This window comes from Massilia hydrophila (genome assembly GCF_020208145.1).
Classification (GTDB): domain Bacteria; phylum Pseudomonadota; class Gammaproteobacteria; order Burkholderiales; family Burkholderiaceae_D; genus Telluria; species Telluria hydrophila.
In genome coordinates, this window is record NZ_JAHYBX010000004.1 from 57,672 (window position 1) to 113,855 (window position 56,184).

At 66.4% G+C, this 56,184-nt stretch carries 52 protein-coding genes (2 of these 52 running past the window's edge); 31 read left to right on the top strand and 21 right to left on the bottom strand.

Annotation, left to right across the window (positions count from 1 at the left end; translation table 11 throughout):
- Both LE190_RS12195 and LE190_RS12200 read left to right on the top strand, forming a co-directional pair.
- Window positions 1-469, top strand: the 3' portion of a protein-coding gene (locus LE190_RS12195; protein WP_225238957.1) for an APC family permease. It extends 1,001 nt beyond the left edge of the window; 469 of the gene's 1,470 nt are visible here — the last part of the coding sequence; its start codon lies beyond the left edge, outside the window; the stop codon is at window positions 467-469.
- A 1-nt stretch (window position 470) separates the two neighbouring features.
- On the top strand, window positions 471-1,136 hold the full coding sequence (locus LE190_RS12200; protein ID WP_225238958.1) for a CatA-like O-acetyltransferase: 666 nt from the start codon (window positions 471-473) through the stop codon (window positions 1,134-1,136).
- On the opposite strand, the gene LE190_RS12205 is transcribed toward LE190_RS12200, so the two are convergent.
- From LE190_RS12205 to LE190_RS12220, 4 genes are all read right to left on the bottom strand, one after another.
- Window positions 1,099-2,181, bottom strand: a complete 1,083-nt coding sequence (locus LE190_RS12205; protein ID WP_225238959.1) for an alpha/beta hydrolase — start codon at window positions 2,179-2,181, stop codon at window positions 1,099-1,101. The two genes, LE190_RS12200 and LE190_RS12205, sit on opposite strands and share 38 nt — an antisense overlap.
- A 144-nt stretch (window positions 2,182-2,325) precedes the next feature.
- Window positions 2,326-4,491, bottom strand: a complete 2,166-nt coding sequence (locus tag LE190_RS12210) for a S46 family peptidase (protein WP_225238960.1) — start codon at window positions 4,489-4,491, stop codon at window positions 2,326-2,328.
- A 142-nt stretch (window positions 4,492-4,633) separates the two neighbouring features.
- Window positions 4,634-5,833 (bottom strand): cardiolipin synthase, encoded by a 1,200-nt coding sequence (cls, locus tag LE190_RS12215; RefSeq protein WP_307734701.1) that lies wholly within the window; start codon window positions 5,831-5,833, stop codon window positions 4,634-4,636.
- 146 nt (window positions 5,834-5,979) lie between these two features.
- Window positions 5,980-6,249, bottom strand: coding sequence for a GlsB/YeaQ/YmgE family stress response membrane protein (locus tag LE190_RS12220; RefSeq protein ID WP_020656446.1), 270 nt, complete (start codon window positions 6,247-6,249; stop codon window positions 5,980-5,982).
- A 291-nt stretch (window positions 6,250-6,540) separates the two neighbouring features.
- Here LE190_RS12220 and LE190_RS12225 point away from each other — a divergent pair, with 291 nt between their 5' ends.
- Entirely contained in the window at window positions 6,541-8,052 is a 1,512-nt protein-coding gene (locus LE190_RS12225; protein WP_225238962.1) for a hypothetical protein, read from the top strand.
- 75 nt (window positions 8,053-8,127) lie between these two features.
- Here the strand turns inward: LE190_RS12225 and LE190_RS12230 are convergent, their stop codons facing one another.
- From LE190_RS12230 to LE190_RS12240, 3 genes are read right to left on the bottom strand one after another with little or no spacing between them, the layout of a single operon-like run.
- Entirely contained in the window at window positions 8,128-8,703 is a 576-nt protein-coding gene (locus tag LE190_RS12230; RefSeq protein WP_225238963.1) for a YceI family protein, read from the bottom strand.
- Between the two features lie 36 nt (window positions 8,704-8,739).
- Window positions 8,740-9,303 carry a YceI family protein gene (locus LE190_RS12235; protein ID WP_225238964.1) on the bottom strand — a complete coding sequence of 188 codons (564 nt, stop codon included), beginning with the start codon at window positions 9,301-9,303 and terminating at the stop codon, window positions 8,740-8,742.
- The gene (locus LE190_RS12240; protein WP_225238965.1) at window positions 9,300-9,854 is read right to left on the bottom strand and encodes a cytochrome b; all 555 of its coding nucleotides are present in this window, start codon (window positions 9,852-9,854) and stop codon (window positions 9,300-9,302) included. The genes LE190_RS12235 and LE190_RS12240 overlap by 4 nt, the downstream gene beginning before the upstream one ends.
- A 204-nt stretch (window positions 9,855-10,058) precedes the next feature.
- Here LE190_RS12240 and LE190_RS12245 point away from each other — a divergent pair, with 204 nt between their 5' ends.
- Window positions 10,059-12,026 (top strand): TOL_0244 family TonB-dependent receptor, encoded by a 1,968-nt coding sequence (locus tag LE190_RS12245; RefSeq protein WP_225238966.1) that lies wholly within the window; start codon window positions 10,059-10,061, stop codon window positions 12,024-12,026.
- Window positions 12,027-12,160: 134 nt separating this feature from the next.
- Here the strand turns inward: LE190_RS12245 and purB are convergent, their stop codons facing one another.
- Window positions 12,161-13,540, bottom strand: coding sequence for an adenylosuccinate lyase (purB, locus tag LE190_RS12250; protein WP_225238967.1), 1,380 nt, complete (start codon window positions 13,538-13,540; stop codon window positions 12,161-12,163).
- Window positions 13,541-13,697: 157 nt separating this feature from the next.
- Here purB and LE190_RS12255 point away from each other — a divergent pair, with 157 nt between their 5' ends.
- Together LE190_RS12255 and LE190_RS12260 are read left to right on the top strand one after the other, a co-directional pair.
- A complete protein-coding gene (locus LE190_RS12255) occupies window positions 13,698-14,312 on the top strand; it encodes a glutathione S-transferase C-terminal domain-containing protein (protein ID WP_225238968.1) in 615 nt (204 codons plus the stop codon).
- Window positions 14,309-15,238, top strand: a complete 930-nt coding sequence (locus LE190_RS12260) for a PfkB family carbohydrate kinase (protein WP_224947538.1) — start codon at window positions 14,309-14,311, stop codon at window positions 15,236-15,238. Before LE190_RS12255 ends, LE190_RS12260 begins: the two co-directional genes overlap by 4 nt.
- 52 nt (window positions 15,239-15,290) lie before the next feature.
- Here the strand turns inward: LE190_RS12260 and bfr are convergent, their stop codons facing one another.
- Window positions 15,291-15,761, bottom strand: coding sequence for a bacterioferritin (gene bfr, locus LE190_RS12265; protein ID WP_224947537.1), 471 nt, complete (start codon window positions 15,759-15,761; stop codon window positions 15,291-15,293).
- Window positions 15,762-15,866: 105 nt separating this feature from the next.
- Window positions 15,867-16,076, bottom strand: coding sequence for a (2Fe-2S)-binding protein (locus LE190_RS12270; RefSeq protein ID WP_225238969.1), 210 nt, complete (start codon window positions 16,074-16,076; stop codon window positions 15,867-15,869).
- Between the two features lie 250 nt (window positions 16,077-16,326).
- Here LE190_RS12270 and LE190_RS12275 point away from each other — a divergent pair, with 250 nt between their 5' ends.
- Genes LE190_RS12275 through LE190_RS12285 form a run of 3 tightly spaced genes read left to right on the top strand, consistent with a single transcriptional unit; the run spans window position 16,327 to window position 18,755 of the window.
- The gene (locus tag LE190_RS12275; protein WP_225238970.1) at window positions 16,327-16,584 is read left to right on the top strand and encodes a FeoA family protein; all 258 of its coding nucleotides are present in this window, start codon (window positions 16,327-16,329) and stop codon (window positions 16,582-16,584) included.
- Window positions 16,585-16,587: 3 nt separating this feature from the next.
- Entirely contained in the window at window positions 16,588-18,468 is a 1,881-nt protein-coding gene (feoB, locus tag LE190_RS12280) for a ferrous iron transporter B (protein WP_225238971.1), read from the top strand.
- 2 nt (window positions 18,469-18,470) lie between these two features.
- Window positions 18,471-18,755, top strand: a complete 285-nt coding sequence (locus LE190_RS12285) for a DUF6587 family protein (protein ID WP_225238972.1) — start codon at window positions 18,471-18,473, stop codon at window positions 18,753-18,755.
- 34 nt (window positions 18,756-18,789) lie between these two features.
- Here the strand turns inward: LE190_RS12285 and LE190_RS12290 are convergent, their stop codons facing one another.
- Window positions 18,790-19,164: a COG4315 family predicted lipoprotein gene (locus LE190_RS12290; protein ID WP_439847490.1), complete on the bottom strand. Its 375-nt coding sequence runs from the start codon at window positions 19,162-19,164 to the stop codon at window positions 18,790-18,792.
- A gap of 41 nt (window positions 19,165-19,205) precedes the next feature.
- Window positions 19,206-20,093, bottom strand: coding sequence for a DUF72 domain-containing protein (locus LE190_RS12295; protein WP_225238973.1), 888 nt, complete (start codon window positions 20,091-20,093; stop codon window positions 19,206-19,208).
- Window positions 20,094-20,175: 82 nt separating this feature from the next.
- Here LE190_RS12295 and LE190_RS12300 point away from each other — a divergent pair, with 82 nt between their 5' ends.
- From LE190_RS12300 to LE190_RS12345, 10 genes are all read left to right on the top strand, one after another.
- Window positions 20,176-20,847 carry a glutathione S-transferase gene (locus LE190_RS12300; RefSeq protein ID WP_225238974.1) on the top strand — a complete coding sequence of 224 codons (672 nt, stop codon included), beginning with the start codon at window positions 20,176-20,178 and terminating at the stop codon, window positions 20,845-20,847.
- 236 nt (window positions 20,848-21,083) lie between these two features.
- Window positions 21,084-22,583 carry a DUF1800 domain-containing protein gene (locus tag LE190_RS12305; protein ID WP_225238975.1) on the top strand — a complete coding sequence of 500 codons (1,500 nt, stop codon included), beginning with the start codon at window positions 21,084-21,086 and terminating at the stop codon, window positions 22,581-22,583.
- The gene (locus tag LE190_RS12310) at window positions 22,583-23,935 is read left to right on the top strand and encodes a DUF1501 domain-containing protein (RefSeq protein WP_225238976.1); all 1,353 of its coding nucleotides are present in this window, start codon (window positions 22,583-22,585) and stop codon (window positions 23,933-23,935) included. The genes LE190_RS12305 and LE190_RS12310 overlap by 1 nt, the downstream gene beginning before the upstream one ends.
- A 6-nt stretch (window positions 23,936-23,941) precedes the next feature.
- Window positions 23,942-26,539 carry a DUF4214 domain-containing protein gene (locus tag LE190_RS12315; protein ID WP_225238977.1) on the top strand — a complete coding sequence of 866 codons (2,598 nt, stop codon included), beginning with the start codon at window positions 23,942-23,944 and terminating at the stop codon, window positions 26,537-26,539.
- Complete coding sequence (locus LE190_RS12320; protein ID WP_225238978.1) at window positions 26,536-27,498, top strand: DUF4214 domain-containing protein; 963 nt, start codon at window positions 26,536-26,538, stop codon at window positions 27,496-27,498. The genes LE190_RS12315 and LE190_RS12320 overlap by 4 nt, the downstream gene beginning before the upstream one ends.
- A 143-nt stretch (window positions 27,499-27,641) precedes the next feature.
- Window positions 27,642-29,285, top strand: coding sequence for a DUF1800 domain-containing protein (locus LE190_RS12325; protein ID WP_225238979.1), 1,644 nt, complete (start codon window positions 27,642-27,644; stop codon window positions 29,283-29,285).
- Window positions 29,285-30,637 carry a DUF1501 domain-containing protein gene (locus LE190_RS12330; protein ID WP_225238980.1) on the top strand — a complete coding sequence of 451 codons (1,353 nt, stop codon included), beginning with the start codon at window positions 29,285-29,287 and terminating at the stop codon, window positions 30,635-30,637. Before LE190_RS12325 ends, LE190_RS12330 begins: the two co-directional genes overlap by 1 nt.
- 16 nt (window positions 30,638-30,653) lie before the next feature.
- Window positions 30,654-33,236, top strand: a complete 2,583-nt coding sequence (locus LE190_RS12335) for a DUF4214 domain-containing protein (RefSeq protein WP_225238981.1) — start codon at window positions 30,654-30,656, stop codon at window positions 33,234-33,236.
- Between the two features lie 140 nt (window positions 33,237-33,376).
- Window positions 33,377-34,162, top strand: coding sequence for a 5'-3' exonuclease (locus tag LE190_RS12340; protein WP_225238982.1), 786 nt, complete (start codon window positions 33,377-33,379; stop codon window positions 34,160-34,162).
- Window positions 34,163-34,189: 27 nt separating this feature from the next.
- The gene (locus tag LE190_RS12345; RefSeq protein WP_225238983.1) at window positions 34,190-34,591 is read left to right on the top strand and encodes a response regulator; all 402 of its coding nucleotides are present in this window, start codon (window positions 34,190-34,192) and stop codon (window positions 34,589-34,591) included.
- A 14-nt stretch (window positions 34,592-34,605) separates the two neighbouring features.
- On the opposite strand, the gene LE190_RS12350 is transcribed toward LE190_RS12345, so the two are convergent.
- Entirely contained in the window at window positions 34,606-35,256 is a 651-nt protein-coding gene (locus LE190_RS12350; protein ID WP_225238984.1) for a GAF domain-containing protein, read from the bottom strand.
- A 178-nt stretch (window positions 35,257-35,434) separates the two neighbouring features.
- Between LE190_RS12350 and LE190_RS12355 the strand changes: the two genes are divergently transcribed.
- Complete coding sequence (locus LE190_RS12355) at window positions 35,435-37,195, top strand: sensor domain-containing phosphodiesterase (protein WP_225238985.1); 1,761 nt, start codon at window positions 35,435-35,437, stop codon at window positions 37,193-37,195.
- A gap of 30 nt (window positions 37,196-37,225) precedes the next feature.
- Here the strand turns inward: LE190_RS12355 and mnmA are convergent, their stop codons facing one another.
- Window positions 37,226-38,329, bottom strand: a complete 1,104-nt coding sequence (gene mnmA / locus LE190_RS12360) for a tRNA 2-thiouridine(34) synthase MnmA (RefSeq protein WP_225238986.1) — start codon at window positions 38,327-38,329, stop codon at window positions 37,226-37,228.
- A gap of 25 nt (window positions 38,330-38,354) precedes the next feature.
- A complete protein-coding gene (locus LE190_RS12365; RefSeq protein ID WP_225238987.1) occupies window positions 38,355-38,837 on the bottom strand; it encodes an NUDIX hydrolase in 483 nt (160 codons plus the stop codon).
- Window positions 38,838-39,085: 248 nt separating this feature from the next.
- Between LE190_RS12365 and LE190_RS12370 the strand changes: the two genes are divergently transcribed.
- The 4 genes from LE190_RS12370 to LE190_RS12385 all read left to right on the top strand — a co-directional run bounded on the left by LE190_RS12370 (window position 39,086) and on the right by LE190_RS12385 (window position 42,348).
- Entirely contained in the window at window positions 39,086-40,198 is a 1,113-nt protein-coding gene (locus LE190_RS12370) for a Re/Si-specific NAD(P)(+) transhydrogenase subunit alpha (protein WP_225238988.1), read from the top strand.
- Window positions 40,199-40,221: 23 nt separating this feature from the next.
- Window positions 40,222-40,563, top strand: coding sequence for an NAD(P) transhydrogenase subunit alpha part 2 (locus LE190_RS12375; protein ID WP_225238989.1), 342 nt, complete (start codon window positions 40,222-40,224; stop codon window positions 40,561-40,563).
- A complete protein-coding gene (locus tag LE190_RS12380) occupies window positions 40,560-42,017 on the top strand; it encodes an NAD(P)(+) transhydrogenase (Re/Si-specific) subunit beta (protein WP_225238990.1) in 1,458 nt (485 codons plus the stop codon). The genes LE190_RS12375 and LE190_RS12380 overlap by 4 nt, the downstream gene beginning before the upstream one ends.
- A 124-nt stretch (window positions 42,018-42,141) precedes the next feature.
- A complete protein-coding gene (locus tag LE190_RS12385; protein ID WP_225238991.1) occupies window positions 42,142-42,348 on the top strand; it encodes a DUF7661 family protein in 207 nt (68 codons plus the stop codon).
- Between the two features lie 131 nt (window positions 42,349-42,479).
- On the opposite strand, the gene LE190_RS12390 is transcribed toward LE190_RS12385, so the two are convergent.
- From LE190_RS12390 to LE190_RS12405, 4 genes are read right to left on the bottom strand one after another with little or no spacing between them, the layout of a single operon-like run.
- Window positions 42,480-43,631, bottom strand: coding sequence for a UbiH/UbiF/VisC/COQ6 family ubiquinone biosynthesis hydroxylase (locus LE190_RS12390; RefSeq protein ID WP_225238992.1), 1,152 nt, complete (start codon window positions 43,629-43,631; stop codon window positions 42,480-42,482).
- Complete coding sequence (locus tag LE190_RS12395) at window positions 43,631-44,974, bottom strand: aminopeptidase P N-terminal domain-containing protein (protein WP_225238993.1); 1,344 nt, start codon at window positions 44,972-44,974, stop codon at window positions 43,631-43,633. Before LE190_RS12395 ends, LE190_RS12390 begins: the two co-directional genes overlap by 1 nt.
- Entirely contained in the window at window positions 44,971-45,690 is a 720-nt protein-coding gene (gene murU / locus LE190_RS12400) for an N-acetylmuramate alpha-1-phosphate uridylyltransferase MurU (RefSeq protein WP_225238994.1), read from the bottom strand. Before murU ends, LE190_RS12395 begins: the two co-directional genes overlap by 4 nt.
- A gap of 16 nt (window positions 45,691-45,706) precedes the next feature.
- Window positions 45,707-46,765, bottom strand: a complete 1,059-nt coding sequence (locus LE190_RS12405) for an aminoglycoside phosphotransferase family protein (protein WP_225238995.1) — start codon at window positions 46,763-46,765, stop codon at window positions 45,707-45,709.
- Between the two features lie 96 nt (window positions 46,766-46,861).
- On the opposite strand from LE190_RS12405, the gene LE190_RS12410 reads away from it, so the two are divergent.
- From LE190_RS12410 to LE190_RS12430, 5 genes are all read left to right on the top strand, one after another.
- A complete protein-coding gene (locus LE190_RS12410) occupies window positions 46,862-49,147 on the top strand; it encodes an LPS-assembly protein LptD (protein ID WP_225238996.1) in 2,286 nt (761 codons plus the stop codon).
- An 85-nt stretch (window positions 49,148-49,232) separates the two neighbouring features.
- Window positions 49,233-50,663 (top strand): peptidylprolyl isomerase, encoded by a 1,431-nt coding sequence (locus tag LE190_RS12415; RefSeq protein ID WP_225238997.1) that lies wholly within the window; start codon window positions 49,233-49,235, stop codon window positions 50,661-50,663.
- A 10-nt stretch (window positions 50,664-50,673) separates the two neighbouring features.
- Window positions 50,674-51,732, top strand: coding sequence for a 4-hydroxythreonine-4-phosphate dehydrogenase PdxA (pdxA, locus tag LE190_RS12420; protein ID WP_225239153.1), 1,059 nt, complete (start codon window positions 50,674-50,676; stop codon window positions 51,730-51,732).
- 26 nt (window positions 51,733-51,758) lie between these two features.
- Window positions 51,759-52,526: a 16S rRNA (adenine(1518)-N(6)/adenine(1519)-N(6))-dimethyltransferase RsmA gene (gene rsmA, locus LE190_RS12425; RefSeq protein WP_225238998.1), complete on the top strand. Its 768-nt coding sequence runs from the start codon at window positions 51,759-51,761 to the stop codon at window positions 52,524-52,526.
- Window positions 52,527-52,712: 186 nt separating this feature from the next.
- A complete protein-coding gene (locus LE190_RS12430; RefSeq protein ID WP_225238999.1) occupies window positions 52,713-52,901 on the top strand; it encodes a hypothetical protein in 189 nt (62 codons plus the stop codon).
- A gap of 149 nt (window positions 52,902-53,050) precedes the next feature.
- On the opposite strand, the gene LE190_RS12435 is transcribed toward LE190_RS12430, so the two are convergent.
- Window positions 53,051-53,695 carry a hypothetical protein gene (locus LE190_RS12435; protein ID WP_225239000.1) on the bottom strand — a complete coding sequence of 215 codons (645 nt, stop codon included), beginning with the start codon at window positions 53,693-53,695 and terminating at the stop codon, window positions 53,051-53,053.
- A gap of 19 nt (window positions 53,696-53,714) precedes the next feature.
- Window positions 53,715-54,305: a hypothetical protein gene (locus LE190_RS12440; RefSeq protein WP_225239001.1), complete on the bottom strand. Its 591-nt coding sequence runs from the start codon at window positions 54,303-54,305 to the stop codon at window positions 53,715-53,717.
- Between the two features lie 250 nt (window positions 54,306-54,555).
- Between LE190_RS12440 and LE190_RS12445 the strand changes: the two genes are divergently transcribed.
- Both LE190_RS12445 and hrcA read left to right on the top strand, forming a co-directional pair.
- Complete coding sequence (locus tag LE190_RS12445; RefSeq protein WP_225239002.1) at window positions 54,556-55,266, top strand: HAD family hydrolase; 711 nt, start codon at window positions 54,556-54,558, stop codon at window positions 55,264-55,266.
- A gap of 74 nt (window positions 55,267-55,340) precedes the next feature.
- On the top strand, window positions 55,341-56,184 hold the 5' portion of the coding sequence (gene hrcA / locus LE190_RS12450; protein WP_225239003.1) for a heat-inducible transcriptional repressor HrcA. It continues 173 nt past the right edge of the window; the window shows 844 of its 1,017 coding nt (coding positions 1-844); it begins with the start codon at window positions 55,341-55,343; its stop codon lies off the right edge, out of view.

Here is a 56,184-nt window from a genome sequence, read left to right on the forward strand (position 1 = left end):
GGTCTCGGTGTTCTCGGTGACCCTGGTGACGATCTACGGCCAGACGCGCATCCTGTACGCGATCAGCCGCGACGGCCTGATCCCGAAGACCTTCCAGAAGGTCAACAAGCGCACCCAGGCCCCGGTCAGCAACACCATCATCGTCTGCCTCGTGGTGGCCACGGTGGCCGGCCTGGTGGACGCCACCTTCCTGTGGGACATGGTGAGCATGGGCACCCTGACCGCCTTCATCGTGGTCTCGATCGCGGTGCCGGTGATCCGCGCCAAGCAGGGCCGCGGCGAACCGGGCCACTTCCGCGTGCCCTTCGGTCCCTACGTGATCCCGGGGCTGTCGGTGTGCGCCTGCCTGTACATCATGAAGGACCTGTCGCCGGCCACCTTCCGCGTGTTCTTCATCTGGATGGCCGTGGCCGTGGCCACCTACTTCCTGTACAGCGTGCGCCACAGCCGCCTGAACAAGCCCCAATAAAATGCAGGCATTCGAGCGGCGGCGCGACCGCTTCGCGCTGTTCGATGCGATGGACAGCGCCGCGGTCAACATCTGCTTTCCGCTCGCGCTGCCGGACTTCCGGCCCTGGTGCCGCGAGCAGGGCCTGGCGCCTTTCCACGTGCTGCTGTGCGCGGTGCTGCGCGCCGTACTGAAGGTGGACAACTTCCGCTACCGCGTGCTGGGCGGTGAGGTGATCCGCATCGAGCGCCTGATCCCGTCCTTCACGGTGACCAACCAGTACCATGACCTGAACTTCGCCCAGTTCGACTGGAGCGACGACCTGCGCGAATTCGTCGCGCGCGGCATTGCGGCGCGCGAGGCGGCCAGCCGGATGGAAGCCCTGAACATGGAATACGCGGCGCGCACGCCGCTGCAGGCGAAGGAGCAGGTGTTCGTGACCTGCATTCCCTGGCTCGCCTTTACGGCGATCCAGCATCCAAGCGCTTCGCTGGCGCAGCCGGACATCCCATCCTTCGCCTGGGGCAAGTACCGCGAGGCCCCGCATGGCCGCCTGGAGCTGCCGTTCTCGGTGCAGGCCCACCACGGCTTCGTGGACGGCTTCCACATCCACCAGCTGGCGCAGCAGATCGCGGCCGAGCTGGACGTGATCATCGCGCCAGGGGCGCCACCACCTCGAGCAGGCTGACCAGAAGCTTGCCCGGCTCTTCCCACGGAATCATGTGGGCCGAGCGCTCGAACCAGACGATCCGCTTGTAAGGCGCGTCCACCTTGTCCATCCAGGCGACGGTGGGCGCGGCCGGTGTCGTGTAGTCGTGCCGGCCCAGGAACATCACGACCGGGATCGGGAAGCGCTCCACGTTTGAAAAATCCACCTCGAGGAACTCCGGCAGCACGCGCCCCAGAGTCAGCACGCTACCCTTGTCGATGTCTTGCACCTGGCTCGGGCTGTACTCGGGCGAGAGCAGGGGACCGCGGAAGAAATAGCCGGATTCGCTGCGGAAGGCGCTCAAGCCGCCGTAGTACTGCGGCCACTTGCGCGCGACGACGATGCGCTCGCGCGTGATCGGCTGGTCGCCCGGGTAGGGCGCGATCAATGCCATTTCCCCGAGCGCTTGCGCGTTGCGCTCGCGCCTGGCGCGCTCGTAGGCGTAGTCGAAGCTGATGCGCTCGTTCTCGCGCACGTTCAGCACCTGGCCGATGCCGACGTAGGCGTGGAACAGGTCGGGGCGCTTGAGGGCCGCGCGCATGCCGACGATGGTGCCCCAGCTGTGGCCCATCAGGATCAGCTTGCGCTTGCCGTAGCGCGCCTTCAGGTGCTCGGCCACCTCGATGGCGTCGTCGACGTAGCGCGCGATGCGGATGGTAGCGGCCACCTGCGCGGGATCGGTCTCGGCATAGCTCTTGCCGGCGCCGCGCTGGTCCCAGTTCACGACCGTGAAATATTCCTCGATCGGGCGCTGGAACTGCCACATGGTCGGCGTGACGGGCGAGGCCGGCCCGCCGTGCACGAACAGGATCATCGGGTTGTCGCGGTCCTGGCCGCGCACGCTGAGCCACTGGTCGACACTGCCGATACGGGTCTTGTACGCGTCCTGCACGCCGGTCGGCGCGCCGATGCGGTGCAAGTCTTCGATGATGGCGCGCGCCTTCGCGTACGGATCGCCGCTTTCCTGCGCCAGGGCGCAGGCCGATGCCAGCAGCGCGCCGATGAACAGCCATGCCTTCTTCATGTGTGCTCCTGTCGAGAGGGATGGAAGGAGCATAGCGCCATGCCGGCAGCCTGGCACGTTCACGAAGGATGCGTTGCCGGAAGCGAAACCGCCCGCCCAACGAAAAACGGCGCCCGAAGGCGCCGCAGGCGAAGCGATAGGTGCTTATTGCACGCCCATTTCCTTCAGCAGGTTGTCGGCCTTGTCCACATGCTTCATGTTCCACAGCATGTAGCGGCTGTCGACCTGGATCGAGCGGGTCATGGCCTTGTTGAAGTCCCAGTCCGAGATGATCGAATCCAGGGTACCGTCGAAGGCCAGGCCGATCAGCTCGCCCTTCGAGTTCAGCGCGGCCGAACCCGAGTTGCCGCCGGTGATGTCCAGGGTCGCCAGGTAGTTGACCGGCACGGTCTTCAGCTTCGGATCGACGTACTTGCCGAAGTCCTTGGCCTGGATCGCCGCCAGCTGGGCTGCCGGTGCATTGAACTCGCCTTCGCCGGTGTGCTTGGCAACGATGCCTTTCGGGGTCGTGAACGCGGTCCAGCCTTCGGTGCCGTCGGCGCCGACGTTGCGGCCCATCACCTTGCCGAAGGTGACGCGCAGGGTGCCGTTGGCGTCCGGATAGACGGCCTGGCCACGGCTGTTCATGTAGGCGATCTTGGCGCGCATGTAGTTGCCATAGGCTTGCTGGATCTTGCCGGCGCGTTCTTCTTCCTCGGCTTCTTCCTTCAGGCCAGCGTCATACATCGCCACCGCGGCCTTGATGAAGCTGTCGTTCGAGGCCTTGAATTCGGCCGGCGACTTGTTCAGCCATGCGCTGCGCTCTTCCTTGCTGGCCAGCTTCGAGCCGGCGTAGATGCGGTCCAGCGCGGCCTTCAGCTCGGCGTCGCTCATGCCCGGCTTGATGCCAAGGGCGGCATCAAAGGCGGCGTCATGCTCGTTGGCCGGCTGCGCGTTGTACTTGCTCAGGAAGTTCAGCACCAGCGCCTTGTCGACTTTCTCGTCGTAGGTGCGGTCCTGGCCGGCGATGACCGAATTCCAGCGTGGCAGGTCGCGTTCCTGGAAGCCCGACTTGCGCTCGGCGTCTGGCTTGGTGCGCTCGTTGGCCAGGCGGTACAGCGAACGGGCCGAGGACAGGAACTTCGGCTGGGCGTAGCCCAGGTAGAAACCCTTCTTGGCGCTGGCGTCGCGTTCGGCGATCAGCTTCTCGGCCTGCTCGATGTCGGCGGCATACTGCGCCTTGCGGGCCGGGTTGGCGTTGACCCAGGCCTTCATGGCATTGTGTTCGGCCGTCTTACGCTGCAGGAAATCGCTGTTCGCGTACGAGGTCAGCATGCCCTTGCGGTTCTTGTAGTAGTTGTTGACGCCGGCGACCTGGCCTGCGTACTTGAGCTTGGCGGCCGGATCGTTCTTGGTCTCGCGCTCGATGATCGCCAGGGTCTCGCCCGATGCCGCAACGAAGGCCGGGTAGTTCCAGGTGAAGGTCGATTCGACTTCCGACGGCAGGCGGTGGCGGTTGGTGCGGCCCGGATAGCCCAGCACCATGACGAAGTCGCCTTCCTTGGCGCTGGCGCCCGGATCGGCGATCTTCAGCACGTGCTTCGGCTTGTACGGCACGTTGTCCTTCGAGAACTCGGCGGCCTTGCCATCCTTGCTCACGTAGGCGCGGTAGAAGCCATAGTCGCCCGTGTGGCGCGGCCACATCCAGTTGTCGGTATCGCCGCCGAACTTGCCGACGCCGGCCGGCGGTGCGTGCACCAGGCGCACGTCGCGGATTTCGAGCTGCTTCAGGCGGTAGAACTCGAGGCCGCCGTAGAAGCTGGCCACGGTGCAGCGGTAGCCGGCCGTCTGTTCGCATTCGGCCACCAGTTTCTTCTGGTTCTTCTCGATGGCGTCGATGCGTGCCTTGCCGTTCAGCTTGGCGACGTCCGGGGTGATGATCTGGTTGGTGACGTTGGCCACTTCCTCGGTCACGTAGACGCGGCTGCCCGGCGCGGCCGGCAGCTCTTCGCCCAGGGTCTTGGCCAGGAAGCCGTTGGCCAGCAGGTCGCGTTCCGGGGTCGAGTTGACCGCGATGCTGTTGTACACGCAGTGGTGGTTGGTCACGACCAGGCCCTGCGGCGAGACGAAGGAGGCCGAGCAGCCGCCCAGACTCACGATCGCGCCCATCGGGAACTCGGTCAGCTTGGTCAGGGTGGACGGATCCAGCTTGAGGCCGGCGGCTTTCAGTTGCTTGGCTACTTGTGGCAGCTGCTGCGGCATCCACATGCCTTCGTCCGCGTGTGCGGCGAAGCTGGTCAGGATGGCCAGCGAGAGGAGGGTCTTTTTCATTCGCGTTTATCTATAGGGAAGTGGGAACTCTTGGGCTCCGCGGAGCATCCAAGAGTATCCGTAACCCCATACATATCGTCAACCAGTATTTCTACGCGAAAAATCGAATGTTTACCTAGAGAAAAATTTCCCTGTCCGATCTTTACAGCTGTTTTCCGACCAGTGAAACCACGGCCGTACTGACCCGTTGCCACCACGGACGGCGCGCGAAGCTGGCCGGGGTGACCCGGGTCGAACGCTGCCAGTCGGCTTCGAACAATTGTTCGTGGCGCTGGGCGAAGGCTTCGTCCATGATGTTCAGATTGGCTTCGTCGTTCAGGCTGAAGGAGCGGTTGTCGAAGTTGGTCGAGCCCACCGAGACCAGCAGCGAATCGACCACCAGCGCCTTCACGTGGTACATGGTGGGGTTGTACTCGGCGATCTGGACCCCGGCCGCCAGCAGTTCCGGCCAGCGTTCGCGCGAAGCGGCCTTGACGAGGTCGGAATCGATGATCTTGCCGGGCGTGATAATGCGCACCCGCACGCCGCGCTTGGCGGCCGCGATCAGGGTGCGGATGGTCAGGTCGTCCGGCACGAAGTAGGCGGCCGACAGGTCGATCGTCTTGCTGGCCGCGGTAATCGCCATCAGGTACATCAGGTGCATGCTCTCGCTGCCGCCGGTGGGCGAACTGGAGAACATCTGGGCCGGCTTGTCGCCTTCCGGCTTCAGGGCCGGGAAATAATTGGGCCCGTCGAGCACTACGCCGGTTGCCTTGGTCCAGTTGTCGGTAAACACGGCCTGGATCTGGCCGACCACCGGACCTTCCACGCGATAGTGGTTGTCGCGCCAGTGGTCTTCGTCCTGGGCGTTGCCGCGCCACTGGTCGGCGATGCCGACCCCGCCGGTGAAGCCGACCTTGCCGTCCACCACCAGCAGCTTGCGGTGGGTGCGGTTGTTCAGGCGCGCCAGCTTCCACCAGACCGGCTTGTGGTAGCGCTGCAGGAGCACGCCGGCATCCTTCATCTCCTTGATGAGCGCGTCTTCCATCTTCATGCTGCCCAGGAAATCGAGCATCAGGTGGACCTTCACGCCGGCGCGTGCACGCTCGATCAGCGCATCCGAGAATTCGCGTCCGATCGATTCGGACCAGTAGATGTAGGTCTCGAAGGTGATCGTCTTTTCGGCCTGGCGGATCGCTTCCAGCATGGCCGGGAAGATCGCGTCGCCATTGACCAGCACCTCGATCTTGTTGCCTTCGAGGATGGGGGGACCGAGCAGGACGCCGAGTGAGCGGCGCATCTGCGGGTCGTGGGTGTCGTATTGCCTGGCAAGTTGTCGCTCGATCTGTTTTTCACTGGGCATGAAATTCAGCGCGAGAAACCCGACAATCAGGGTAACGATGCACGTGATTAATACTGTCCAGAACATGTTTGATCGCATATCGATTAACGACATAAAAAAACCAACGCATGAAGCGTTGGTTTTTAAGAAAGGCTATCCACTAGGGATTAGCGAACACGACCGCGACGCAGCAGGTTCACGATCGCGAGCAGGATGACAGCGCCCAGGAACGAAACCAGCAGCGAGGACACGCTGAAGTCGTCGGAGTTGATGGTGCCGCTGCCGAACAGCGGCGACAGGAGCCAGCCACCCAGGAAGGCGCCAACGATACCAACGACGACGTTGAGAATCATGCCCTGTTCTGCGTCGGTCTTCATGACCATGCTGGCCAGCCAGCCCAGAATGCCACCGACAACGATCCAAATGATGAATAACATGGTGTACCTCCTTCAAGTGTAAGAAAACATACCCCCAGGCCGGTTGAATTGCCGTGGCCATGGAGAAAAGTCTAGAGACCAGTCCCCATCAGGTCGGTGCGGCAACGAACGTTAGACGGCGAATCTCCGGTCCCGTTCTTGATCGCCGGCCCGCCCGTCGAATGGCTCAGCAGAAAGAAGTGAAGAAGGTGCGTCAGCGAACAGAAGAGGTCCGGCCCCGGGCATAAGGTTTCAACACTTGCAACCCAATATTCTTCTTGCAGTCACCTGAACCTTTTGAAAGGATTCGCCATGAGCAGCTTCGATACGAATAACAATACCAACCAGAATTCCCGCATGGTCACCGGCCTGTTCCCGGACCGTGCCAGCGCAGAGCGCGCCTATAGCTCGATTTCGACCCGCGGCTATGGCAAGGACGACGTCAACCTGATGATGTCGGACGAAGCACGCAAGACCCACTTCGGCGACACCGATACTGAACTGGGCAGCAAGGCTGCCGAAGGCGCCGGCATCGGCGCCGGCATTGGCGGCACCATTGGCGCCGTCCTGGCCGGCATCGCCGCCGTCGGCACTACCCTGGTACTGCCGGGCCTGGGCGTGGTCGTGGCCGGCCCACTGGCCGCGGCCCTGGCCGGCGCCGGCGCCGGCGGCATCACCGGCGGCCTGATCGGCGCACTGATCGGCGCCGGCATTCCGGAAGACCGCGCCGCCCACTATGAAGAAGGTATCAAGCGCGGCGGCATCGTGATGGGCGTGAACGCCCGTTCGGACGACGATGCGCGCCACATCCAGCAATCGTGGACCGATAGCGGCGGCACCCACATCATCGGCACCGGCGTCGGCGCCCTGGGCGGCGCCGCGGCGGGCGCGGCCATCGGTTCGGCGGCCGGCCCGGTCGGCACCGTGGCTGGCGCCGCCATCGGCGCGGTCACCGGCGGCATGGCAGGCAAGGGTGTGGGCGAAGTGGTTAACCCGAAATCGGGCGACGACCTGTCGGAACACTACCTGGCCAAGGGCGTCGGCGCCGGTAGCGGCGCGGCCGTGGGCGCGATGGCTGGCGCAGCAGCCGGTCCGATCGGCATGGCGGCCGGTGCGGTGGTCGGCGGCCTGGCCGGCGGCGCAGCCGGCAAGGGCGCGGGCGAAGTCGTGAACCCGAAGGCGGGCGACGAACTGCACGACCATAACCTGGCGCAGGGTGTCGGCGGCGCTGGCGGCGCCGCGGCCGGCGCCGTTGCAGGTTCGGTGGCGGGCCCGGTAGGGGCCGCGGCCGGCGCCGTGATCGGCGGCCTGGCCGGCGGTGCGGCGGGCAAGGGCACGGGCGAGGTGGTCAACCCGAAAGCGGGCGACGAACTGCATGACCACCACCTCGGCACCGGCGTCGGCGCCGCTGGCGGCGCGGCGGTCGGCGGTGCGGTGCTGGGTGGTGCGGTCGGCGGCCCGGTGGGCGCGGTGGCCGGCGCCGGCATCGGCGCGGCGGTGGGCGGCATGGCCGGCAAAGGGGTGGCCAAGATGGTCAACCCGCAGGCCGAAGACGCCCACTGGCGCAATGCTTACCAGACCCAGCCGTACTACACCCCCGGCTACACCTACGACGACTACGCTCCGGCCTATGCGCTGGGCTACAACTCGGCAGGACGCTACCCGGGCGGCTACGACATGCACGAGAACGAGCTGTCGACCGAATGGGAACGCACCAAGGGCAATTCGCGCCTGAGCTGGGAGCAGGCCAAGCACGCTTCGCGCGCCGCATGGCACAAGGTCGAGCACGCGATCCCGGGCGACGCTGACCGCGACGGCCGTTAAGCGCCCGTCCAGCCCGGCATAGAAAAAGCCCCCGGCGCCTCACGGTGCCGGGGGCTTTGTCGTGGTGGGCGCGAATTACTGCTTGACCGCTTCCACCTGGATCGCCAGCTTCACTTCCGGCGAAAACTTCGGCAGCCCGAAGTTGATGCCGAAATCGCTGCGCTGGAAGGTCGCGCTTGCATCTGCGCCGCACACTTCGCGCTTGTTCATCGGGTGGATGATGCACTTGAAGCGGTTGATGGTCAGGGTCAGGGGTTTGGTCACGCCGTGCAGGGTCAGCTCGCCCTGGGCCGAGACCGGGACGTCGCCGTCGAAGGCGATCGAGTTCGCCTTGAAGGTCGCGGTCGGGAACTGGGCGACGTCGAAGATGTCGGCCTTCTTCGCATGCGCATTCATGCCTTCGTGGCCGAAATCGATGCTGCTGGTGTCGATGGTAATGTCGATGCTGCCGGTTTTTTTCGCGCGGTCGAGGGTCACCGTGCCTTCGGTCTTGTTGAACTTGCCGCGCCAGAGCGAGATGCCCATGTGGTCCGCTTCGAAACTCGGGTAGGTGTGGTTGGGGTCGATCTTGTAGGTGTCGGCGGCATAGGAGACGCCGGCGCCGAGGGTGCAGGAGGCCGCGAGGGCGGCGACCAGGTACTTGATGTTCATGGGTTTTTTCCTTGTGGAGGCAGGTGGGACGGGAGATTACTGGGCCGCGGTGACGCGGAACTTGATGACGACTTCATCGGCGACCATGCCGGTGTCCTTCCATTCGCCTTCGCCGATATGGAAGGCCAGGCGCCTGATCGGCAGCTGACCCTCGAACACGTGCTTGCCGCCTTCCGCCTTCACGCTCAGGGGAAAGCGCACGTCGGCGCTGCGGCCCTTGATGGTGAGCTTGCCGGAAACGTTCAGCTTGCCCGCGCCGGCCGGCGCGATCGCCGAGGACACGAAACTGGCCTTCGGGAACTGGGCGACGTTGAACCATTCTTTCTTGGCCACTTCCTTGTTGTAGTCCGGATCGCCCAGGTCGAAGCTGGCGGTCTGGATCTCGACGCTGGCCCTGGACGCCGCCGGCCTGGCGGCGTCGTAGTCGATCTGTGCGCTGAACTGCCTGAATTGCGCATCGACCGGCACGCCCATTTGCTTGAAGGTGATGGTGACGCTGCTTTTCGCCGGATCGGTCTTGAGCGGCGCGGCGCCGGCCAGGGCGCTGGCGAAGACGCCGGCCAGCAGCAGGCCGCGCAGCGGACGGGTAAATGCTTTCATGGTGACTCCTTGGGGGGTGTAGCAGGGCCCGGCAGCATGCGCGCCATGACGCCATCGCGGTCGACCAGCAGGTGCTTGAACGCGGCCGCCACGTGCAGGCCGACCAGCAGGGCCAGCAGCATGTTGAGCCAATAGTGGACATCCTTCAGCACGGTTTTCAGGGCGGGATCGGCCCCGATCAGCACCGGCAGTTCAAGGATGCCGAAATAGACGACCGGCACCCCGGCCGCCAGGCTGTAGAAATAGCCGGACAGCGGCACACCGAACATCAGGAGGTAGAGCAGCCAGTGCAGGCCATGGGCCGCGCCGCGCTGCCAGGCCGGCATCTCGTCGGCATATACGGGCGGGTGGCGCAGCAGGCGCCACAGCAGGCGTAGCGCCGCCAGGCCGAGCACGGTCACGCCGGCCCATTTATGCCACGAGAAATACTTGAGCTTGGTTGGCGTCAGGCCCGGGATGTCGGTCATCACCAGGCCGAGGGTAAACGTAGCAACGATCAGCAACGCGATCAGCCAGTGCAGGACGATGGCCGTGGTAGTGTAGCGGTGCATAAAAAGTTCTTTTTTTGAAAGTTGTACGCGTTAGGACTAACTATACCAGTCTTTATCGGGCATTGCTCCGCCCAGGGTTTTTTGCCGGGTACACTAGCACGGAATGCAAAAACTGCACAGTTACAGCCAAGGAATGTAAAATCGCGCAACGACTTTTTTTCGCAAAAATTACTGGCGCACTCATATGATGCCAGAGGGCAAAATATGACCGTTCAACCCAGCGTTCCGCGCGCTTTGTTACCGACCTCGAACCTGCTGGCCACCGTCAGCCTGGTTTTGTGCCTGGCACCGGCGGCGCAAGCGATGCCGTCTCAGCCGGGCGACAACCTGGCCGACCTGTCGATCGAAGAGCTGGCCAATATTCCGGTCATGTCCGTCTCCAAGCGCCCCGAGCGCTTGCAGGACGCCGCTGCGGCCGTGTTCGTCATCACCGCCGACGACATTCGCCGCTCGGGTGCCGCCACGCTGCCGGAAGTGCTGCGCCTGGCCCCGAACCTGCACGTGGCGCGGATTAACGGCTACAGCTATTCGATCAGTGCGCGCGGCATGAACCAGAGCGGCAACAGCTATTCGAACAAGCTGCTGGTGCTGATCGACGGCCGCTCGGTCTATACCCCGCTGTTTTCCGGCGTGTTCTGGGATGCCCAGGAAGTGCTGCTCGAAGACGTCGAACGTATCGAAGTAGTCAGCGGCCCCGGTGGCGTGCTGTGGGGCCTGAATGCGGTCAACGGCGTCATCAACATCACCACCCGTTCCGCGCGCGACACCCAGGGCAGCCTGGCGGCCGTGCAGGCCGCCACCGACGGCGCCACCGTCTCCTACCGCCACGGTGGCACCCTGGAGAACGGCATTGCCTGGCGCGTGTTCGGCAAGACCACCCGGCGCGACGACAGCGAACTGGCCAGCGGTGACCTGGTGGACGACGCCTACCGCCGCAGCCTGGTGGGCATGCGCGCCGACTGGGAACGCGGGATGGACCGTTACAGCCTGGTCGGCAATGCCTACCGCGGCCGCTTCGACCAGCCGGCGCCGGGCGAGATCGCCGCGCCCGGCGTGCCCGCCACCCTGGGCCGGGTGCGCTCGGACGGCGTCAACCTGAGCGCGCGCTGGGAGCGGCGGCTTGGCGACGGCGCCAGCCTGATGGCGCAGGCCTATGTCGACCACACGCTGCGCCGCGCCGAACCCTTGTTCGGCGAGCGCCTGACCACCACCGACCTGCAGTTCCAGCACACCCTGGCCGCCGTCGGCCGCCACCGGATCGTCTGGGGCGCGAACTACCGCCACAGCCGCGACCGGGTCGACAACAGCGCTACCGTCGCCTTCCTGCCGGCGCGCACCACCCAGCAATGGGCCAGCCTGTTCGCGCAGGACGAGCTCACCCTGCACCAGGACTGGTACCTGACCCTGGGTAGCCGCCTCGAGTACAACGAATACACCGGAACGGAGTGGCTGCCGAATGCGCGCCTGTCCTGGCGCCTGTCTGCGCAGCACGCGCTGTGGGCAGCCGCCTCGCGCACCGTGCGCGCGCCCTCGCGCCTCGACGTCGACGCCTTCCTGCCTGGCCGTCCGCCTTACCTGCTGCGCGGCGGACCGCAGGTACGCGGCGAAGTGGCCAAGGTATTCGAGCTGGGCTACAGGGGCAACCCGGTGCCCGCGCTTGCGTATTCGGCGACCCTGTTCCACCACGATTACGATCACCTGCGCACCACCGAGACCAATCCGGCCGGCTTCATCACCTTCGACAGCCTGATGGAAGGGCGCTCGAGCGGCATCGAGGCCTGGGGCAGCTGGCAGGCGGCCGGGCGCTGGCGCCTGTCGGCCGGCTGGACCGCCATGCACCAGAAGCTGCAGCTGAAGCCGGGCAGCGGCGACGTCAACGCCACCCGCGTAGCCGAGCGCGACCCGGCGCATACTTTTCAGCTACGCTCGGTCTACGGCATCGACGACCGGCGCGACCTCGAGCTCACGCTGCGCAAGGTGGCGGGCAAATCCTTCCCGGAAGTGCCGTCCTATACGGCGCTCGACGCGCGCTTCGGCTGGCGCATCCAGCCGGGGCTGGAGCTGGCGCTGACCGGCGAGAACCTCACCGGCGGGCACGGGGAATACGGGACGGTCCTGTACCGGGCCGAGATCGCGCGCCGGCTCGGGGTCAAGCTGATGTGGGAGTATTGAGGAGGGGGGCGTAGGGTGGGCAGATTTTCTGCCCACGCGGTGATGGTTTGCAGCGAGATCATCTGGCGCGATAACGGAGCCGGTAATGATCACTGCGGATCACCGCGTGGGCGGGAGGACCCGCCCACCCTACATCAGATGGCTTTCGCCAGCTCGGCCGCCAGGCCGGTGTAGTTCGCCGGCGTCATTTGCAGCAGCAGGTCCTTCGGTTCCTGCGGGATCGCCAGCTTGCCGATGAATTCCTGCAGCGCTTCACGGGTAATGCCCTTGCCGCGGGTGAGCTCCTTGAGCTGCTCGTACGGATTCTCGATGCCGTAGCGGCGCATCACGGTCTGCACCGGCTCGGCCAGCACTTCCCAGCTCGCGTCCAGGTCTGCTTCTAGGCGGGCCGCGTTCACTTCCAGCTTGTTCAGGCCGCGCAGGCAGCTGTCGTAGGCCAGTAGCGCGTAGCCGAAGCCGACGCCGATGTTGCGCAGCACGGTCGAATCGGTCAGGTCGCGCTGCATGCGCGAGACCGGCAGCTTTTCGGCCATGTGGCGCAGCACCGCGTTAGCCAGGCCCAGGTTGCCTTCCGAGTTCTCGAAGTCGATCGGATTGACCTTGTGCGGCATGGTCGACGAACCGATCTCGCCGGCCTTGAGTTTCTGCTTGAAGTAGCCGAGCGAGACGTAGGTCCAGATGTCGCGGTTCAGGTCGAGCAGGATGGTGTTGGCGCGCGCGATGGCGTCGAACATCTCGGCCATGTAGTCGTGCGGCTCGATCTGGATGGTGTACGGATTGAAGTCGAGGCCCAGGCGGTTTTCGATCACGTCCTTCGAAAACGCCGGCCAGTCGAAGCCCGGGTAGGCCGACAGGTGTGCATTGTAGTTGCCGACCGCGCCGTTCATCTTGCCGAGGATCTCGACGTCGGCGATGCGTTTCACCGCGCGTTGCAGGCGCGCCACCACGTTGGCGAATTCCTTGCCGAGCGTGGTCGGGCTCGCGGTCTGGCCGTGGGTGCGCGACAGCATCGGCAGTTCGGCGTTCGCATGGGCGATCTCGGTCAGCCTGGCGATGATGTTCTGGAGGGCCGGCAGCAGCACGCCATCGCGCGCGGCTTTGAGCATCATGCCGTGCGAGGTGTTGTTGATGTCCTCCGAGGTGCAGCCGAAGTGGATGAATTCGCTCGCCGCCACCAGTTCCGGCACGTCCTTCACCTGTTCCTTGAGCCAGTATTCCACCGCCTTGACGTCGTGGTTGGTGACCGCCTCGATCTCCTTGATGCGCGCCGCTTCCACGTCACCGAAGTTCGCGGCCATGCGCTCGAGGTGGGCGTTCGCTTCGCTGGAGAAGGGCTTGATCTCGGGAAAACCGGCCTGCGACAGCGCCTGCAGCCACGCGATCTCGACCTTCACGCGGTGGTGCATGAAGCCCGCTTCGGACAGGATCGGACGCAGCTTGTCGGTTTTCGACGCGTAGCGGCCATCCAGCGGAGACAGGGCCGAGAGGGTAGGGGAGGGTACGGTAGAGGTCATGGCGGGCGGTCCGTGCAAAAACGCGGATTTTACCACCGGCCCGGGCGCTGGGCCTTGCGCGCGCGGCTTGCAGGGGCATCCGAAAGGCCGCTCCGGCGCAGACAACCGGCAAAATGGCAATGCTATACTGGTTGCCAATTTTCTTCCCCGGGCCTCTATGAAACTCATCGGTTCAGTCACCAGTCCCTATGTGCGTAAAGTCCGTGTCGTGATGGCGGACAAAAAGCTCGACTTCAGCTTTGAACAGGAAAATGTCTGGGTGCCGGAGACCACGATCCAGCAGGTGAACCCGCTGGGCAAGATCCCCTGCCTCGTGATGGAAGACGGCAGCACCCTGTACGACTCGCGCGTGATTGCCGAATACCTCGACACCATTTCCCCCGTCTGCAAGCTGCTGCCGCCGAACGGCCGCGACCGCACCGAGGTCAAGGTCTGGGAAGCGCTGGCCGACGGCGTGCTCGATGCCGCCATCCTGGTCTTCCTCGAGCGCCGCGAGCGAGCGCCCGAGCAGCAGAGCGCCAAATGGATCGAACGGCAGATGGGCAAGGTGCATGCTGGCCTGCGCGAGATGTCGGCGCGGCTGGGCGAATCGGCCTACTGCATGGGCATCCACTACACCCTGGCCGACGTCGCCGTCGGCTGCGCCCTGGGCTGGCTGGGTTTCCGCTTCCCCGATATCGACTGGCGCGGCGACTACCCGAACCTGGCACGGCTGGCCGACAAACTCGCCGAACGGCCTTCGTTCCGCGACACCGTGCCATTCGCCGCGTGAGCGCCGCGGCCCCGGTCGCCGTCTTCGGCGAAGCCCTGGTCGACGACTTCGGCAGCGAGCAGGTGGTCGGCGGCGCCCCGTTCAATGTGGCGCGCCACCTGGCCGCCTTCATGGCGCCCCAGCTGATGCTGACCCGGATCGGCCAGGACCAGCCGGGCCAGGCGGTGCGCGCCGAATTCGAACGCTTCGCCATGAGCGCGGCCGGGCTGCAGGTCGATCCGATCGAGGAAACCGGCCGTGTGCTGGTCGAGCGCCTGGCGCGCGGCCACCGCTTCACGATCCTGCCGCACCAGGCCTACGACTTCATCGACCGCGAACAGGCGCTGGCGGCGCTGGCGCAGTGCCAGCCGGGCGCCGTCTATTTCGGTACGCTGGCACAGCGCGGCGAGCGCTCGCGCGGCACCCTGGCGGCGCTGCTCGAGGCCACGCCGGCGCTGCGCTACCTCGACCTGAACCTGCGCGACGGCCAGGTGGACGAGCGCATCGTCACCCGCGCGCTGCAGGCGGCCCACGTCGCCAAGGTCAACGAAGAAGAACTGCAGGCCCTGTTCGGCTGGTATTTCCAGATCAAGCCGGACGATCCGCCATTGGCGGCCGAGGAAGTGCGCGCCTCCTGCCAGGCGCTGCTGCAGATGTTCTCGCTCGACGCGCTGATCGTCACCCTGGGCCACCGCGGTTCGGTCTACTTCGGCGCGGACGGACAGGTGCTGATGCACAGGGATAATCCGGCGCCGCCCTTCGTGATCGACACGGTGGGAGCGGGCGATGCCTTCTCGGCGATTTTCCTGCTGGGGAAAGTCAGGGGCTGGCCGCTGGATGTCAGCCTGGCGCGGGCGAACGCCTTTGCCGGCGCGGTGTGCGCCATCCCGGGCGCGGTGCCGCGCGACCTGGGTTTCTACGACCAGTGGATGCTGAAGTGGCGCTGAGCCGGCCGAGCCCTGCATGGCGAGGGCGGACGCGCCGCCCACGCCATGATGCTCATTCGCCGATCTGGCTCTGCAGGTAGTTCTGGATGCCGACCTTGACGATCAGGTCGAGCTGCGTTTCCAGCCACTCGATGTGTTCCTCGGTATCCTCGAGGATCATCAGGAACAGGTCGCGCGTGACGTAGTCCGCCGCCGCTTCCGCCGCCGCGATGCCTTCCTTGACCGTCACCTGGGCCGCGCGCTCGAGCTTGAGGTCGCATTCCAGCATTTCCTGGGTCGATTCGCCGATCAGGATCTTGTGCAAGGCTTGCAGGTTGGGCAGGCCATCGAGCATCAGGATGCGGTCGATCAGCTTGTCGGCATGCTTCATCTCGCCGATCGACTCATCGTATTCCTTCTTCGCCAGCTTGCCGAAACCCCAGTGGCGGTACATGCGCGCATGCAGGAAATACTGGTTGATCGCGGTGAGCTCGTTGGTCAGCTGCGCATTGAGCAGCCGGATGATGTTGGGATCGCCCTTCATGGAGTGCTTTCGGTGGTGTGGATGCCAACATCATAGCAAACCACGGGCGCCGCCGGGGAGCCATGCACGTCCAGCCAGGCCGCAAAGGGCAGGGAAGAACCGCCCTCAGGCGGTTTGCGGGACGCGGTGCAGCTCGGTGACGACGGTCTTGCTTTCCAGGTGTTCGTGCAGCACTTCACGCGCATAGCTGACGCACTTGCCGCACATGGTGCCGACACCCAGCTCGCGGTGCAGTTCGGCCACGGACGAAATGCCCAGGTCGACCGCCTGGCGGATTTCACGGTCGGAGATGTTGTTGCAGACACAGACGATCATCGCTTCGATTTCCTTGCTGTTTTCACCATTTAAATGAGAATCAATCTCATTCGTGTTCTATTCTCCGTAAAATCGGCCGCGTTTGCAACAGGAATTTGTGCGGTCGGGCGCTTTTCACGGAATATGAACAAAGCGCAAATAGAAATAATTCGCATTTAGGTTTATGATGCGCATATCTGTCTCATCAGCGCTACATCCGCAAGCTGGCCTGTAGCGTTACCGAGTGCTTCATCTCTATCCGGACGCGATCATGACCCTTGCTCCTTCCCTCACCACGCTCGATGCCCTCCAGCCCGGCCAGAGCGCCACTGTGATCCACCTTGCACCGACGGGGCAGCAGGGCATTGGCGACGTCCAGCGCCGCCTGATGGAGCTCGGTTTCGTGCCGGGCGAGCGCATCCGCGTGCTCAAGCGCGTGATGGGTGGCCCGCTGGCGGTGAAGGTCGGCGAATCCACCTTCGCGCTGCGCCGCTTCGAAGCGGCGCTCGTCTCGATCAAGCCGGAATAAGCAATGGGTGTCATGGAACAACAGGTGGCGTCGCGCACGCCCCTGGTCGCACTGCTCGGCAACCCCAACTGCGGCAAGACCGCCCTGTTCAATCGCCTCACCGGCTCGCGCCAGAAGGTCGCGAACTACGCCGGCGTCACCATCGAACGCAAGGAAGGCAGTTTTACTTCTCCTGCCGGGCGCGCGTTCCGCGTGCTCGACCTGCCGGGCGCCTACAGCCTGAGTGCCCAGACGCCGGACGAAGCCATCACGCGCGACGTGGTGGCCGGCCTGCGCGCCGGCGAAGCGGCGCCCGACGCCGTCCTGTGCGTGGTGAACGCGACCAACCTGCGCCTGAACCTGCGCATGGTGCTGGAGCTCAAGCGCCTGGGCCTGCCAATGGTGCTGGTCCTGAACATGGTCGACGTCGCGAAGAAGCGCGGCATCACCATCGATACCGGCAAGCTGTCGGCGGCGCTGGGCATGCCAGTGGTCGAAACCATCGCCATCCAGGCCGGCGGCGAACAAGGCCTGCTGGCCGCACTGGACCGCATGGACTTCGACGTCAAGGTGCAGGCCAATCCGCTGTCGGCGATCGACGCGGTGCCGGTCGAGGAAACCCAGCGCGAAGTACGCCGCATCCTCGACCTCGCCGTCTCCACCAGCGGCGACCGCGGCAACCTCACCGAGAACATCGACAACGTGGTGCTGCACCCGGTGTTCGGGCCGCTCATCCTGGCGGCACTGATGTTCCTGATCTTCCAGGCCGTGTTCAGCTGGGCCGGCACCCCGATGGACCTGATCGAGGCCGGCGTGGGTGCGCTGGGCCAACAGGTCGGCCTCCTGCTGGGCGAAGGCGTGCTGCACAGCCTGATCGTGGACGGCATCATCGCCGGCGTCGGCAGCGTGCTGGTGTTCCTGCCGCAGATCCTGATCCTGTTCTTCTTCATCCTGCTGCTCGAAGACGTGGGCTACCTGCCGCGCGCCGCCTTCCTGCTCGACCGCATCATGGGCAGCGTGGGCCTGTCGGGCCGCGCCTTCCTGCCGCTGCTGTCGTCGTTTGCCTGCGCCATCCCCGGCATCATGGCCGCGCGCACCATCCAGAACCCACGCGACCGCCTGGTGACGATCATGATCGCACCGCTCATGACCTGCTCGGCGCGCCTGCCCGTGTATGCCTTGCTCATCGCGGCCTTCATCCCGGACCGCGAGGTCGCGGGCCTGATGAACCTGCAAGGCCTGGTGCTGTTCGTGCTGTACATGGCCGGCATCCTGAGCGCCATGGCGGTGGCCTGGTTCATGAAGCGCCGCAGCGACTACAAGCAGCACGCGCTGATGATGGAACTGCCGGCCTACCACTGGCCGCAGCCGGGCGCGCTGGCCATGGGCCTGTGGGAACGCGCCAAGATCTTCCTGAAGCGGGTCGGCACCCTGATCCTCACCATGATGGTCCTGCTCTGGGTGCTGTCGAGCTTCCCGGGCGCACCGGAAGGCGCGACCCATCCGCCGGTGTACTACAGCGTGGCCGGCATGATCGGCCGCGGCCTGGAATTCCTGCTGGCCCCGATCGGCTTCGGCTGGGAGATCGCGATCGCCCTGGTGCCCGGCATGGCCGCGCGCGAAGTGGCGGTCGGGGCCCTGGGCCAGGTGTATGCGCTGTCGGGCGGCGACGAAGTCGGCAACACCCTGGCGCCGCTGATCGCGCAATCCTGGTCGCTGGCCACCGGACTGTCGCTGCTCACCTGGTACGTCTACGCGCCGCACTGCCTGCCGACGCTGGCCACCGTGGCGCGCGAAACCGGCAGCCGCCGCTACGCCTGGATCATGGCCGGCTACATGTTCAGCCTGGCCTACGTGGCGGCGTTCATCGTCTACCGCGTGACGCTGTACTTCACGGGAGCCTAGCCATGTGGCAGGAGCTGTGGCAAGGGCTGGCCGTCGGGATCATCGTTGCGATAGCCGTGCTCTACGTCGGCGCGAAATACCTGCCCGACAGCTGGCGCCGCGCCATCGTGCATCGCCTGTCGCAGGGCGGGCGCCAGTCGACGCTGGTGAAATGGCTCGACACCTCGGCCAGCTGCGGCAGCGGCTGCAATAACTGTAACAGCGGCAATACCTGCGGACCGGCCGAGCCGGTGGCGCCAACCGGGCAAGGCAAGGGCAAGGTCATCAAGATCCACGAGCGGCGCTGAACCAGCCGCCGCCAGGCCTTATCCTTTGCGCCGGCTAGTCACCCGCGACCACGTGCCAGGCGCCGCCGACGCCGTCCCCCGTCCGGTCTCCCGCTTTCTTGTCCTTCACGAAGGTGTACAGCGGCTTGCCCTTGTGCGCCAGCTGCTTGCCGCCGTCTTCGCGCGTGACGACCGAATAGGGCGCGGCCGGCGTTCCTTGCGCCATCACCGGCGGCCAGTTGGTCGCGCAGGTGGCGACACAGCTGCTCTTGCCGCTGCCCGGTGTGTCCTTGTCATAGGTGTAGACCGTCATGCCGGCGCTGTCGACGAGAACGCCGTTGACGTTGCGCAGGGGCGCGCCGTCGGCGGCCAGCAGGGTGGTGGAAAACAGCAGGGTAGAAACAGCGGTGCTGACGCGAAGCATGTTCATCATGGCCTCCTGGTCGTTCACTGCGTGGATGGACTTCCATTCTAGTCCCCCGGCGCCATGGCATCCACCGCGGCGATCAGGCGCCGCGCGTCGTAGGGCGCATGCACCTTGATGTCGTTGTCGAAGTAGCAGTAGACGTCGCGTGCCTTGCGCGCTGGCGGCGGCTGCGGCGACACCAGGCGCGCGCCTTGCGGCTGGCGGCCATGGCGCCAGGCGTGGATGCGCGCGGCCCAGGCGGCGATCGCCGCGTCTTCGTAGCCGCTGGCGTACAGTTCCTTGTCGCCATGCAGGCGGATGTAGACGAAGTCGGCCGTCACGTCTTCGCACAGCGGCCAGCGGCCGGCGGTGTCGGCCACCACCAGCGCCACGTTGTAGCGGCGCAGCATGGCAATGAAGGCGGGGTCGATGAAGCTGTCATGCCGGATTTCCACCGCATGCCGCATCGGACGCCTGGGCCCGGCGTCGAGCGCCACCCGTCCTTCCATGCGCGGCTGGTACTGCAGGGCCAGTTCGCGGGCGGCATCGGTATCCTGCGGCAGCAGCGACAGGAAATGCTCGAAGCGCTGCGGCTCGAATTTCACGACCGGCGGGAATTGCCACAGGACCGGACCGAGCTTCTCGCGCAATGCGAACATGCCCGAGGCCAGCACGTTGGCGAGCGGGCCCTCGATGTCCTTCAGCTTCAGCATGTGGGTAATGAAGCGGTTGCCCTTGACCGCGAACACGAAGCCGGGCGGGGTCGCCGCATGCCAGGCGGCATAGCTCTCGGGCCGCTGCAGCGAGTAGAAGGAGCCGTTGATCTCGATGGTGGGCAGCTGGCCGGCGGCGTATTCCAGCTCGCGGTGCTGGGCCAGCCCCTTTGGATAGAACACGCCGCGCCACGGCACGTAGCGCCAGCCGGAAATGCCGATGTAGACCGATCCGCTCATGGGGAAAGGATACGCTGACGGGTCCGCCGGCAGGCGCACGGCATGCTAAGCTGGCAACTTGTCGAACTCTGCGGGAACCTCCATGATCGTCGTCCATCACCTGAACAACTCGCGCTCGCAGCGCATCCTGTGGCTGCTCGAGGAACTCGGGCTCGCCTACGAGATCAAGAAGTACCAGCGTGACCCGAAGACGATGCTGGCGCCGCCCGAACTGAAGGCGGTGCACCCGCTCGGCAAGTCGCCGGTGATCACCGACGACGGACTGGTGGTGGCGGAATCCGGCGCGATCGTCGAGTATCTCACTGGCCGCTACGGCAACGGGCGCCTGGTGCCGGCCGCCGGCACGCCCGAGCGCCTGCGCTACACCTATTACCTGCATTTCGCCGAAGGCTCGGCGATGCCGCCGCTGCTGATGAAGCTGGTGTTCGACAAGGTCGAGAACGGGCCGATGCCCTTCTTTGCGAAACCGATCGCGCGCGCGATCGCACGCAAGGTGAAGCAGGCTTTCATCATGCCGAACATCCGCAGCCAGCTCGATTTCCTGGAAGCCGAACTCGGCAAGTCGACCTGGTTCGCCGGCGAGGAATTCAGCGCCGCCGACATCCAGATGAGCTTTGCGCTGGAAGCGGCCGCATCGCGCGGCGGGCTGGGGAGCCAGTATCCTAAGCTGGCGGACTTCCTGCGCAGGATCCATGCGCGGCCGGCTTACCAGCGTGCGCTGGAGCGGGGCGGCAACTACGATTATGCGAAGTAAGTATCTTTTTGACTACAAAAAGCGGGGTATTTATTCGTTCTTAATTGTTGGTTATGAATTCTCGCGTGCATAATGGATGAGTTTCCCACGCTGGAGTTCTCATGCCCACCCATCCACGCCTTTCCCGCGCGCGGGCCTGGCTCATTTCCGCCATTATCCTGCTTGCCGGGTGCAGCCGCGATGGCGCTCTGCCGGCCGAATCCCCTAGTGCCTCGTCCGGTCAGGTCAAGCCAGTCGTGGCCAGTTCCGTTACGCGTTATGCGGCGGCACGCTTTGCCGACCAGGTAAGTTTCGGGGCGACGCCGGCCCTGGTTGCCGATATCCAGGCCAAGGGATTCGAGCGCTGGATCGACGAACAGTTTGCCATGCCGGTGTCGAAGGTCGATACCGCACCGATCGCGCGCTATGACAGCCAGAATCCGGAGGCAAGCAATTTCGCCTACAGGTATTCGAACCGGGCACTGTACGCCTCCTTCCTGACGGCGCCGGACCAGTTGCGCCGCCGCGTCAGCTGGTCCCTGTCGCAATTCATCGTAGTATCGATGGCAAAGGTCGAGCCCTACGGTGGCATGAGCTATTCAAACTTCCTGCAGCAGCATGCCTTTGGCAATTATGGAGAGCTGATCCGGGCGGTGACGATGAATCCCCCGATGGGCGTCTACCTGGATAATCTCGAAAACCGGCCGACGAGCGATGAGTGCCGCTGGTGCGCGCCCAATGAAAACTATGCGCGCGAACTGATGCAATTGTTTACGCTGGGCGTGGTCAAGCTCAACCTCGATGGAAGCGTCCAGCGCGATGCGGCGGGCAGGCCGATCGAGACCTACAGCCAGAAGGATGTGGAAGAACTGGCGCGGGCCCTGACCGGCTGGCGCATGGAAGGCAATTCCGACCACCTGGACTATCGCCGCTACGACGGCGAACTGGTGCCGGATGCCTGGCGCGCCGCGCACGACCGTGGCGCCAAGGTCGTGCTCGGGCGTGCCTTTCCGGCTGGCGTCGAGGCACGCCAGGAGCTCGACACCATCGTCTCGCTCCTGATGTCGCACCAGAACATCGCGCCTTTCGTCAGCCTGCGCCTGATCCAGCACCTGGTCACCAGCGACCCGAGTCCGGCCTATATCGCCCGCATTGCCACGGTGTTCCGCGACAATGGCCAGGGCGTCGCCGGCGACATGAAGGCCGTCGTCAAGGCGATCCTGCTCGACCCGGACGCGCGCCGCGGCGACAAGCCCGGCGCCGATTCGCCGCAGTTCGGGAAGATGCGCGAGCCGGTGCTGTGGTACACGGGCCTGCTGCGCGGCCTGAACTGCAAGCGCGAAATGATGTGGAACGATATCCACGTGATGGCGCCTGGGCAGAAGCCATTCGACGCCCCCAGCGTGTTCAGTTTCTACCTGCCGACCGACCGCGCACCGGGCAGCAACCTGCTGGCGCCCGAACAGCGCCTGCTGACTTCCGAGGAACTGGCATGGCGGCTGATGAGCTTTGGCGATGCGGTCAAGCGCGCCGGTGCGGACTGCGACGCCAGCGCCTTCGGACGCGCGTTCAGCACCTCGCCCGCGGCCTTTGCCGACCTGGTCAGCGAGCGCTTCTTCCGTGGAGCGATGCCGGCCACGCTGCGCCAGACCCTGATCGACCTGGCGCCCACGACCTGGGGCGACACCCCCGATCTGAAAGCGATCAGCTTGCTGCAATTCGCCCTGGAAACCCCTTACTATGGAGTGATCCACTGATGGACCGCCGCCACTTTCTTCGTTTCGCCGGCGCCGCGCCGGTCGTCAGCATGCTCGGCGCGTCCAGCCTGTTGGAGTCCGCGCCTGCCCATGCCGCCGGCGACGATTACCGTGCCCTGGTAGTCGTGTTCCTCAGCGGCGGTAACGATGGCCTGAACAGCCTGGTGCCCACGGACGGCGCCTATAACGACTATGCCGGCGCGCGTCCCGAACTGGCGATCACGAAGAGCGTGCTTGCCACGCTGTCGGGCGCCAGCGGCGGCCATACCTATGGCATGCATCCGGCCCTGGCGCCGCTGGCGCCGCTCTACAACAGCGGACGCCTGGCATGGATCGCCAACGTGGGCCCGCTGGTGGCGCCGGCGACTGCGCGCCAGGTGATCGAGCGTAGCGTTCCGGTCCCGTCTTTCCTGTTGTCGCACAGCGACCAGATCATGTGGCAGCAGGGCTGGCTGGGCGACAGCGATGCCAGCGGCTGGGCCGGCCGTGCGCTGGAACTGCTGCCGACCGCCCTGCGCAACCAGGCCAATGCGGTCACCATGAATACCGACCGTACGCTGGTCCTGGGGCGCAACTCCCCGGTTTCCTTTCTGAGCCCGGGCGAGTCGCGCTACTGGGGCCAGGCCGACCTGGCGCAGCCCCAGGCGCCTGCCGCGCAAGCGCTGAACCGCATGGCGCGCTGGCAGTTTTCCAATCGCTATCAAGCCGAGTACGCCAGCACGCTCGGCCGCAGCGTCAGCGAATCGACCCTGTTCACGCAGATCGCGCTGGCCGCCAGGGAACCGGCCGGCAATTTCGGTGGCGACGATCTGTCGCGCGCCCTGCGCAAGCTGTCCTCGCTCATGCCCGTGTTCAAGCAGCGTGGCTTCAAGCGCCAGGTATTCCTGGTGCAGTGGGGCGGTTTCGATACCCATGCGATCCAGCGCGGCACCGGTCCCACCAGCCAGGACGCGCAGCTGGCGATCCTGGGGCGCGCCATGCAGGCCTTCGACCAGGCCAACATCGCCGCCGGCCTGGACCAGAACGTGGTGTCGCTGACCATGAGCGACTTCGGCCGCACCCTGCGCCAGGCTTCCGGCGGCGGCAGCGACCACGCCTGGGGCAACCACTGGTTCGCGATGGGCGGCCCGGTACGCGGCTGCCAGGTGGTCGGCACCCTGCCGAGCCTGACCCTGGGCGGACCGGACGACGCCGACCCGAACGGCGGCGGCCGTTTCGTGCCGACCATCTCGACCGACCAGGTGGGCGCCACGCTGATGCAGTGGCTGGGCCTGCCAGCGTCGGACTTCCACAATGTATTCCCGAACCTGGCCAACTTCAGCCAGAAAACCATCAACCTGCTGCACGCATAAGACATCATGGATATCAAGCTTACCGAAGGTAAGGACCGGTACGTCCATACCGTGCTCGAGGGTGAATGGCACAACTACCTTGCCCTGGGCGGCGACGACGAGATCCAGGTTTATCTCGGCAACGTCCTTGGCGGAGCCGGCAACGACCGCATCGTACAACTGCCCAGCAGCGACTGGTGGCGCCTGCTGACCGCCGCCTATTGGGATAGCCCGGGGAACGTCGTGGTCGACCTCGAGGCCGGCTGGGCACAGGACGGCTGGGGCACGCGCGACACCCTGGTCGGGGTCCAGAAGGTAGCCGGGAGCTGGGGCAACAACCAGCTCTACGGCACCAGCCTTGACAACGATTTCTTCGTGGGCGGCGGCGAGACCGTGGTCGATGGACGGGGCGGCGACGACCTGGTCGTCTTGCCGGACTTTCGCGACCAGAACGGTGGCCGGGCCCTGACCTTGTCCGAATTCAGGATCGCCGTCTCGATCGACGGACGCAGCGGTGTCCTGACCTGGGCCGGCAGGCCGGAGTTCAAGCTCACGTTCAGCAACGTGGAGCGCTTGACCGTCGGCGGCACGGATATCACCGTGGCGGTGGCCGATTTCATCCAGCCCGAACAAATGGCGAAGGAAGGCCTGGTCGGCGCCGACAGCAACCGCTGGAACGCTGGCAGTCCGCTCGGTACCGGCATCGCACTGAGCTTCGGCTTTGCCACCAGCGCTCCGGCCAGCGGTCCTGGCGCCAGCGGTTTCGCGGCCTTTAACGACGCGCAGAAGGCGGCGGTGCGCGCCATTCTCGACAGCGTGGCGCAGCTCACAGGCTTGAGTTTTCGTGAACAGGCTCCGGGCAGCGCCCAACTGCTGTTCGGCGCCAGCGACCAGTCCAGCACCAAGGGCATTGCCTTCATGCCGGGCCGGGCCAATGCGGGCCAGGTATGGATGGATACCGACTCGGTCCGCGACCTGACCCCGGGTTCGGAAGGCTACGCCGCCCTGCTGCACGAAATCGGCCACGCGCTCGGCCTGCGCCATCCGCGCAACGTCGATCCGGGCGATGCCTGGAGCGCCCAGTGGCGCGAGCAGGATGACGTCACCGGTTATTCGGTGATGGCCCACGGCGCCAGCAGCGATGGACTGTTCCCCTCGACCTGGGGCGCGCTCGACATCGCCGCGCTGCGCCACCTGTACGGCAGCCGCGCCGCGAACGCCGGCGACACCGTCTATGCGCTCGACGCCACCCGCTTCCAGGCGCAAACCAGCATCACCGACGATGGCGGCAACGACAGCATCGACGCCTCCAGCTCGGTCCTTGGCGTGTCGATCGACCTGACGCCGGGCAGCCTGTCGAGCGTCGGGGTGAGCGCGGCGGGTGCGGTGGCGGTGAACAACCTCGGCATCACGCCCGGCACCTGGATCGAGGCGGCGGTCGGCTCGCCCTACGACGATCTCCTGATCGGCAACCTCCGCGACAATGTCCTGCGCGGCGGCCTGGGCAACGACTGGATCGACGGCGCCGAAGGCAGCGACACCGCCGTCTTCGAAGGCCGGCGCGCCGACTACCTGCTCAGCACCGGCTTCGGCAAGGTGTTCGTTACCGCGCGCGACGGCAGCTCCGGTTTCGATACCCTGGTCAACATCGAGAAATTGCGCTTCGCCGACATCACGATCAGCTGGAACAATGCCGGCCTGGCCGCCGACGCCAGCATCGGCGTCGACCAGAACGCTGCTACCTCCGGCAAGCTGCCGGAAGCGAGCGACGGCGCGGTCGTCAGCTACAAGCTCAAGAGCGCGCCGGCGCATGGCAGCGTGACCCTGTCCGCGAACGGCAACTACGTCTATACGCCGGAGCGCGGCTACGCCGCCGAAGACCGCTTCACGTATACCGTCACCGACGCCAAGGGCAGCAACGACTACACCGCCTTCGTCGCCGTGCGCCAGCTGTCGGCCACGGTTGGCGGCGGCGAAGGCGCCGACAGCCTGGCCGGCAGCGCCGGCGACGACACGGTGCTGGCCGGCGCCGGCAACGACCGCATCGCCGCCAGCGCCGGCTGGGACCACATCAACGGCGGCGCCGGGGTCGACACGGTGAGCTACGCGGGGGGACGCGCCAGCATCACCCTGGCACGCAACGAGGATGGCAGCATCAGCGCCACCAAAGCCGGCGGCAGGGACCACCTGGTCGATGTCGAGCGCGTGCTGTTCGGCGACAAGACGGCGGTGGCCTTCGATATCGACGGCGCGGCCGGCCAGACCTACCGCATCTACCAGGCTGCGTTCGACCGTCCGGCCGACGCGGGCGGCCTCGGTTTCTGGCTCTACAACCTGGACAATGGCGTGGACGTGATCTCGGTCGCACAGGGCTTCCTGGAGTCGGCCGAAGCCATCAGGCTGTATGGCGCCAGCCCCACGGCCGAGGAATTCGTCGGCAAGCTGTACCAGAACGTGCTGCACCGCGCGCCCGAGCAGGCCGGCTTCGACTTCTGGGTTTCGGCCATCCGCGCGGGCTATTCGCGCGCCGACCTGCTGGCGCAGTTTGCCGAGAGCGCGGAAAACCGCGCCCAGGTGATCGCCGCCATCGAAGGCGGAATCGACTACACACCTTTCGGAACATGATGAAGTCACGCGTTTCCCGTTCTTTCCAGGCGCTGGCCTGCGCCGCCACGCTGCTGGCCGGCTGCGGCGGCAGCGCCGTCGAGGAGCCCCTGCCGCCTGCACGCACCGCCACCCCGGTGCCGGTCGCGCAGGCCGACCACGAGCGCATCGCCCAGCAGCTTTATCTGGCCTACCTGGGCCGCGCCGCCGATCCGGCCGGGCTGCAGTTCTTCGCCGGCGCCAGCAGCCGCGCCATGCTGCCGATGGACCTGGGCGCCATGTACTGGCGCTATGATGCCGATCCCGGACTGCGCCAGGTGCTCGACAGCCTGGCCGAGAGCCCGGAAGCCTTTGCCCTGTATTCCGGCGAACACGAAGCCGCGGTGACGGCCATGTACCGCAACCTGTTCAACCGCGAACCCGATCCCGGCGGCCTGGCCTTCTGGGCCGGCGCGCTGGAGAAGGGCATCCTCACCCGCGGCCAGGTGCCGGTGGCGCTGCTGGCTGGCGCCCACATCGACGACTTGCGGATGTTCGAACGCAAGGCCGAGGTGGCGGCCGCTTTCACCACCGCGCTGGATACGCCCGAGCGCGCGGCGACTTACCACGGCGAGGCCGCGGTGGCGGCGCTGCGCCAGGTGCTGGGCAAGGTGACCGTGGCTACCACCGAGGTCGAGGCCAGCGCGCTGGTGCAGGAGGCGCTGGCGCAGGTGGCCGCGTCGCCCGCCTTCCCGCGGGTGCAGGCGATCGTGCGCGCGCGCTGCGTGGCCTGCCATTCGGTGACGCCGACCATGCCGGGCTTTCACAGCGCCCCGCGCGGCATCCGCTTCGACACCCCGGAACAGATCCTGGCCGATGCGCGCCGCATCTACGTCAACGTGGTCGAGACCCAGTTCATGCCCTACGGGAACCAGACCAGCATGACCCAGGCCGAACGCGAGATGGTGCGCGCCTGGTACCAGGCCGGGGCGGGGCGATAGGGAATCGCCGCCAGCGCTCATCCGGCATGGGTATGCCGGATGAGTATTTTTTTGACCACAAGGCTGGCAGCCACAGGGTTTTTCATACTTGATAACGAACTCTGCCGTGCAATAATAAATACATTGCCGACGCCGGAGTTCCCATGCCCACCTCCTTACGCCTTTCCCGCGCGCGGGCCTGGCTGATTCCTGCCGTCCTGCTGCTTGCGGCCGGCTGCAGCCGCGAAGCCGGCCCGCCCGCCACCTCCTTCACCGCCTCGGCCGGCCAGGTCAAGCCGGTTGCCGCGAGTCCGGTCACGCGCTACGCGGCGGCGCGCTTCGCCGACCAGGTCAGCTTCGGCGCCACGCCCGCCCTCGTGGCGGACATCCAGGCCAAGGGCTTCGAGCGCTGGATCGACGAGCAGTTCGCCATGCCGCCCTCGCTGATCGATACCGCTCCGATCGCCCAGTATGACAGTTTCGATCCGAAACAGGCCGATTTCGCCTGGCGCTACCTCAACCGCCAGCTGTACACCTCCTTCCTCAACGTGCCCGACCAGCTGCGTCGCCGGGTCAGCTGGGCGCTGTCGCAGTTCCTGGTCGTGTCGACCAACAAGGTCGAGGCCTTCGGCGGCATCGCCTATTCGAACCTGCTGCAGAAGCAGGCTTTCGGAAACTACGGGGAGCTGATCCGCGCGATCACAATGAATCCGTCGATGGGCGTGTATCTCGACAACCTCGAGAACCGCCCCACCAGCGACGAATGCCGCTGGTGCGCACCGAACGAGAACTATGCGCGCGAGCTGATGCAGCTGTTCACGCTGGGCGTCGTCAAGCTCAACCTCGACGGCAGCATACAGCGTGACGCGGCCGGCAAGCCGGTCGAGACCTATAGCCAGAAGGATGTGGAAGAACTGGCGCGGGCCCTGACCGGCTGGAGCTTCCGCGGCGCCTTCGACCGCACCGACTACCGCCGCTACGACGGCGAGCTGGTGCCGGACGGCTGGCGCGCCGCGCACGACTACGGTCCCAAGACCGTGCTGGGCCGCAGCTTCCCGGCCGGCGCCGATGCGCGCCAGGAACTCGATACCATCGTGTCGGTCCTGATGTCGCACCAGAACATCGCGCCCTTCGTCAGCCTGCGCCTGATCCAGCACCTGGTCACGAGCGACCCGAGCCCGGCCTATCTTGCCCGGGTGGCGACGGTGTTCCGCAACAATGGCCAGGGCGTCGCCGGCGACATGAAGGCGGTGCTCAAGGCCATCCTGCTCGACCCGGAGGCGCGCCGCGGCGACGAGCCCGGCAACGATAGCCTGCAGTTCGGGAAAATGCGCGAACCGCTACTCTGGTACACCGGCCTGCTGCGCGGCTTGGGCTGCAAGCAGGAAATGACCTGGGATGATGGAACCGGCGTCATGGTGCCGGGCTCGCAGCGTCCCTTCGACGCTGCCAGCGTGTTCAGCTACTACCTGCCGACCGACCGCGCGCCGGGCAGCAACCTGCTGGCGCCGGAACAGCGCCTGCTGACCTCCGAAGAGCTGTCCTGGCGGCTGGCCGGCTTCCCCGGCGCCGTCAGGCGCGCCGGCACGGCCTGCAATGCGGCGGCCTTCGGCAGCGCGTTCAGTACCTCGCCCGGCGCCTTCGCCGACCTGGTCAGCGAGCGCTACTTCCGCGGCGCGATGCCGGCCAGCCTGCGCCAGAGCCTGATCGAGCTGGCGCCGAATACGGCGGGCGACACGCCCGAATACAAAGCCATCAGCCTGCTGCAGTACGCCTTGCTGACCCCTTACTATGGAGTGATCCGCTGATGGACCGCCGCCACTTTCTCCGTTTCGCGGGCGCCACGCCGGTGCTCGGCCTGCTCGGCGCCTCGAGCCTGCTCGACTCCGCTCCCGCCTATGCGGCCGGCGATGACTACCGCGCGCTGGTCGTGGTCTTCCTCGCCGGCGGCAACGATGGCCTGAACAGCCTGGTGCCGACCGACGGCGCCTACAACGACTACGCCGCCGCCCGCCCGGAACTGGCGATCGGCAGGAACGTGCTGACGCCCCTGGCGGGCAGCAGCGGCGGCCATACCTACGGCATGCATCCGGCGCTGGCGCCGCTGGCGCAGCTGTACAACAGCGGGCGCCTGGCCTGGATCGCGAATGCAGGCCCGCTGGTGGCGCCGGCCACGGCGCGCCAGGTGATCGAGCGCAGTGTGCCGGTGCCGTCCTTCCTGCTGTCGCACAGCGACCAGGTGATGTGGCAGCAGGGCTGGCTGGGCGACGAGGATGGCAGCGGCTGGGCCGGCCGCGCGCTGGAACTGCTGCCGACGGCGCTGCGCAGCCAGGTCAGCGCGGTGACCATGAGCACCGACCGCACCCTGGTACTGGGCCGCAATTCGCCGGTGTCCTTCCTCAGCCGGGGCGAATCGCGCTACTGGGGACAGGCCGACCTGGCCGAGCCGCAGCGGCCGGCGGCGCAGTCGCTCAACCGCATGGCGCGCTGGCAGTTCGCCGCCCACTACGAGGCCGAGTATGCGCGCACCCTCGGGCGCGCGGTGCAGGAATCGACCCTGTTCACCCAGGCCGCCCAGGCGGCCAAGGCGCCGGCCGGCGACTTCGGCAGCGGCGAGCTGGGCGTCTCGCTGCGCAAGCTGGCCTCCCTGCTGCCGGTGTTCCGGCAGCGCGGTTTCCGGCGCCAGGTCTTTCTGGTGCAGTGGGGCCAGTTCGACACCCATGCCGCCCAGCGTGGCACCGGCCCGACCAGCCAGGATGCCCAGCTGGCCGAACTGGCGCGCGCGCTGCGCGCCTTCGACCAGGCCAACGTGGCCGCCGGCCTGGACCAGAACGTGGTGTCGCTGACCATGAGCGACTTCGGCCGCACCCTGCGCCAGGCGTCCGGCGGCGGCAGCGACCACGCCTGGGGCAACCACTGGTTCGCGATGGGCGGCCCGGTACGCGGCGGCCAGGTGGTCGGCACCCTGCCGAGCCTGACCCTGGGCGGACCGGACGACGCCGACCCGAACGGCGGCGGCCGCTTCGTGCCGACCATCTCGACCGACCAGGTGGGCGCCACGCTGATGCAGTGGCTGGGACTGCCGGCGGGCGAACTGGGCAAGGTGTTCCCGAACCTGGCGAACTTCAGCCAGAAAACCATCAACCTGCTGCACGCATGACGGGACGCTGAGCGCCATGGACATCAAGGGAACGAAAGGCAACGACACCATCGTCCAGGAAGGGAACCTGGACGAATGGAACACCTATCTCGCCCTGGAAGGCGATGACATCGTCCGCATCTACCAGGGCAACGTGCTCGGTGGACCGGGCAACGACCGGATCGAGAAGCTGGCTTCGCCCGATACCTGGCGCTCGGTGGGCGTTGGCTACTGGGACAGCCCGGCCGAGGTCTTCGTCGACCTCGCCGCAGGCTACGCCCTGGACGGCTGGGGCACGCGCGACACCCTGGTCGGGGTGCGCAACGTCACCGGCTCCTGGTATGGCGGCACGCTGTACGGCGACGCCAACGGCAACGACATCACCGTGGGCGCCGGCGGCCTCACCGTCACCGATGGACGCGGCGGCGACGACGTGCTGTGGCTGCCGATCTACTACGAGGGCATCGACCTGTCCGCCTTCGACATCCAGGTCAGCATCGACGGCACCCGCGCCACGGTCACCTCGTCCCAGTGGGCCGGGTTCCGGGTCGAGATGAGCAATTACGAACGGATCGGCATCGGCTGGAACTACAGTTATGCGCTGTCGGATTTCATCAAGCCCGAGCAGATGGCAAAGGAAGGCCTGGTGGGCCTGGACAGCCAGCGCTGGAACGCTGGCAGCGCGCTCGGCACCGGGGTTGAGCTAAGCTTCGCTTTCGCCACCGCGGCGCCGGCCAGCGGCCCGGGCGCCACCGGTTTTGCCGCCTTCAACGACACGCAGAAGACGGCCGTGCGCGCGATCCTCGACAGCATCGCCCAGCTCACCGGCCTGGTGTTCCGCGAAGTCGCTCCCGGCGACGCCAAGCTGCTGTTCGGCGCCAGCGCCCAGGCCACGACCAGGGGCGTGGCCGGGATGCCGGGCCAGGCCAACGCCGGCCAGGTCTGGATGGACGTCGACTCGGTGCGCGACCTGCGCCCCGGCTCGGAAGGCTATGCCGCGCTGATGCACGAGATCGGCCACGCGCTCGGCCTGCGCCATCCGCGCAACGTCGATCCGGGCGACGCCTGGGCGGCCCAGTGGCGCGCGCAGTACGACGTCGGCAACTACTCGGTGATGGCGCAGGGCGCTAGCGCCGACGGCCTGTTCCGCTCGACCTGGGGCGCGCTCGATGTCGCGGCCCTGCGCCACCTGTACGGCAGCCGCAGCGCGGCCGAGGGCGATACCGTGTACCGCTACGGCGCCAGCCGCATCGAAGGGCAGTCCAGCATCACCGACGATGGCGGCAGCGACAGCATCGACGCCTCCGCCTCCCGCGTCGGCGTCTCGATCAACCTGGCGCCGGGGGCCCTGTCGAGCGTGGGCGTCACGCAGGCGGGGCTGGTGGCGGTCGACAACCTGGCCATCACGCCCGGCACCTGGATCGAGGCGGCGGTCGGCTCTGCCTTCGACGACGTCCTCACCGGCAACAGCCGCGACAACGTCCTGCGCGGTGGCCTGGGCAACGACTGGATCGACGGCGCCGAAGGCAGCGACACCGCCGTGTTCGAAGGCCGGCGCGCCGACTACCTGCTCAGCACCGGCTTCGGCAAGGTGTTCGTCACCGCGCGCGACGGCAGTTGGGGCTTCGACAGCCTGGCCAACATCGAGAAGTTGCGCTTCGCCGACATGACCATCAGCTGGAACAACGCCGGCCTGGCCGCCGACGCCAGCATCGAGGTCGACCAGAACGGAAGCACCTCCGGCAAGCTGCCGGAGTCGAGCGATGGCGCGGCCCTGAGCTACAAGCTCAAGAGCGGGCCGGCGCATGGGAGCGTGACCGTGTCCGCGAACGGCAGCTACGTCTATACGCCGCAGCGCGGCTATGCCGCCGAGGACCGCTTCACCTTTACCGTCACCGACGCCAAGGGCGGCAATGACTACACCGCCTTCGTCGCCGTGCGGCCGCTGCTCGCGACGGTGGACGGCAGCGCCGGCGCCGACAGCCTGGCCGGCAGCGCGGGCGACGACACGGTGCTGGCCGGCGCCGGCAACGACCGCATCGCCGCCAGCGCCGGCTGGGACCACATCAACGGCGGCGCCGGGGTGGATGTGCTGAGCTATGCGGGAGCGCGCGCCAGCGTCAGCTTCGCCCGCAACGAGGACGGCAGCGTCAGCGCCACCAAGGCCGGCGGCAAGGACCACCTGGTCGAGATCGAGCGCGTGCTGTTCGGCGACGGCAGCGCGGTGGCTCTCGATATCGACGGCGCGGCGGGCCAGGCTTACCGCGTGTACCAGGCCGCGTTCGACCGCAAGCCGGACGTTCCGGGCCTGAGCTTCTGGATGTTCAACATGGACAATGGCGTTTCGCTGGTGGAAGTGGCGAACGGCTTCCTGCAGTCAAACGAAGCCATCAGGCTGTATGGTGCCAGCCCCACGGCCGAGGAATTCGTCGGCAAGCTGTACCAGAACGTGCTGCACCGCGCGCCCGAGCAGGCCGGCTTCGACTTCTGGGTCTCGGCCATCCGCGCGGGCTATTCGCGCGCCGACCTGCTGGCGCAGTTTGCCGAGAGCGCGGAAAACCGCGCCCAGGTGATCGCCGCCATCGAAGGCGGAATCGACTACACACCTTTCGGAACATGATGAAGTCACGCGTTCCCCGTTCTTTCCTGGCGCTGGCCTGCGCCGCCACGGCGGGGCGGTAGCGGAAGCAGCCCGCTTTGCTGCGCGCGCCGCCCGGTTTATCATGACGGCGCCGCAACCATCTCCGACAAGCGCATCACATGAGCAAACAGGGAAAGCTGCTCGCGATCGATGGCCTGAACATCGTGCGTCGCGTGTACGAGGCCAGCCCCGAGCCCGATTCCGACCTGAAGGCCAGCATCGCGCTGCGCCACGCCTTTTCGTCCTTCCGCAACGTGCTGGAAGCGCACGCGCCCACCCACGTGCTGGCCGCCTTCGACTACGGCGGCCCGAACTGGCGCCATGCCCTGTATCCGCGCTACCGCGAGGGACGCGCCGCCATGCCCGCCCCGCTGCGCGAAGCCCTGCCGGAGTTCCACCAGCGCCTGCGCCAGGCCGGCCTGCAGGTGCTGGCCGTGCCCGAGGTCGAGGCCGACGACGTGATCGCCACCGGCGTCATGCGCTGGCTGCAGGAAGGGCGCGGCGAAGCGATCGTCGCCACCACCGACAAGGACCTGCACATCCTGATCGCGCACGGGGCCCTGGTGTGGGACCACTTCAAGAACGAATGGCACGACGACGCCTGGGTGCGCCAGCGCTTCGGCGTCGCGCCGGAGCTGCTGCACGACCTGCTGGCGCTGATGGGCGACCCCACCGACGGCGTGCCGGGCGTCTCGAAGATCGGCATGAAGACCGCGGCGCGCCTGCTCAATGCCTATGGCAGCCTGGATGCGGTGATGGCCGGCGCCGGCATCCTCAAGACCCCGCTGGGCGAACGGCTGCGCGCCGAGCGTGAGATACTGGTCCTGTCGCGCCGGCTGGTCGAACTCAGGACCGATGTGCGGCTGGGGGTCAGCTGGAACATGCTCGCATATGAATCGGCATGACGCGCACTGGGACCGGGAGGTAAGGCAATGCTCAAGGCATTGATCGTGGACGGCAGCGCCATCTCGCGCGGCCTGCTCAACACGGTGCTGATGGAAGGGGGCTACGAGGTGGTGGCCCAGACCCATACCGGGCTGCTGGGCTGCGCGCTGGCGCTCAAGCACCGCCCGCAGATCGTCTGCATCGCGCGCGAGCAGGTCGAGGACGGCAGCCGCATCGTCGAGGAACTGCGCGCCCAGCTGCCGAAGGCGATGATTTTCATTGTTTCGGGCACGCTCGATGCCGCCGCGGTCCAGGATGCCCTGCAGCGCGGCGTGCATGGCTTCATCGTCAAGCCGTTCAAGGCCGACGCCGTGCTCAAGACCATCCGCAACACCGTGATCGCGGTGGTGCGCAAGCAGCAGGCCGCAGCCTCCAACAAGCCGGAATAAGAAGGTGCGCCGCGTCAGCCGCGCCGCTTGATCTCGTCCGAGGCGATCGCCGCCAGTTCGCGCAGCGCCCGCAGTTCGCGCGCGCGCAGGCGGCGCGGCTCGCGGTCCAGCACGCACAAGGTGCCGATCCGCCGGCCGTGGGCGTCTTCCAGCGGCACGCCGGCATAGAAGCGCACGTGCGGCGCCGCCGTCACCAGGGGATGATCGGCAAAACGCGCATCGTTGGCGGCGTCGCCCACGACGAAGGTCTCGCCGCTGGCCAGCGCCTCGTTGCAGAATGCCCATTCGCGTGGAGTCTCCCGTAACGCGAGCCCGACGCGCGCCTTGAACCATTGGCGGCGCGGGGTCAGCACCGTCACCAGCGCCATCGGACAATCCGTCACCTGGGCGGCCAGCCGCGCCAGGCGGTCGAAGGCTTCCTCGGGCGCCGTGTCGAGCAGCGCATGGCCAGGTGCGGGCGCTGCGCCAGGGTCCGGTTCCGCTGTCTCTCGCCGCTGGCACGACTGCAGATCGCGCACCGCGCTCAGGCGCACGCGCCGGTGGCCGCCCGGGGTCTTCCAGGCCGGCAGGGCACCGCTTTCCATCCAGATCTGCACGGTACTGACGGCCACGCCCAGCAACTGCGCCGCTTCGCGTGTCGTCAGGATCGGGTCGTCCTCGCTCATGCTTGTCGTTATAGGTAGTCGATGCGGCCATTCTACCCGATATCCCACACTATCTGACGAAAATGATTATTAATGTGAAAAAACATTGACTGCCCAGCGATAAATAACGCAGAATCTTCATCGTGATCATCATTTTCGATAAATACATTCAACGCACTGGCAGCACCAAGCCCACCCCATGACGCCCCCGTTCGACCCATCAGTGCGGGAAATGACCCGGCTCGACGCCCTGCACCAGCTGCAACTGCTCGACACCGCGCCGAGCGAGGCCTTCGACCGCATCACGCGCATGGCCACGCAACTGTTCGGATTGCCGATCGCCGCGGTGTCGCTGACGGACGCCGACCGCCAATGGTTCAAGTCGAAGGTCGGGGTCGAACACAGCGAGATCCCGCGCCTGCGCGCGCCCTGCGCGGCGGTGGCCGAGAGCGGCCAACTGCTGGCAGTGCCGGACCTGCTCGAGGATGCGTGTTTCCGCGACAGTCCGCTGGCCGATAGCGGCGTGCGCTTCTATCTCGGCGCACCGCTGGTGACCAGGACCGGCCACTGCCTGGGCGCGATGTGCGTGCTCGGGCTCGAACCCCGCAGCGTCAGCGAGGCCGACCGCGCCGCGCTGCAGGACCTGGCGGCAATGGCGATGGCGCAGATCGAACTCCAGCACGCGCTTGGCCGGATCGATCCGATCAGCGGCTTGCCCAACCGGAACCAGTTTGTCAGCGACGTGCGCGACCTGGCACTGGCGCTGCCGGCAGGGACGGCCCAGCTGGCGGCCATGGTCAGCCTGGCCAGCCCTGAACAGCTGAGCGACGCGATGCGCGTGATGGGCAGTGCGCACCTGGACGAGATCGTGCGGGCCGCGGTGCCGGCAATGCGCCGTTTCGCCGGTGGCGGCAAGGTCTACCATGTGGGCACCGCCCAGTTCGTACTGCTGGCGCCCGCCGATTCCACGCTGGTGCGCTTCAGCGGCAGCCTGCTCGGCTGGCTGGGCGAATCGGCCGCCGCCCGCGGCACCCGTTTTCTCACCACGACCACCGTCGGCCTGGCGCGCTTCGCGGTGGGCGAGGAGGCGCCGCTCGACCTGCTGCGCAACCTGCACAGTGCCGTCCACGACGCGCTGAGCGCCGAATCCGGCCTGCGCATATTCTCGCCGGAGCTCGACGCGGCCTACCAGCGCCGCTTCTGGCTGATCGGCGAACTGGGGCGCGCGCTGGCCCAGCCGGGCGAGCTGCACCTGGCTTTCCAGCCCAAGATCGACCTGCACACCGGCGCCTGCCGCAGCGTGGAAGCACTGCTGCGCTGGACCCATCCCGATGAGGGCGCATTGTCGCCGGCCGAGTTCATCCCGATCGTGGAAAGCACCTCGCTCGCACGCGCCACCACCGAATGGGTACTGGAAGCGGCGCTGTGCCAGCTGGTGGCCTGGCGCGCGGCGGGCGTGGCGCTGCAGGTGGCGGTCAACGTGTCGGCCGTGAACCTGGAGGAACCCGATTTCTGCGAGCGCGTGCTGGACGGCCTGGCGCGCCATGGCCTGCCGGCCGCCAGCCTGGCGCTGGAGCTGACCGAGAGTGCCCTGATGCGCAAGCCGAAGGCGGCGCGGGAAACCATGGAGCGGCTGGTGGCTGGCGGCGTGAAGATCGCGATCGACGATTTCGGCACCGGCTACAGCAGCCTGGCCTACCTGCAGGAGATGCCGGCCGACGTGGTCAAGATCGACCAGTCCTTCGTGCGCGGCATGGCAAAAGACGAGCGCACGCGTGCGCTGGTGGCGACCATGATCAAGCTGTCGCACGACCTCGGGCACCGGGTGGTGGCGGAAGGCGTGGAGACGGAGGAAGTGGCGCAGCTGCTGCGCGCGGCGGGCTGCGACGAGGCGCAGGGTTATTACTATGGACGGCCGATGGCGCCGGCCTCGTTGGCGGAGTGGCTCGCGGTCCGGTAGGTGGACGGCCAGGCCGTCCACGCTAGGGAATCAGCTTGCGCCGGTATCGATAATTCCGCCGCCCAGGCATACGTCGCCGTCGTACAGCACGGCCGATTGTCCTGGCGTGACCGCCCACTGCGCTTCCTCGAAATCGAGCGCGAAACGGTCCATGCCGCCGGCATGCACGCTGCAGGCCACGTCGGCCTGGCGGTAGCGGGTCTTGGCCGACAGTGCTTTTCCATCAACGGGCGCTTCGCCCGCGATCCAGCTGGCCTGGCCCGCTTCCAGGCGCGGCGACAGCAGCCATGGATGCTCGTGTCCCTGCACGATGTACAAGGTGTTGCTGGCCACGTCCTTGCGCGCCACGAACCATGGCTCGCTGGTGCCGTCCGCGTTCTTGCGCGACTTCAAGCCGCCGATGCCGATGCCCTTGCGCTGGCCGAGCGTATAGAACGACAGGCCGATGTGTTCGCCCACGGTTTCGCCGGTGTCGAGCTTCATCGGGCCCGGCTTGTGTGCCAGGTAGCGGTTCAGGAAGTCGCGGAACGGGCGCTCGCCGATGAAGCAGATGCCGGTCGAATCCTTCTTGGCCGCATTCGGCAATTGCAGGCGCTCGGCGATCTTGCGCACTTCCGTCTTCGGGATCTCGCCCAGCGGGAACAGCGACTTCGACAGCTGGGCCTGGTTCAGGCGGTGCAGGAAGTAGCTCTGGTCCTTGGTGTGGTCGAACGCCTTGAGCAACTCGTAGCGGCCGTCGTTCTCGCGCACGCGCGCGTAGTGGCCGGTCGCGATCAGGTCGGCGCCCAGCTTCATTGCGTGGTCGAGGAAGGCCTTGAACTTGATCTCGGCGTTGCACAGCACGTCCGGATTCGGGGTGCGGCCGGCCTGGTACTCGCGCAGGAATTCCGCGAACACGCGGTCCTTGTATTCGGCGGCGAAGTTGACGGCTTCGATGTCCACGCCGACCACGTCGGCCACGCTGGCCGCGTCGATCCAGTCCTGGCGCGTCGAGCAGTATTCCGAATCGTCGTCGTCTTCCCAGTTCTTCATGAACAGGCCGATCACTTCATAGCCCTGTTCCTTCAGCATCCACGCCGCGACCGAGGAGTCGACGCCGCCCGACATCCCGATCACGACTTTTTTCTTGCTCATCTTGTTTGACTTCGCTTCCGTTCTTTTAGATTCCGCCTTCGAAGACCGAAGGATGGGTGTACAGCAGGTGCAGCGGGGTACGGTGGCCGGCCAGGTAGTCGTCCACGCACTGCAGCACGATCGGGCTGCGGTGGCGGGAGGCAGAGGCGGCGATCTCGTCGCGCGTCATCCACATGGTGCGCAGGATGCCTTCGTCGAGCGGCTGGTCCAGTTCGCGGCCGGCATGACCGCAGAAGGTGAAGCGCAGGTAGGTCACTTCGGTGCCGCGCGACTTCGAATGGTAGCGCGACATGTACATGCCCACCAGCGCGGTCGGGATGAATTCGTGCGCCGTTTCCTCCAGCGCTTCGCGCACCACCGCCTGCTCGAGCGACTCGTACGGGTCGAGGTGACCCGCCGGTTGGTTCAGCTTCACGCCCTCGCTCGTCTCTTCCTCGATCAGCAGGAAGCGTCCATCGCGCTCGATGATCGCAGCGACGGTCACGGATGGTTTGAAGATATCGGTCATGCGCGTCCTTGAAAATGAGCCGACATTCTACCTTGACAGCGGGCAGCTCTGCTCATCCGTGCCCGATACGGTGCGCTTGCCTGTCGTTAAATCGCCTTGATTCATTGCAAACTGCAAAGCCGCCAGGCTGGTTACATTCGGGCGCCTTTGCCAGAATTGAATATTAATTTTTTGGTATTTGATGTCGAGCAATTGTCGTAATTACATGGTAGATTGTGGCCAGAATGGTCCACTGAACGGAGGGATTCATGAGAATTGGCATACCGGCCGAGACCCGGCCGGGCGAGACCCGCGTGGCTGCAACTCCCGAAACCGTCAAGAAGCTGGCCGTACGCCACCAGGTGCTGGTGGAAAGTGGTGCCGGCCTGCGCGCCTCCTGTCCCGATGCCGCCTACGAGGCCGCTGGCGCCACCATCGTCGATGGCGCCAGCGCCCTCGGCGCCGAGCTGGTGCTCAAGGTGCGCAGCCCGGACGGCGCCGAGCGCGCCCGGATGCGTCCCGGCAGCGTCCTGGTCGGCATGCTTAATCCCTTCGATACCGAGAACCTGGCGCAGCTGGCCGGTGCCGGCCTCACCGCCTTCGCCCTCGAGGCAGCCCCGCGCATCACGCGCGCCCAGTCGATGGACGTGCTGTCGAGCCAGGCCAACATCGCCGGCTACAAGGCCGTGCTGCTGGCGGCGAACACCTATGGGCGCTTCATGCCGATGCTGATGACGGCGGCCGGCACCGTCAAGGCCGCGCGCGTGCTGGTCATGGGCGTGGGCGTCGCCGGCCTGCAGGCGATCGCCACGGCCAAGCGCCTAGGCGCCGTGATCGAAGCCTCGGACGTGCGCCCGCCCGTGAAGGAGCAGGTTGAGTCGCTCGGCGCCAAGTTCATCGACGTGCCTTACGAAACTGACGAGGAGCGCGACATCGCGCAAGGCGTGGGCGGCTATGCGCGCCCGATGCCCGCCAGCTGGATGCAGCGCCAGGCTGCGCTGGTGCACGAGCGCGCCAAACTGGCCGACATCGTCATCACCACCGCCCTGATCCCGGGCCGCCGCGCGCCGATCCTGATCGGCGAAGACACGGTCAAGGCCATGAAGCCGGGCTCGGTGATCGTCGACATGGCGGTCGAGCAGGGCGGCAACTGTCCGCTGGCGGAACTGGGCCAGACGGTATGCCGGCACGGCGTGCACATCATCGGCGAGCCGAACCTGGCGGCGCTGGTGCCGGCCGATGCCTCGGCCCTGTACGCGCGCAACGTGCTCGACTTCCTCAAGCTCGTCATCGACAAGGAAGACCGCTTCGTGATCGACCGCGAGGACGAGATCGTGCGCGCCACCCTGGTGTGCGCGGACGGCGCAGTGTTACGCACTTAAGAACCGGACCGGAGGAGCGAAGCATGGACATCAGCCACACCATCATCAACCTGATCATCTTCGTGCTGGCCATCTACGTCGGCTACCACGTGGTCTGGAACGTCACCCCCGCGCTGCACACGCCCCTGATGGCGGTGACCAACGCGATCTCGGCCATCATCATCGTCGGCGCCATGCTGGCCGCCGGACTGACCGAAGGCCTGGCCGGGCAGGTGGCCGGCACCATCGCGGTGGCGCTGGCCGCGGTCAATGTATTCGGCGGCTTCATGGTCACGCGCCGCATGCTCGAGATGTTCAAGAAGAAGGAGCCGAAACGGTCCGGCGATCCGGCGGCCGCGAAGACTGCGACGGAGGAGCGGGCATGAACTTCATCAGCATGAACGTCGTGACACTGCTCTACCTGGTGGCCTCGGTCTGCTTCATCCAGGCATTGAAGGGTTTGTCCTCACCGGCGACGGCACGCATCGGCAATACCTTCGGCATGGCCGGGATGGCGATCGCGGTCGTCACGACCATTGCGCTGATGCTGAAACTGCAGGCGCAGCTTGCGACCGGCAGCGGCATGGGCTTTGCGCTGGTGCTGCTGGGCGTGGTGGTGGGCGGCGCGATCGGCGCCGTGGCCGCGAAGCGGGTCGAGATGACCAAGATGCCCGAACTGGTGGCGGCGATGCACTCGCTGATCGGCCTGGCCGCCGTGTGCATCGCGATTGCCGCCGTGTCCGAGCCCTGGGCTTTCAACATCGCCGAGCGTGGCGGCGCGCTGCCATTCGGGAACCGCCTGGAACTGTTCATCGGTACCTTCGTGGGTGCGGTGACCTTTTCCGGTTCGGTGATCGCCTTCGGCAAGCTGTCGGGCAAATATCAATTCCGCCTGTTCCAGGGCGCGCCAGTGCGCTTCGCCGGGCAGCATATCCTGAACCTGGTGCTGGCGATCGCGATCATCGGGCTGGGGCTGCTGTTTTGCTTCGACGACAATGTGGCGCCAGCCTGGACCCCGTTCATCGTCATGGCCGCGCTGTCCTTCGTGCTGGGCGTGTTGATCATCATCCCGATCGGCGGCGCCGACATGCCGGTGGTGGTATCGATGCTGAACTCGTATTCGGGGTGGGCGGCGGCGGGCATCGGTTTCTCGCTGAACAATTCGATGCTGATCATCGCCGGTTCACTGGTGGGTTCGAGCGGCGCGATCCTCTCGTACATCATGTGCAAGGCGATGAACCGCTCCTTCTTCAACGTGATCCTGGGCGGCTTCGGCGGCGAGGCCTCGGTGGACGACGGCGCCGCGAAAGAGCAGCGTCCGGTGAAATCGGGTTCCGCCGACGACGCCGCCTTCATCCTGCAGAACGCGGAATCGGTCATTATCGTCCCCGGCTATGGCCTGGCGGTGGCGCGTGCCCAGCATTCGGTGAAGGAACTGGTCGACAAGCTGGTCGAGCATGGCGTGCAGGTGCGCTACGCGATCCACCCGGTGGCGGGCCGCATGCCGGGCCACATGAACGTGCTGCTGGCCGAGGCCGAAGTGCCCTACGACCAGGTGGTGGAAATGGAAGACATCAACGGCGAGTTCGGCCAGACCGACGTGGTGCTGGTGCTGGGCGCGAACGACGTGGTGAACCCGGCGGCCAAGGACCCGAAGTCGCCGATCGCCGGGATGCCGATCCTCGAGGCCTATAAAGCCAAGAGCATCATCGTCAACAAGCGCTCGATGGCCTCGGGCTATGCGGGCCTGGACAACGACCTGTTCTACCAGCCCAATACGATGATGGTGTTCGGGGACGCCAAGAAGGTCATCGAAGCGATGGTCAAGGCCGTCGACTAAACCTTATTGGGGTCAGAGTTGAATTATTTACCAATTGACCCGGAGATCGGTCGTCATCGCAGGAAACATGGCGCCTCCTCAACTGATCCTAGGCTGTTGGCCAATAATTCGACGCTGACCCCATATGTTGTTTAAGGTCTTCGGCAAGATCGTCGGCATCGCTGGGCAAGCGGGATCGTGGCAGGCCTTTTATCCTGGGAGCGATGGTACGCGCCGCCCAGCCGATTTCGTCATCCCAATTGAGGTAAGCGAAGAGGGACTGGCTGAATACCTGGCTGACCTGTTCCACGAAGACGCCGCACCAGGCCGCGACACCGTTTTTCGCCTCTAAGCGCAATTGGGGTCAGTGTCGAATTTTCGAGCACGAGCTTTCAATCACCTGCTTGCCGTTATGGTTAATGACCCACGTACAGTTAATTGAAAGATCTTGGCAAATAATTCGACTCTGACCCCACTGTGGGTTTAGCGGCGGCCGAACATCATCAGTTCGGCCAGCAGCAGGCGGGCTGGCTTGACGGCGTCGAGGGCCGCCAGCGACATGCCCAGCAAAGGCTGCAGCGGGCCGCGGCCGGCGAAGATGCGGGCCATGGTGTCGGTCAGGGCGATCGTCAGGCGGCGGTCTTGCGCGCGCGCGGTCATGAAAGCCTCGATCGCGGCGGGCGTGGCGCCGCGGGCCAGCTGGCGCGCCAGCACGGCGGCGTCGCGCAGGCCCAGGTTCAGGCCCTGGCCGGCGACCGGATGCAGGGTCTGGGCGGCGTTGCCGATGGCAACCGTGCGGCCGGTGGCGCGAGCCTCGGCGTTCAGGCCGAGCGGGAAGGCGACCCGGGGCGAGCTGGCGGTAAAACGGCCCACGCGGGTGCCGAAGGCGTCGCCGAGCTGGGCCAGGAAATCCGCGTCGTCGAGCAGCTGGACATCGAGCGCGCGCTCCGGACGCATGCACCAGACCAGCGCATACCCGTGCCCGTCGCCGCCATCCTGCGGCAGCAGCGCCAGCGGGCCCTCGTCCGTGAAGCGCTCGAACGCGCGGTGCGGCACCGGCTCGCTCACGCTCACGCGGGCGATGATCGCCGTCTGCCCGTAGTCGCGCTGCCGCGCCTTGCCTTCCTGCTGGCCGAACACGCCACCCTCGGCCTGCACCGCCACCCGCGCATCGACATGGCGGCCATCGTCCAGCAACAGGCGCACCGAATCCGCCCCCTCGTCAAAGGACGAAACCCGCGCCGGGCGCAGGGTGCGCACGCCGGCCTGGTCGCAGGCGCGCGCCAGCGCATCCACCACGTCGCCGTAGCGCGCCACATAGCCCAGCGCCGGCAGCGCGTGCTCGGACCGGTCCATCAGGCTGCGTCCAAGCTGGCCGCGGCGCGAGACGTGGATCTCGTGGATTGGCGTGGCCGGCAGCGGCCAGGCGCGCACTTCCTCGAGCAGCTGCACGCTGCCCCAGGACAGCGCGATCGAGCGCGGGTCCGTGATCGCCTGGCCCAGCGACTTGCCGTCGACCAGGGCGATGCGGCTGCCCGCCACGCCGCGCTGCGCCAGGAAGGCCGCCAGCGCCAGGCCCACCGGGCCGGCCCCGCACACCGCCACATCGACGTCGAGGATCTCGTCGTCCGCCATCAGCTTTCTCCCATCCAGGCTTCGATCTCCGCCACGCCCTTCGGCGCATCCGCGGACAGCACGCGGCAAGCGCCGTCGGTGACGATCACGTCGTCCTCGATGCGGATGCCAATGTTCCAGTACGCTTCCGGCACGCCTGGTGCAGGGCGCACATAGATGCCCGGCTCCACGGTCAGCGCCATGCCCGGCAGCAGCGGGCGCGAAGGACGCTCGGCCGCGGCCATGTCGCGGTAGGGCCCGACGTCGTGCACGTCCATCCCGAGCCAGTGTCCGGTGCCGTGCATGTAGAACTGCAGGTGCGCCTTGTCGGCGATCGCGTCTTCTGGCGAGCCATACCTGGACCGGTCGAGCAGGCCCAGGTCGAGCATGCCTTCGGTGAGTACCCGCAGCGCCGCCTCGTGCATGCCGCTGTAGGGCCGCCCAGGCACGATCGCGGCAAAGGCCGCGTCCTGCGCGCGCAGCACCAGCTCATACAAGGCTTTTTGCTCCTGGCTGAAACGACCGTTCACCGGCCAGGTGCGGGTGATGTCCGAGGCATAGCCATCGAACTCGCAGCCCGCATCGACCAGCACCAGCTCGCCCGCGCGGCAATGGCGGCTGTTCTGGTTGTAGTGCAGGACACAGGCATTGGCGCCCGACGCGACGATCGGGGTATATGCCGGGAACTGGGCGCCGTGACGGCGGAATTCGTGCAGCAGTTCGGCCTCGATCTCGTACTCGAACACGCCGGGGCGCGTAAACCGCATCGCGCGCGCATGGGCGCCGGCCGCAATGCGCGCGGCGCGCTCCATCAGCCCCTGTTCGCCCGCATCCTTGACAAGGCGCATCTCGTCGAGCATGGCTGGCAGGTGGTGCATGGAGGATGGCGCGGCGACGCCGCTGCGGCCCTGGGCGCGCACCGCCCTGAGCCAGCCCGCCACCTGGGCGTCGAGCGCAGCGCTGTGGCCGAGCGCATAGTACAGCGCCGGCACATTGGCCAGCAGCTGCGCCATCTTCGCATCGAGTTCGCCGATGGGATAGGCCTCGTCGAAGCCGAAGGCGATGCGCGCGCCCTCCGGGCCGTGGCGGTAGCCGTCCCAGATCTCGCGTTCCGGGTTCTTCTCGCGGCAGAACAGGATCGAGCGGGCCGGCGCATCGCCCGCTGCGGCCAGCAGCACCAGCACCGCTTCCGGTTCGGCAAAGCCGCTCAGGTAATAGAAATAGCTGTCGTGCCGGTAGGGATACTCGCTGTCGCCGTTGCGCAGCACTTCGGGGGCGGTGGCCAGCACCGCCGCCGACCCGGGCTGCATGCGCGCCGCCAGGCGCGCCCGGCGTTCGATCCAGGTAGCCGGAACCGCGGTCATGACCCCGTCTTGGCCGCCAGCGGCGCGTTCAATTCTTCCAGCTGCTGGGCGGTGCCGACATTGACCCACGGACCCTGGTACAACTCGCCGCCCACGCGGCCCTGTTCGATGAACTTGCGCATCAGGGGGCCGAACTTGACGAATTCCCCGGCCTTGATCCCGTCGAACATCTCGGGGCGGTAGACGCCGATGCCGGCGAAGTTCCACTTCACGTCGCCGTCGTTGCGCAGCGTGTACATGTCGAGCGCGAAGTCGCCGTCAAGGTTGTGCCAGGGATTGGGCGTGAGCCACAGCCAGGCGATGTCGCGCTTGTCGGGAGGGTAGGGAATGCCCAGCATGTCCTTGTCCTTCAGGACGTCGGTCACCTGCGAGAAGTCGAAGTAGGGCGCATAGATGTCGCCCGACACCGCCAGGAAGGGCTCGTCGCCCAGCAGGTGCAGGGCGTTGGCAATGCCGCCCGCGGTCTCGAGCGGCACCGGCTCGTGCGAGTAGCGGATGCGCGCGCCGTACCTGCTGCCGTCGCCCAGCTCCTGCTCGATCATGTGGCCGAGGTGCGAGTGGTTGATGACGATGTCGGTGATCCCGGCGCGCACCAGGTTCAGCACGTGGTAGGTGATCATCGGCCGTCCGCGCACCTTGAGCAGCGGCTTGGGGCAGGCGTCCGTGAGCGGACGCATGCGCTCGCCGCGGCCGGCGGCGAAAATCATGGCTTTCATGGAAATGGACTCGTCGTCAGAAGGTGTAGCCGACCGCCGGCGCCTTGTCCTCGAGCGCGTCGAGCAGGCGGATCAGCGGTTTCAGTTCGGTGTAGCGGCCGGCGGTGCGGCGCACGTAGTCCATCACCGTCGGCAGGTCGCCCAGGTAGTGCGGCTTGCTGTCGCGGTAGTTCAGGCGGCAGAAAATGCCGAGGATCTTCAGGTGGCGCTGCAGGGCCATGAACTCGAAGTCGCGGTAGAAGGCGTCGATGTCCGGGTTCACCGGCAGGCCGACCGCCTTGGCGCTCTGCCAGTAGCGCACCACCCAGTCCAGCACGATCTCTTCGTCCCACTGGATGTAGGCGTCGCGCAGCAGCGAGGCCAGGTCGTAGGTGACCGGGCCGTAGACGGCGTCCTGGAAATCCAGCACGCCCGGGTTGCCCTGTTCGAGCCACATCAGGTTACGCGAATGGAAGTCGCGGTGCATGTAGACCTGCTGCTGGGCCAGCACGTTGGCGGTGATCGCCTCGAACACCTTGTCCAGCTGTTCCTGCTGTTTCGCATCGAGCTTCACGCCCAGGTGGCGCTCGATGTACCACTCCGGGAACAGGTTCATCTCGCGCAGCACGAAGGCGCGGTCGAACTCGGGCAGCTCGCCCGGCTGGCTGGCGAGCTGGAACTTGAGCAGGGCATCGACCGCGTCCGAATACATGAAAGCGGCATTGTCCGCGTCCAGGCGCTGCAGGTAGGTGGTCACGCCGAGGTCGGACAGCAGCAGGAAGCCGCTGTCGACCTTGCGCGCGACGATCGCCGGCACCGTGACGCCGGCTTCCAGCAGCAGGCCCTGCACGTGGATGAAGGCGGGGACGTTCTCGCGTTCCGGTGGCGCGTCCATGGCCACCAGGGTCGCGCCGAGCTTCTCGCGCATGGCGGGCACGACGTCGTAGCGGAAATAGCGGCGGAAACTGGCATCGGCGGATGCCGGACGGCCGCTTTCCACTTCCACCAGGCCGGTCGATGCCAGCCATTCGGCCAGCTGCTGCAGGCGCGCGTCGGGGCCGCCGGAAGTGAAGTGATTTTGATACAAAGAAGACATGAAACGGCCTGGTGAATCCGGTTGGTTGAGTAAGTTCCCATATAATAAGGGATTCATTCCAAAAATACCGCCCTTTATGGCGCACGCAGATTCTCCATGAGCTGGTTTTCGGCCCACCCATTTCCTCCACGGCAAGTGCGCGCATTGTATGTACTGGCGACGGCCGCGATCGCCACGTCGGCGCCGCTGCATGCCCAGACTGTACCCGCTGCACCACATCCCGCCTCCCATGCGAGCGAGCAGGACCTTCCGGTCACGATCCGCGCCGAGGAGATCAGCGGCCGCCCCGACCGCCAGCTGAACCTCGAGCGCGATGTCGAACTGACGCGCGGCCAGACCCGCCTGACCGCCGACAGCGCCTGTTACCTGCGCGTCGAAGACCAGGTCACGGCCACCGGCAACGTGAACATGTGGCGCTTCGGCGACCGCTACAAGGGCGACGAGCTGCAGCTGAACCTGGAGACCGGCAAGGGCTATCTGCTGCGTCCGGAATACCGCCTGCAGCTGAACAACGCCCAGGGCAACGCCTCGCGCATCGACTTCCTGGGGGAGGACGTGGCGCTGGTGCGCGACGGCACCTACAGTACCTGCGAGGGGCCGGATCCGGACTGGTACCTGAAATCGAGCACGCTGCGCCTGGACAGCGGGCGCGACGTCGGCCTGGCCGGCAAGACCATCATCTATTTCAAGGACGTGCCCATCCTCGGCACCCCGGCCCTGTCGTTCTCGCTGTCGGGCGCGCGCCGCTCCGGCTGGCTGGCGCCGACCATGGGCTTCGGCGCCAAGGGCAAGGCCGAGGTGATGGTGCCGTACTACTTCAACATCGCGCCCAACCGCGACCTGACGGTGTTCCCGCGCATGATGTTCGACCGCGGCCTCCAGCTCGGCGCCACCGGGCGCTACCTGGGCGTGACCGGGCGCGGTCCCTACAACGGCGAGACCCATGTCGAAGGCCTGCGCCATGACCGCGAGACCGGCGAGGACCGCTGGCGCGTGGACTCGGTCCACACCCAGACCCTGGGGCCGGGCTGGTCCTACGGCTGGAACCTGCACGCTGCCTCGGACAACGAATACCCGAGCGACTTCTCGCGCACGGTGGCGGTCAGCGCCGAGCGCCAGCTGCTGCGCGAGGTGCGCACCGACTACGTCGGCCGCTTCTGGAGCCTGTCGGCGCGTGCCCAGAACTACCAGGTGCTGCAGGATCCGGCCGCCGCCAAGGATGCGCGCCTGACGGTGCCGCGTCCCTACGACCGGCTGCCGCAGATTAACTTCCATGCCGGCCGCTACGACGTCGCCGGCTTCGACTGGGCCTTGGACGCCGAGGCGGTCAGCTTCCGGCACCCGGACTGGGTGCGCGGCAACCGCGCCGTGACCGTGGCCCAGGCCAGCTACCCGATCGTGCGCCCGGGCTGGTTCCTGACCCCGAAGCTGATCAGCCACCACACCAGGTACGACCTGGACCGTACCGCCAGCTATACCGGCCCGACCAAGCTGTCGCGCAGCCTGAACACCTTCTCGCTCGACAGTGGCCTGGTGTTCGAGCGCGACACCTCGCTGTTCGGCCGCGGTGTCACCCAGACCCTGGAGCCGCGCCTGTTCTATGTGTACACGCCGTACAAGGACCAGACCCTGTTCCCGAACTTCGACACCGGCCGCGCCGGTTTCAACTACGCCCAGCTGTTCAGCGAGAACCGCTACGTCGGCGCCGACCGGGTGTCCGACGCCAACCAGCTGACCGCGGCGGTGGTGTCGCGCTTCATCCAGCCGGACGGCGCCGAGCGCCTGCGCATGGCCTTCGGCCAGCGCATGTACTTCAGCGAACCGCGCGTGCGCCTGCCGGGCGAACCGGTGCACCAGAGCCGCTCGGACGTCCTGCTGGCGGCATCGGGCCGCATTTCCGAGACCTGGACTTTCGATAGCGGCGTACAATACGACGCGACCGGCAGCACCCTGTATAGCTCGAACCTGAGCATGCAGTGGCAGCCGGCCCGGATGAAGGTCGTCAACGCCGAGTACCGTTATCAGCGTGACAGCTTCCGCAACGTCGACTTCTCGGCGCAATGGCCGCTGTCGGCGCGCTGGTACGGCGTCGGGCGCGTCAGCTACGCGCTGCGCTCCTACGGCGTGGGCGGCGCGACCCCGGTCGGGAAAGGCAAGCTGCTCGAAAGCCTGCTCGGCCTCGAGTACAAGGCCGATTGCTGGGTGTTCCGTTTCGGCGCCCAGCGCTTCGTGACCGCGGCCCAGACCACCTCGACGCCGATCTTCTTCCAGCTCGAGCTCAACGGCCTGTCGCGCCTGAGCCTGGGCAGCAACCCGCTCGAGGCGTTCAGCAAAGGCGTCCCGGGCTATACGCAGCTGAATACCAATGTGGGTCGTCCCTGAGATTTTAAGGACGACTTAACGGCAGCGATGTACACTGCCCGGCTGGCAACTGAATAATTATTCACCCTGAATGAGTGCTTTCCCGATGACGCGTTCCACCCGTTTGCACACTACCAAGCGCGCAGGCAAGCCTGCCGCGCTGCTCGCCACGGCCCTGCTGTGCGCGCTCACCGCGGGCCAGGTACTGGCCCAGCGGTCCGGCGATCCGGCCGGGCAGGCAGCGGCGCCTGCCACCAAGCCGGGCAGCGGCTTCCTGCCGCCGGCGTCCAGCAACGCCAAGGTGATCGATTCGATCCACGTGGTGGTCAATGACGAAGTGATCACGAAGAACGAGGTGCGCGGCCGCGTCGCCCAGACCGTGCAGAACCTGAAGGCGCGCAACGTGCAGCTGCCGGACGTGGCCGCGCTGGAGCGCCAGGTGGTCGAGGCGATGATCGTCGAGCGCGCCCAGATCCAGCTGGCCAAGGAAATGGGCGTGCGCGTCGACGACCGCATGCTCGACAGCACGATCGCCCGCATCGCCGAGAACCAGAAGCTGTCGGTGCAGGAGATGCGCAACCAGATGGAAAAAGAGGGCACCCCCTACGCCCAGTTCCGCGAAGACATCCGCAACGAGATCATGATGCAGCGCCTGCGCGAGCACGAGGTCGACTCCAAGATCCAGGTCTCGGAAGCGGAAATCGACACCTATCTCACCGCCTCGAAGGCTGCGGCGGCGGACAAGGTCGAGATGAACCTGTCGCAGATCCTGATCGCCGTGCCCGAGAACGCCTCGCCCGAGCAGATCGCGGCGCGCCGCGCGCGCGCCGACGACGTGGCGCGCCAGCTGCGCACCGGCGCCGACTTCGCGAAGATGGCCGCAACCTATTCCGATACCCCGGACGCCCTGAAGGGCGGCGAGATCGGCTGGCGCGATCCGGACCGCCTGCCGCCGATCTTCGCCACCGAGCTGCGCAAGCTCAAGGCCGGCCAGGTCACCCCGGTCATCAAGACCAACAACGGCTTCCACATCCTCAAGATCGCCGAGCTGCGCAGCCTGGCCGATGCCGCCGCGCCCGAGAAGGACGTGGTCCAGCAGACCCGCGTCAGCGTGATCCTCATGAAACCGACGCCGACCATGAACGCGGACGAGGTCAAGAAGAAGCTGCGCGAGCTGCGCCAGAAGATCCTCGACAAGAGCGCCACCTTCGAAGAGCTGGCGCGCCAGAACAGCCAGGAACCGGGCAGCGCGGCCAAGGGCGGCGACATGGGCTGGCTGGAGCCGGGCGACGCCGGTCCGGAATTCGACCAGGCCCTGGCCACCCTGAAGCCGGGCGAGATCTCGGACGTCATCGAGTCGCCATTCGGTTTCAGCATCCTGCGCCTCGTCGAGCGCAAGAGCGAAGATCAGAGCGCCCAGAAGGAACGCGCCATGGCGCGCCAGGTCCTGCGCGAGCGCAAGCTGCAGGAAGCCATGGAAGACTGGATGCGCCAGGTGCGCGACCGCGCCTACGTCGAGTTCCGCGAGGAGCAGTAATCCGATGGCCATGCAGGCAAGCCGCCGTCCGACGCTTGCGGTCACGGTCGGCGAGCCGGCCGGCATCGGCCCCGAGATCGCCATCCGCGCAGCCTGGTCGCTGCGCGCATCCGCCAACTGCGTGCTGGTCGGCGACGCCGCCTTCCTGGCACTGACCGCCAGCCTGATCGACCCCGCGATCCGCCTTTCCGCCCTGTCGATCCAGGCGCTGCGCAACGGCGGCCTGCCGCACTTCGGCAGCGAGCGCCTGGCCGTGATCGACGTGCCGCTCGCGGCCCACGTGGTCCCGGGCAGGCTGGACCCGGAAAACGGCCGCGCGGTGCTGGCCACGCTGGACCTCGCCATCGAAGGCGCGCAGGCCGCCTGGTTCGACGGCATCGTCACCGCGCCGCTCCAGAAAAGCACGATCAACGACGCCGGCGTGGCCTTCTCGGGCCATACCGAATACCTGGCCGAGAAAACCGGCACGCCGCGGGTCGTGATGATGCTGGCCGGCCAGCCTGCCGCAGGAGGGACGGATGCGCAGCCCTACCTGCGGGTGGCCCTGGCCACCACCCACCTGCCGCTGAAGGATGTCCCGGCCGCGCTGACGCGCCAGGGCCTGGCGCAGGTGATCGATATCATCGACGCCGACCTGAAGGACAAATTCGGCATCGCCGCGCCGCGCATCCTGGTCACCGGCCTGAACCCGCACGCGGGCGAGAACGGCTATCTTGGCCGCGAAGAGATCGAGGTCATCACCCCGGTGCTGGAACAGGCCCGTGCGCGCGGCATCGATGCGCGCGGCCCGTACCCGGCCGATACGCTGTTCCAGCCCAAGTACCTGCAGGATGCCGACTGCGTGCTGGCGATGTACCACGACCAGGGCCTGCCGGTGCTCAAGCACGCCACCTTCGGGCGCGGCATCAACGTCACGCTCGGCCTGCCGGTCGTGCGCACCTCGGTCGACCACGGCACCGCGCTCGACCTCGCGGCCCAAGGGCTGGGCCTGGCCGACTGCGGCAGCATGATCGAAGCGATCCGCGCCGCCATGCAGATGGCGGCCGCGCGCGCCGCGCGCCGTCCCTGAACAGAACACGCAACAAGAAAGCACTCATGAAACACGTCGCCCGCAAGCGCTTCGGCCAGAACTTCCTGACCGACAAACTCGTCCTGGACAACATCATCGATGCCATCGGGCCGCGCCGCGGCGAGACGATGGTCGAGATCGGCCCCGGCCTGGCCGCGATGACGGCGCTGCTGCTCAAGTCGCTCGACCACATGCACGTGGTCGAACTCGACCGCGACCTGGTGGCGCGCCTGGAAAAAGCCTATCCGCGCGAAAAGCTGACCGTCCATTCGGGCGACGCGCTGAAATTCGATTTCGGATCGATTCCGGTGGCGCAAGGGCAGAAGCTGCGCGTGGTGGGCAACCTGCCATACAACATCTCGAGCCCGCTGCTGTTCCACCTGGCCGAATTCGCGCCCCTGGTCGAGGACCAGCATTTCATGCTGCAGAAGGAAGTGGTCGAGCGGATGGTGGCCGAGCCGGGCACCAAGGCTTACAGCCGCCTGTCGGTGATGTTGCAATGGCGCTACGACATGGAGCTGCTGTTCATCGTGCCGCCGACCGCCTTCGATCCCCCGCCCCAGGTCGATTCGGCCATCGTGCGCATGATTCCGAAGCGCCAGATGCTGGAAGCCGACGCCGCCACCCTGGAAAAAGTCGTGGCCAAGGCTTTCTCGCAGCGCCGCAAGGTGATCCGCAACTGCGTGGCGGGGATGTTTACCGAAGCCCAGCTGGTCGAGGCCGGGATCGATCCGGGCGCCCGTCCGGAAGCGGTCACGCTGGAGCAGTACGTCGCCCTGGCCAAGCTGCTTTAATCCCGCCTCCGGCCTGTTCTTTTGCGCCGCAACATCGCGGCGCAACACGCGTTTTCCTCCCTTCAGCCGCCGTTTCCTGCAGTCCGTCGCACTGCGCTGGAGCCTTGATGGCCCCTTCGTTAAAGTGCTTCCATCGACAGCCGGAACCGGCCCTCACCAACAATGAAACGCTGAAGGAGAACTCAAATGAACGTCCTCAAGAACATGGAAGCCATCTTCGTCGCAGCCCTGGTCCTGGCAAGCGCCAGCACCTATGCGCAAGCCGCGATCACCCGCGCCGGCGACGCCGGCAAGGCCCAGCCCGAGGCTGTGGTGGAAGCGGCGGAGATCCCGGTGGTCGCCGTGGTGAAAATCAGCGCCAAGCGTCCGTCCTGAGCGGACAAAAAAAAGCCCGCTACGGGAGCGGGCTGAAATCCAATTCTTTTCTGAGGAGAGTTGGAGGAGACAGGAAGCATTATGCTGCGTTACAGCATATAAATCCAATTCCTGTTTCGCATACAAGACATAAGTATTTCAAATAACTGTCAGCGCGGCACGCAGTTGATGTTCACGTTGGTGACTGCGGCGTCGCCCATGGTCCCAGCCGGGTTCTCGACGGTGCAGAAACGGCCGGTCGGCTGGGTGATCACGACAATGCTGTAGGTCTCGCCGTACGGGACCTCGGCGATCTGGTAATCGAAGGCCGCGCCGGTGGTGTTGTCTGCCGGGGCCGCGACCGCCACTTTGCCGCTGACGCTGCCATTGGCGAGCTCCAGGCCGGTGTTGTCCTTGGTCAGGCCGGTAATCTTGCCGCCGACCGCGTGGGCGTCGACGTAGCACCGGAAGCGCGCATTGATGGCGCCCAGGCGGCCAGCCGTGTCGGCAGCGCTCAGCTTGAAGTTCGGGTCGATGCCGCAGCTCTGGTGCAGCGGTGGGGTCTTGACGGCGACCAGGTAGGTATCGCCGTACTCGAGCTTCTTCGAGAAGGTGAAGGTGACTGGGTCGCCGGGCTTGGCCGGCGGCGCCACGCTCACGTCGTCGCCGCCGTTATTGGTCATCACCAGGTTCGGGTAGACCAGGCCTTCGACGGTGCCGCTCACCGTGTAGGTATCGTCGTCGCCGCCGCCGCAGGATGCGAGGGCCAGCGCCATTGCCAGCATGCTGGCCGGACGGATCAGGGAAAACTTCATTCGGTATGCTCCAGGAAGATTAGGCGCGCGGGCCGCAGGTGACGGCCAGGCTGTTCACGTCGTTCTCGCCCATCGTGCCGCTGCCGTTGGTGACGGTGCAGGTCTGGTTGTCGGGCTGGGTCAGCACGACGACCCCATACGGCGAGTCTTCGCTGACCGGGGCCATGGCGAACGAGGTGGCGCCAGCGGGGACCGGCACGCGGTCGGCACCGTTGACCAGCACCAGGTTGGCGCCGGTCAGGCCGGTGATCTTGCCGGTCAGCGCATGCTGCTTGATGGTGCAGACGATGCCGATATTGTTGATCGTGAACGCCGCCCTGCCGGTATTGTTGAACTCCTCGCACTTGACCGCATTGCTCGGGATGCTCTTGACCTTGACGTTGTAGGTGGAATCGGTTTCCACCAGGTCCTTGAAGAAGAAGGTTCCCCTGCCGTCCGCGGTCGGGGTGATGGCGAGGTCGGAGCCGCCATTGTTGGTCAATACCAGTCCGGATTTGGTCACGCCGGCAAACGAACCGCCAATGCCCAGCTCGCCATCGCTGCCGCCGCAGGCGGACAGCGCCAGCGCGCATGCCAGCACGGCACCGGCACGCAGGTAGGTACTCTTCATAATTTCTCCAAAAAAATCTGACTGGTGAACGTGTACCGCTTGCACAAGAAAATGCCGCACACGTGTCTGGACGCTCGTCATCCAAGGATTATTCGCCCAACATTTTAGTGCATTTGCCAAGCCGCTGGACGGTTTGCCTTTGTATCACGGTGTAACCGGCGGTCGCAGCGGGCAGTGACCGATTGCTTTCTACAGGCGTGCTCGCTATGCTAGGTCTGAGCTTTCACCCCATACCCGACAGAAACGCACCATGAACCCGCGCCGCGCCTGGCCCAAAGCCGTCCTGTTCGACCTCGACGATACGCTATGGCCGATCGCTCCCGTGATCCTGGAAGCCGAGCAGATCCTGTTCGCCTGGCTGCGCGAGCATGCGCCGCGGGTGGCGCAGCAGTTCACCATCGAGACGCTGCGCCAGGCCCGGCTCGAGCTGCTGGCGCGCCAGCCCGCGTTCCAGCTCGACCTGGGCGCCCTGCGCCGCGCCGGCCTGATCGCCGCCTTCGAACAGGCCGGCGAGGATGCGGCCAAGGTGGAGCTGGCGATGACCGAGTTCTTCGCCGCCCGCAATGCCGTGATTCCCTACGATGACGTGCTGCCCGGCCTGCTGCGCCTGAAGGGCAGGGTGAAGATCGGCTCGATCACCAACGGCAATGCCGACCTGCAGACGATCGGCCTGGCGCGCCACTTCGACGCCTCGGTGGCCGCGCCCAGCTTCGGGGTGGCCAAGCCGAGCGCCGCGATCTTCCTGGAAGCCTGCCGCCAGCTGGAGGTGGCGCCGGCCGAAGCGGTCTATGTCGGCGACGACCTGCGCCTGGACGTCTATGGCGCCCAGCGCGCCGGCTTGCGCGCCGTCTGGATGAACCGCACCGGCCAGGTCAATTACCTGCGCGACGAAGTCCGGCCCGACGCCGAGGTGAGCAGCCTGGACGGCCTGCTGGGCTGGTTGCGGCGCGAGCACGCGTGACTGGCGCCATGCGCGTCCGAGCGTGCATAATATAGCTGACCGCATCCAGCCTACCTGCCGTACTTTCCGGACCCATGGAACTCGAACCCCGCGCCCAGACCCTGCTCAAAGCCCTCGTCGAGCGCTACATCGCCGACGGCCAGCCGGTCGGCTCGCGTGCGCTGTCGAAGATTTCCGGCCTCGACCTGTCGCCCGCCACGATCCGCAACATCATGGCCGACCTCGAGGAGATGGGCTACGTGGCTAGCCCGCACACTTCGGCCGGCCGGATTCCCACGCCGCGCGGCTACCGCCTGTTCGTCGACACCCTCCTGACCGTGCAGCACATCGACGAGCACGCGGTCGGCGCCCGGAACATGCGCCTGCCGAGCCAGCACCCGCAAAAGATCATCGCCAACGCGGCCCAGATGCTGTCTTCGCTGTCGCAGTTCGCCGGCGTGGTGCAGAGCCCGCGCCGCGAATCGGTGTTCCAGCAGATCGAATTCCTGCGCCTGTCCGAGAAGCGGATCCTGCTGGTGATCGTCGATCCGCGCGGCGACGTCCAGAACCGCCTGCTGCTGACCGAGGCCGACTACTCGCCGGCCCAGCTGGTCCAGTCGGCCAACTACCTGAACCAGAACTACGCGGGCCTGAGCTTCGACGAAGTGCGCGCGCGCCTGAGCGGCGAACTGGCCCAGCTGCGCGACGACATGGGCCGCCTGATGCAGGTGGCGGTGGAGGCGGGCAGCGAAGCCATGGCCGAGGGCGACGACATGGTGATCGCGGGCGAACGCAACCTGCTGTCGGTATCCGACCTGTCCTCCAACATGAGTTCGCTGCGCCAGATGTTCGAGATGTTCGAGCAAAAGACCGGCCTGATGCAGCTGCTCGACGTCTCCAGCAAGGCGGGCGGGGTGCAGATCTTCATCGGCGGCGAAT

Coding starts and splice junctions, on each gene's coding strand:
- LE190_RS12295 (WP_225238973.1), bottom strand. CDS start 20,093: ATGAGCGGATCGGTCTACATCGGCATTTCCGGCTGGCGCTACGTGCCG.
- LE190_RS12205 (WP_225238959.1), bottom strand. CDS start 2,181: ATGAAGAAGGCATGGCTGTTCATCGGCGCGCTGCTGGCATCGGCCTGC.
- LE190_RS12380 (WP_225238990.1), top strand. CDS start 40,560: ATGAACTTCATCAGCATGAACGTCGTGACACTGCTCTACCTGGTGGCC.
- LE190_RS12270 (WP_225238969.1), bottom strand. CDS start 16,076: ATGATCGTCTGTGTCTGCAACAACATCTCCGACCGTGAAATCCGCCAG.
- LE190_RS12435 (WP_225239000.1), bottom strand. CDS start 53,695: ATGAAGTTTTCCCTGATCCGTCCGGCCAGCATGCTGGCAATGGCGCTG.
- LE190_RS12285 (WP_225238972.1), top strand. CDS start 18,471: ATGTGGCAGGAGCTGTGGCAAGGGCTGGCCGTCGGGATCATCGTTGCG.
- LE190_RS12310 (WP_225238976.1), top strand. CDS start 22,583: ATGGACCGCCGCCACTTTCTTCGTTTCGCCGGCGCCGCGCCGGTCGTC.
- LE190_RS12245 (WP_225238966.1), top strand. CDS start 10,059: ATGACCGTTCAACCCAGCGTTCCGCGCGCTTTGTTACCGACCTCGAAC.
- LE190_RS12230 (WP_225238963.1), bottom strand. CDS start 8,703: ATGAACATCAAGTACCTGGTCGCCGCCCTCGCGGCCTCCTGCACCCTC.
- LE190_RS12320 (WP_225238978.1), top strand. CDS start 26,536: ATGATGAAGTCACGCGTTTCCCGTTCTTTCCAGGCGCTGGCCTGCGCC.
- rsmA (WP_225238998.1), top strand. CDS start 51,759: ATGAAACACGTCGCCCGCAAGCGCTTCGGCCAGAACTTCCTGACCGAC.
- LE190_RS12385 (WP_225238991.1), top strand. CDS start 42,142: ATGTTGTTTAAGGTCTTCGGCAAGATCGTCGGCATCGCTGGGCAAGCG.
- LE190_RS12330 (WP_225238980.1), top strand. CDS start 29,285: ATGGACCGCCGCCACTTTCTCCGTTTCGCGGGCGCCACGCCGGTGCTC.
- purB (WP_225238967.1), bottom strand. CDS start 13,540: ATGACCTCTACCGTACCCTCCCCTACCCTCTCGGCCCTGTCTCCGCTG.
- cls (WP_307734701.1), bottom strand. CDS start 5,833: ATGCCCAGTGAAAAACAGATCGAGCGACAACTTGCCAGGCAATACGAC.
- LE190_RS12335 (WP_225238981.1), top strand. CDS start 30,654: ATGGACATCAAGGGAACGAAAGGCAACGACACCATCGTCCAGGAAGGG.
- LE190_RS12355 (WP_225238985.1), top strand. CDS start 35,435: ATGACGCCCCCGTTCGACCCATCAGTGCGGGAAATGACCCGGCTCGAC.
- bfr (WP_224947537.1), bottom strand. CDS start 15,761: ATGAAGGGCGATCCCAACATCATCCGGCTGCTCAATGCGCAGCTGACC.
- LE190_RS12325 (WP_225238979.1), top strand. CDS start 27,642: ATGCCCACCTCCTTACGCCTTTCCCGCGCGCGGGCCTGGCTGATTCCT.
- LE190_RS12345 (WP_225238983.1), top strand. CDS start 34,190: ATGCTCAAGGCATTGATCGTGGACGGCAGCGCCATCTCGCGCGGCCTG.
- LE190_RS12235 (WP_225238964.1), bottom strand. CDS start 9,303: ATGAAAGCATTTACCCGTCCGCTGCGCGGCCTGCTGCTGGCCGGCGTC.
- LE190_RS12375 (WP_225238989.1), top strand. CDS start 40,222: ATGGACATCAGCCACACCATCATCAACCTGATCATCTTCGTGCTGGCC.
- LE190_RS12395 (WP_225238993.1), bottom strand. CDS start 44,974: ATGACCGCGGTTCCGGCTACCTGGATCGAACGCCGGGCGCGCCTGGCG.
- LE190_RS12410 (WP_225238996.1), top strand. CDS start 46,862: ATGAGCTGGTTTTCGGCCCACCCATTTCCTCCACGGCAAGTGCGCGCA.
- feoB (WP_225238971.1), top strand. CDS start 16,588: ATGGGTGTCATGGAACAACAGGTGGCGTCGCGCACGCCCCTGGTCGCA.
- LE190_RS12210 (WP_225238960.1), bottom strand. CDS start 4,491: ATGAAAAAGACCCTCCTCTCGCTGGCCATCCTGACCAGCTTCGCCGCA.
- mnmA (WP_225238986.1), bottom strand. CDS start 38,329: ATGAGCAAGAAAAAAGTCGTGATCGGGATGTCGGGCGGCGTCGACTCC.
- LE190_RS12220 (WP_020656446.1), bottom strand. CDS start 6,249: ATGTTATTCATCATTTGGATCGTTGTCGGTGGCATTCTGGGCTGGCTG.
- LE190_RS12440 (WP_225239001.1), bottom strand. CDS start 54,305: ATGAAGAGTACCTACCTGCGTGCCGGTGCCGTGCTGGCATGCGCGCTG.
- pdxA (WP_225239153.1), top strand. CDS start 50,674: ATGCAGGCAAGCCGCCGTCCGACGCTTGCGGTCACGGTCGGCGAGCCG.
- LE190_RS12275 (WP_225238970.1), top strand. CDS start 16,327: ATGACCCTTGCTCCTTCCCTCACCACGCTCGATGCCCTCCAGCCCGGC.
- LE190_RS12225 (WP_225238962.1), top strand. CDS start 6,541: ATGAGCAGCTTCGATACGAATAACAATACCAACCAGAATTCCCGCATG.
- LE190_RS12315 (WP_225238977.1), top strand. CDS start 23,942: ATGGATATCAAGCTTACCGAAGGTAAGGACCGGTACGTCCATACCGTG.
- LE190_RS12445 (WP_225239002.1), top strand. CDS start 54,556: ATGAACCCGCGCCGCGCCTGGCCCAAAGCCGTCCTGTTCGACCTCGAC.
- LE190_RS12370 (WP_225238988.1), top strand. CDS start 39,086: ATGAGAATTGGCATACCGGCCGAGACCCGGCCGGGCGAGACCCGCGTG.
- LE190_RS12365 (WP_225238987.1), bottom strand. CDS start 38,837: ATGACCGATATCTTCAAACCATCCGTGACCGTCGCTGCGATCATCGAG.
- LE190_RS12240 (WP_225238965.1), bottom strand. CDS start 9,854: ATGCACCGCTACACTACCACGGCCATCGTCCTGCACTGGCTGATCGCG.
- LE190_RS12390 (WP_225238992.1), bottom strand. CDS start 43,631: ATGGCGGACGACGAGATCCTCGACGTCGATGTGGCGGTGTGCGGGGCC.
- LE190_RS12300 (WP_225238974.1), top strand. CDS start 20,176: ATGATCGTCGTCCATCACCTGAACAACTCGCGCTCGCAGCGCATCCTG.
- LE190_RS12350 (WP_225238984.1), bottom strand. CDS start 35,256: ATGAGCGAGGACGACCCGATCCTGACGACACGCGAAGCGGCGCAGTTG.
- LE190_RS12255 (WP_225238968.1), top strand. CDS start 13,698: ATGAAACTCATCGGTTCAGTCACCAGTCCCTATGTGCGTAAAGTCCGT.
- LE190_RS12405 (WP_225238995.1), bottom strand. CDS start 46,765: ATGTCTTCTTTGTATCAAAATCACTTCACTTCCGGCGGCCCCGACGCG.
- murU (WP_225238994.1), bottom strand. CDS start 45,690: ATGAAAGCCATGATTTTCGCCGCCGGCCGCGGCGAGCGCATGCGTCCG.
- LE190_RS12340 (WP_225238982.1), top strand. CDS start 33,377: ATGAGCAAACAGGGAAAGCTGCTCGCGATCGATGGCCTGAACATCGTG.
- LE190_RS12430 (WP_225238999.1), top strand. CDS start 52,713: ATGAACGTCCTCAAGAACATGGAAGCCATCTTCGTCGCAGCCCTGGTC.
- LE190_RS12415 (WP_225238997.1), top strand. CDS start 49,233: ATGACGCGTTCCACCCGTTTGCACACTACCAAGCGCGCAGGCAAGCCT.
- LE190_RS12200 (WP_225238958.1), top strand. CDS start 471: ATGCAGGCATTCGAGCGGCGGCGCGACCGCTTCGCGCTGTTCGATGCG.
- LE190_RS12290 (WP_439847490.1), bottom strand. CDS start 19,164: ATGAACATGCTTCGCGTCAGCACCGCTGTTTCTACCCTGCTGTTTTCC.